The 56917-nt window shown below is 67.6% G+C and carries 55 protein-coding genes (2 of these 55 cut by a window edge); 21 read left to right on the top strand and 34 right to left on the bottom strand.

Going from position 1 to position 56917, the window contains the following annotated elements; translation table 11 throughout:
• From KV110_RS07780 to KV110_RS07760, 5 genes are all read left to right on the top strand, one after another.
• Positions 1-7, top strand: partial view of an SDR family oxidoreductase gene (locus tag KV110_RS07780; protein ID WP_218474678.1) — the 3' end only. It extends 761 nt beyond the left edge of the window; only the last 7 of its 768 coding nucleotides appear in the window; its start codon lies off the left edge, out of view; it ends in the stop codon at positions 5-7.
• Between the two features lie 25 nt (positions 8-32).
• Positions 33-776 (top strand): maleate cis-trans isomerase family protein, encoded by a 744-nt coding sequence (locus KV110_RS07775; protein WP_218474677.1) that lies wholly within the window; start codon positions 33-35, stop codon positions 774-776.
• Between the two features lie 86 nt (positions 777-862).
• The gene (locus tag KV110_RS07770; RefSeq protein WP_218474675.1) at positions 863-2392 is read left to right on the top strand and encodes a class I adenylate-forming enzyme family protein; all 1530 of its coding nucleotides are present in this window, start codon (positions 863-865) and stop codon (positions 2390-2392) included.
• A 2-nt stretch (positions 2393-2394) separates the two neighbouring features.
• Positions 2395-3591, top strand: coding sequence for a DUF4437 domain-containing protein (locus tag KV110_RS07765; RefSeq protein ID WP_218474673.1), 1197 nt, complete (start codon positions 2395-2397; stop codon positions 3589-3591).
• A gap of 314 nt (positions 3592-3905) precedes the next feature.
• Positions 3906-4151, top strand: a complete 246-nt coding sequence (locus KV110_RS07760; protein WP_218474672.1) for a cold shock domain-containing protein — start codon at positions 3906-3908, stop codon at positions 4149-4151.
• 74 nt (positions 4152-4225) lie between these two features.
• On the opposite strand, the gene KV110_RS07755 is transcribed toward KV110_RS07760, so the two are convergent.
• From KV110_RS07755 to KV110_RS07705, 11 genes are read right to left on the bottom strand one after another with little or no spacing between them, the layout of a single operon-like run.
• Complete coding sequence (locus KV110_RS07755) at positions 4226-5050, bottom strand: HpcH/HpaI aldolase/citrate lyase family protein (RefSeq protein WP_246634392.1); 825 nt, start codon at positions 5048-5050, stop codon at positions 4226-4228.
• On the bottom strand, positions 5047-6210 hold the full coding sequence (locus KV110_RS07750; RefSeq protein WP_218474670.1) for an acyl-CoA dehydrogenase family protein: 1164 nt from the start codon (positions 6208-6210) through the stop codon (positions 5047-5049). The genes KV110_RS07755 and KV110_RS07750 overlap by 4 nt, the downstream gene beginning before the upstream one ends.
• Positions 6188-6589, bottom strand: a complete 402-nt coding sequence (locus tag KV110_RS07745) for a Zn-ribbon domain-containing OB-fold protein (RefSeq protein WP_218474668.1) — start codon at positions 6587-6589, stop codon at positions 6188-6190. The genes KV110_RS07750 and KV110_RS07745 overlap by 23 nt, the downstream gene beginning before the upstream one ends.
• Positions 6586-7731 carry an acetyl-CoA acetyltransferase gene (locus KV110_RS07740; RefSeq protein WP_218474667.1) on the bottom strand — a complete coding sequence of 382 codons (1146 nt, stop codon included), beginning with the start codon at positions 7729-7731 and terminating at the stop codon, positions 6586-6588. The genes KV110_RS07745 and KV110_RS07740 overlap by 4 nt, the downstream gene beginning before the upstream one ends.
• Positions 7728-8126, bottom strand: a complete 399-nt coding sequence (locus KV110_RS07735) for a MaoC/PaaZ C-terminal domain-containing protein (protein WP_218474665.1) — start codon at positions 8124-8126, stop codon at positions 7728-7730. Before KV110_RS07735 ends, KV110_RS07740 begins: the two co-directional genes overlap by 4 nt.
• Positions 8123-8632, bottom strand: a complete 510-nt coding sequence (locus KV110_RS07730) for an FAS1-like dehydratase domain-containing protein (RefSeq protein ID WP_218474663.1) — start codon at positions 8630-8632, stop codon at positions 8123-8125. The genes KV110_RS07735 and KV110_RS07730 overlap by 4 nt, the downstream gene beginning before the upstream one ends.
• Positions 8629-9639: a RidA family protein gene (locus KV110_RS07725; protein WP_218474661.1), complete on the bottom strand. Its 1011-nt coding sequence runs from the start codon at positions 9637-9639 to the stop codon at positions 8629-8631. Before KV110_RS07725 ends, KV110_RS07730 begins: the two co-directional genes overlap by 4 nt.
• Complete coding sequence (locus KV110_RS07720) at positions 9636-10946, bottom strand: MmgE/PrpD family protein (RefSeq protein ID WP_218474659.1); 1311 nt, start codon at positions 10944-10946, stop codon at positions 9636-9638. Before KV110_RS07720 ends, KV110_RS07725 begins: the two co-directional genes overlap by 4 nt.
• On the bottom strand, positions 10943-12157 hold the full coding sequence (locus KV110_RS07715; protein ID WP_218474658.1) for a CaiB/BaiF CoA transferase family protein: 1215 nt from the start codon (positions 12155-12157) through the stop codon (positions 10943-10945). The genes KV110_RS07720 and KV110_RS07715 overlap by 4 nt, the downstream gene beginning before the upstream one ends.
• Positions 12154-13176, bottom strand: a complete 1023-nt coding sequence (locus tag KV110_RS07710) for an LLM class flavin-dependent oxidoreductase (RefSeq protein WP_218474656.1) — start codon at positions 13174-13176, stop codon at positions 12154-12156. The genes KV110_RS07715 and KV110_RS07710 overlap by 4 nt, the downstream gene beginning before the upstream one ends.
• A complete protein-coding gene (locus KV110_RS07705; RefSeq protein ID WP_218474654.1) occupies positions 13173-13691 on the bottom strand; it encodes a MaoC family dehydratase in 519 nt (172 codons plus the stop codon). The genes KV110_RS07710 and KV110_RS07705 overlap by 4 nt, the downstream gene beginning before the upstream one ends.
• A 245-nt stretch (positions 13692-13936) precedes the next feature.
• Here KV110_RS07705 and KV110_RS07700 point away from each other — a divergent pair, with 245 nt between their 5' ends.
• Positions 13937-14944, top strand: coding sequence for an alpha/beta hydrolase (locus tag KV110_RS07700; RefSeq protein ID WP_218474652.1), 1008 nt, complete (start codon positions 13937-13939; stop codon positions 14942-14944).
• On the opposite strand, the gene KV110_RS07695 is transcribed toward KV110_RS07700, so the two are convergent.
• Positions 14833-16155, bottom strand: coding sequence for a TetR/AcrR family transcriptional regulator (locus tag KV110_RS07695; protein WP_246634391.1), 1323 nt, complete (start codon positions 16153-16155; stop codon positions 14833-14835). The genes KV110_RS07700 and KV110_RS07695 overlap by 112 nt on opposite strands.
• Before the next feature lie 31 nt (positions 16156-16186).
• A complete protein-coding gene (locus KV110_RS07690; RefSeq protein ID WP_218474649.1) occupies positions 16187-17017 on the bottom strand; it encodes an SDR family NAD(P)-dependent oxidoreductase in 831 nt (276 codons plus the stop codon).
• 670 nt (positions 17018-17687) lie between these two features.
• Here KV110_RS07690 and KV110_RS07685 point away from each other — a divergent pair.
• On the top strand, positions 17688-19010 hold the full coding sequence (locus KV110_RS07685; RefSeq protein WP_218474648.1) for a fatty acid desaturase family protein: 1323 nt from the start codon (positions 17688-17690) through the stop codon (positions 19008-19010).
• Here KV110_RS07685 and glpK (KV110_RS07680) read toward each other — a convergent pair whose 3' ends face one another.
• Together glpK (KV110_RS07680) and KV110_RS07675 are read right to left on the bottom strand one after the other, a co-directional pair.
• Positions 19011-20540, bottom strand: a complete 1530-nt coding sequence (gene glpK, locus KV110_RS07680; RefSeq protein WP_218474646.1) for a glycerol kinase GlpK — start codon at positions 20538-20540, stop codon at positions 19011-19013.
• Positions 20541-20571: 31 nt separating this feature from the next.
• Positions 20572-21336 carry an IclR family transcriptional regulator gene (locus KV110_RS07675; RefSeq protein WP_218474644.1) on the bottom strand — a complete coding sequence of 255 codons (765 nt, stop codon included), beginning with the start codon at positions 21334-21336 and terminating at the stop codon, positions 20572-20574.
• Between the two features lie 254 nt (positions 21337-21590).
• On the opposite strand from KV110_RS07675, the gene KV110_RS07670 reads away from it, so the two are divergent.
• The 4 genes from KV110_RS07670 to KV110_RS07655 all read left to right on the top strand — a co-directional run bounded on the left by KV110_RS07670 (position 21591) and on the right by KV110_RS07655 (position 26490).
• Positions 21591-22412: an MIP/aquaporin family protein gene (locus KV110_RS07670; protein WP_218474642.1), complete on the top strand. Its 822-nt coding sequence runs from the start codon at positions 21591-21593 to the stop codon at positions 22410-22412.
• A gap of 41 nt (positions 22413-22453) precedes the next feature.
• Entirely contained in the window at positions 22454-23974 is a 1521-nt protein-coding gene (glpK, locus tag KV110_RS07665) for a glycerol kinase GlpK (protein ID WP_218474640.1), read from the top strand.
• Positions 23975-24026: 52 nt separating this feature from the next.
• Positions 24027-25706, top strand: coding sequence for a glycerol-3-phosphate dehydrogenase (gene glpD / locus KV110_RS07660; protein ID WP_218474638.1), 1680 nt, complete (start codon positions 24027-24029; stop codon positions 25704-25706).
• A 127-nt stretch (positions 25707-25833) separates the two neighbouring features.
• Entirely contained in the window at positions 25834-26490 is a 657-nt protein-coding gene (locus KV110_RS07655; protein ID WP_218474637.1) for a class I SAM-dependent methyltransferase, read from the top strand.
• Here KV110_RS07655 and KV110_RS07650 read toward each other — a convergent pair.
• The 3 genes from KV110_RS07650 to KV110_RS07640 form a co-directional block, all read right to left on the bottom strand.
• Positions 26487-27239, bottom strand: a complete 753-nt coding sequence (locus KV110_RS07650; protein ID WP_218474635.1) for a GNAT family N-acetyltransferase — start codon at positions 27237-27239, stop codon at positions 26487-26489. The two genes, KV110_RS07655 and KV110_RS07650, sit on opposite strands and share 4 nt — an antisense overlap.
• Positions 27240-27351: 112 nt before the next feature.
• Positions 27352-27585: a hypothetical protein gene (locus KV110_RS07645; RefSeq protein ID WP_218474633.1), complete on the bottom strand. Its 234-nt coding sequence runs from the start codon at positions 27583-27585 to the stop codon at positions 27352-27354.
• A 32-nt stretch (positions 27586-27617) separates the two neighbouring features.
• Positions 27618-27848 carry a hypothetical protein gene (locus KV110_RS07640; protein WP_218474631.1) on the bottom strand — a complete coding sequence of 77 codons (231 nt, stop codon included), beginning with the start codon at positions 27846-27848 and terminating at the stop codon, positions 27618-27620.
• 120 nt (positions 27849-27968) lie between these two features.
• On the opposite strand from KV110_RS07640, the gene KV110_RS07635 reads away from it, so the two are divergent.
• Positions 27969-28679, top strand: a complete 711-nt coding sequence (locus tag KV110_RS07635) for a M24 family metallopeptidase (RefSeq protein ID WP_218474629.1) — start codon at positions 27969-27971, stop codon at positions 28677-28679.
• Positions 28680-28703: 24 nt separating this feature from the next.
• On the opposite strand, the gene KV110_RS07630 is transcribed toward KV110_RS07635, so the two are convergent.
• On the bottom strand, positions 28704-29501 hold the full coding sequence (locus KV110_RS07630) for an enoyl-CoA hydratase/isomerase family protein (RefSeq protein WP_218474627.1): 798 nt from the start codon (positions 29499-29501) through the stop codon (positions 28704-28706).
• A 100-nt stretch (positions 29502-29601) separates the two neighbouring features.
• Between KV110_RS07630 and KV110_RS07625 the strand changes: the two genes are divergently transcribed.
• On the top strand, positions 29602-30201 hold the full coding sequence (locus KV110_RS07625; RefSeq protein ID WP_218474625.1) for a TetR/AcrR family transcriptional regulator: 600 nt from the start codon (positions 29602-29604) through the stop codon (positions 30199-30201).
• Between the two features lie 4 nt (positions 30202-30205).
• Here the strand turns inward: KV110_RS07625 and KV110_RS07620 are convergent, their stop codons facing one another.
• The gene (locus KV110_RS07620; RefSeq protein WP_218474623.1) at positions 30206-30757 is read right to left on the bottom strand and encodes a nuclear transport factor 2 family protein; all 552 of its coding nucleotides are present in this window, start codon (positions 30755-30757) and stop codon (positions 30206-30208) included.
• A gap of 108 nt (positions 30758-30865) precedes the next feature.
• Between KV110_RS07620 and KV110_RS07615 the strand changes: the two genes are divergently transcribed.
• The 4 genes from KV110_RS07615 to KV110_RS07600 all read left to right on the top strand — a co-directional run bounded on the left by KV110_RS07615 (position 30866) and on the right by KV110_RS07600 (position 35526).
• Positions 30866-31828, top strand: a complete 963-nt coding sequence (locus KV110_RS07615) for a GlxA family transcriptional regulator (protein ID WP_218474621.1) — start codon at positions 30866-30868, stop codon at positions 31826-31828.
• A complete protein-coding gene (locus KV110_RS07610) occupies positions 31828-32694 on the top strand; it encodes an alpha/beta fold hydrolase (protein WP_218474619.1) in 867 nt (288 codons plus the stop codon). Before KV110_RS07615 ends, KV110_RS07610 begins: the two co-directional genes overlap by 1 nt.
• Before the next feature lie 132 nt (positions 32695-32826).
• The gene (locus tag KV110_RS07605; RefSeq protein WP_218474617.1) at positions 32827-34041 is read left to right on the top strand and encodes a L,D-transpeptidase; all 1215 of its coding nucleotides are present in this window, start codon (positions 32827-32829) and stop codon (positions 34039-34041) included.
• Between the two features lie 93 nt (positions 34042-34134).
• Entirely contained in the window at positions 34135-35526 is a 1392-nt protein-coding gene (locus KV110_RS07600) for a pyridoxal phosphate-dependent decarboxylase family protein (protein ID WP_218474616.1), read from the top strand.
• A 3-nt stretch (positions 35527-35529) separates the two neighbouring features.
• Here the strand turns inward: KV110_RS07600 and KV110_RS07595 are convergent, their stop codons facing one another.
• Entirely contained in the window at positions 35530-36000 is a 471-nt protein-coding gene (locus KV110_RS07595) for a winged helix-turn-helix transcriptional regulator (RefSeq protein WP_218474614.1), read from the bottom strand.
• Between the two features lie 148 nt (positions 36001-36148).
• Between KV110_RS07595 and KV110_RS07590 the strand changes: the two genes are divergently transcribed.
• Complete coding sequence (locus tag KV110_RS07590; protein ID WP_218474612.1) at positions 36149-37399, top strand: cytochrome P450; 1251 nt, start codon at positions 36149-36151, stop codon at positions 37397-37399.
• An 18-nt stretch (positions 37400-37417) separates the two neighbouring features.
• On the opposite strand, the gene KV110_RS07585 is transcribed toward KV110_RS07590, so the two are convergent.
• A complete protein-coding gene (locus KV110_RS07585; RefSeq protein ID WP_218474611.1) occupies positions 37418-38071 on the bottom strand; it encodes an SDR family NAD(P)-dependent oxidoreductase in 654 nt (217 codons plus the stop codon).
• A gap of 165 nt (positions 38072-38236) precedes the next feature.
• On the opposite strand from KV110_RS07585, the gene KV110_RS07580 reads away from it, so the two are divergent.
• Positions 38237-39802: an LCP family protein gene (locus tag KV110_RS07580; protein ID WP_218478254.1), complete on the top strand. Its 1566-nt coding sequence runs from the start codon at positions 38237-38239 to the stop codon at positions 39800-39802.
• 60 nt (positions 39803-39862) lie between these two features.
• On the opposite strand, the gene KV110_RS07575 is transcribed toward KV110_RS07580, so the two are convergent.
• A complete protein-coding gene (locus KV110_RS07575) occupies positions 39863-41524 on the bottom strand; it encodes an FUSC family protein (RefSeq protein WP_218474610.1) in 1662 nt (553 codons plus the stop codon).
• Between the two features lie 107 nt (positions 41525-41631).
• On the opposite strand from KV110_RS07575, the gene KV110_RS07570 reads away from it, so the two are divergent.
• Positions 41632-43041, top strand: a complete 1410-nt coding sequence (locus tag KV110_RS07570; protein WP_218474608.1) for an amidase — start codon at positions 41632-41634, stop codon at positions 43039-43041.
• Between the two features lie 143 nt (positions 43042-43184).
• On the opposite strand, the gene KV110_RS07565 is transcribed toward KV110_RS07570, so the two are convergent.
• The 7 genes from KV110_RS07565 to KV110_RS07535 form a co-directional block, all read right to left on the bottom strand.
• Positions 43185-44549, bottom strand: a complete 1365-nt coding sequence (locus tag KV110_RS07565) for a cytochrome P450 (RefSeq protein WP_218474607.1) — start codon at positions 44547-44549, stop codon at positions 43185-43187.
• A gap of 10 nt (positions 44550-44559) precedes the next feature.
• Positions 44560-45195 (bottom strand): TetR/AcrR family transcriptional regulator, encoded by a 636-nt coding sequence (locus KV110_RS07560; RefSeq protein WP_218474605.1) that lies wholly within the window; start codon positions 45193-45195, stop codon positions 44560-44562.
• 254 nt (positions 45196-45449) lie between these two features.
• The gene (locus KV110_RS07555; RefSeq protein WP_218474604.1) at positions 45450-46487 is read right to left on the bottom strand and encodes a cation diffusion facilitator family transporter; all 1038 of its coding nucleotides are present in this window, start codon (positions 46485-46487) and stop codon (positions 45450-45452) included.
• Positions 46488-46618: 131 nt separating this feature from the next.
• Positions 46619-47596, bottom strand: a complete 978-nt coding sequence (locus KV110_RS07550; protein WP_246634390.1) for an alpha/beta hydrolase — start codon at positions 47594-47596, stop codon at positions 46619-46621.
• A gap of 364 nt (positions 47597-47960) precedes the next feature.
• The gene (locus tag KV110_RS07545) at positions 47961-49175 is read right to left on the bottom strand and encodes a sugar ABC transporter permease (protein ID WP_218474603.1); all 1215 of its coding nucleotides are present in this window, start codon (positions 49173-49175) and stop codon (positions 47961-47963) included.
• Between the two features lie 177 nt (positions 49176-49352).
• Positions 49353-50090 (bottom strand): ATP-binding cassette domain-containing protein, encoded by a 738-nt coding sequence (locus tag KV110_RS07540; protein WP_218474602.1) that lies wholly within the window; start codon positions 50088-50090, stop codon positions 49353-49355.
• A complete protein-coding gene (locus KV110_RS07535; RefSeq protein WP_218474601.1) occupies positions 50087-51169 on the bottom strand; it encodes a sugar ABC transporter substrate-binding protein in 1083 nt (360 codons plus the stop codon). Before KV110_RS07535 ends, KV110_RS07540 begins: the two co-directional genes overlap by 4 nt.
• A gap of 103 nt (positions 51170-51272) precedes the next feature.
• Between KV110_RS07535 and KV110_RS07530 the strand changes: the two genes are divergently transcribed.
• Complete coding sequence (locus KV110_RS07530; protein ID WP_218474600.1) at positions 51273-52448, top strand: ROK family transcriptional regulator; 1176 nt, start codon at positions 51273-51275, stop codon at positions 52446-52448.
• A 6-nt stretch (positions 52449-52454) separates the two neighbouring features.
• Here the strand turns inward: KV110_RS07530 and KV110_RS07525 are convergent, their stop codons facing one another.
• The 4 genes in view from KV110_RS07525 to KV110_RS07510 are tightly spaced (at most 49 nt apart) and all read right to left on the bottom strand, a layout consistent with a single transcriptional unit that may run on beyond the window.
• Entirely contained in the window at positions 52455-52994 is a 540-nt protein-coding gene (locus tag KV110_RS07525) for a hypothetical protein (protein WP_218474599.1), read from the bottom strand.
• A 49-nt stretch (positions 52995-53043) separates the two neighbouring features.
• On the bottom strand, positions 53044-53328 hold the full coding sequence (locus tag KV110_RS07520; protein ID WP_218474598.1) for a hypothetical protein: 285 nt from the start codon (positions 53326-53328) through the stop codon (positions 53044-53046).
• A gap of 31 nt (positions 53329-53359) precedes the next feature.
• Positions 53360-53887, bottom strand: a complete 528-nt coding sequence (locus tag KV110_RS07515; RefSeq protein ID WP_218474597.1) for a hypothetical protein — start codon at positions 53885-53887, stop codon at positions 53360-53362.
• A gap of 45 nt (positions 53888-53932) precedes the next feature.
• Positions 53933-56917, bottom strand: the 3' portion of a protein-coding gene (locus KV110_RS07510) for a hypothetical protein (RefSeq protein WP_218474596.1). The gene runs 1713 nt beyond the window's last position; the window shows 2985 of its 4698 coding nt (coding positions 1714-4698); its start codon lies beyond the right edge, outside the window; it ends in the stop codon at positions 53933-53935.

Here is a 56917-nt window from a genome sequence, read left to right as displayed (position 1 = left end):
CGAATGACAACGGCAGCAAGGAGTTCGACCCGATGACCGATGTACTCGGCTGGCGGCGCAAGTTCGGTGTGCTCGCCCCGTCCACCAACACGATTGTGGAACCGGACTTCTACCGCATGGGCGTGCCAGGAGTGACCGCGCATTTCGGCCGCATCCACATCCGCGACCAGAATATGAGTGACGACGCGGGCATGGATCGCCTGCTCGAGCAGATCCGCGCGGAAATGGACTACACCTGCGCGCGGGTGCTGACCTGCGAACCGGACTACATGGTGATGGGCATGTCCGCCGAAACCTTCTGGGGCGGCGTCGAAGGCAACCTGCGGTTCGTCAAGCAGATCCAGGACGCGACCGGACTCGAAGTCGCCACCGGCGCCGAAGCCTGTCGGCGGGCACTGGAACTGTACGGTGCACGCCGCATCGGCGTGGTCACCCCGTATCAGCCGATCGGCGATGCGAACGTGGTGCGCTTCTTCGGTGAACTCGGCTTCGAGGTGGTCGCGATCAAGGGATTGCGTTGTCCCACCGCCGTATCCATCGCGCACGTGACCGAGGACGAACTGCGGGCCGCGCTGCTCGAAGTGGACGGCCCGAAGGTCGATGCGCTGGTGCAATGCGGCACCAACCTATCCATGGTGCGACTGGCCGACGAGGCCGAACGGTGGCTCGGTAAGCCGGTGATCGCCATCAATGCCGCGACATGGTGGATGGCGCTGCGCGACAACGGCATCCAGGACCGCGTGGATGGCGCTGGGTCGTTGTTGCGCGATCACTGACCCTGCCACCAAGTACTCGAAGCCATGGGACGCCCCTGTCCCTGCAACAAGGAAACAGTGTTTCCAACACTGCGAGGAGGAGCGCGATGCCGTTGCGAACGGGTGGATCGGCCTTGTCGATCGCGACCGGTATCCGGGAATTCGGCGTAGCCAGTCCAACGGTCACCGCGGTGGCGGACGGCGATCGTCGACTGAGCTACGCGGCACTCGACGAACGGTCGAACCGAGTGGCCACCGCCTTGCTGAGCGCGGGCCTGCGGGCCGGTGAACGGGTAGCCGTCCTGCTCGGCAATCGCCTCGAGTATCCCGAAGTCGCCTGTGGCATAGCCAAAGCCGGGCTGGTCATGGTGCCCCTCAATCCGCGGCTCACCACCCCGGAGGCCGCCTATCTACTCGCTCACTCCGGCTGCCGCGCACTCGTCGCGGACAACGCCTACGCCGGAATCGTCTCCGATTCGGCGCCGCCAACGGTGTTCTGCATCGGCGGAACGGAATTGGGCCCAAACTACGAAACCGCACTGGCCCGCGCCGATCCCACCGATCCGCGCGCCGACACCGGCGAAACCGAACCGTTCTGCATCGCCTACACCGCGGGCACCACGGGCAAACCCAAAGGCGTGGTGATCAGCCATCGCTCGCGTGCGCTCACCTTCTACGGCGCCGCGCTCGAATGGGGCCTCGGCCTCGGCAGGCGCACCATCGCGGTGGCGCCGATGTACCACGGCGCCGGTTTCGCGTTCGGGTACGCGCCGGTTTACACCGGCGGCACGGTCAGCATGCTGGGCTCCTGGGATCCGGAGCAGCTGCTTCGATTGATCGAATTCGAACGCGCACAGTCGATTTTCCTCGTACCGACGCATGCCCACGCCTTGCGCGCGCTGGGCAAGGAGGTGCTGCGTCGATACGACCTGTCCAGCGTCGACACCCTCTACTTCAATGCCGCCGCGCTGCCCGTCGCACTCAAAGACTGGACTCGGCAAGCCTTTCCGAGCGCGGGAGTCCACGAGCTCTACGGCTCCACCGAAGCGGGCATCGTCGCGAACTGCCGCCCCGGGGACGCATCCCGCAAACCAGGCTCGGTCGGCACCCCATGGCTGATGACCGAAGTACGTCTCCTAGATCACGCGGGCCAGCCGGTAAGCGCGGGCGAGCACGGCGAGTTGTTCAGCCGCTCGCCGTATTTGATGAGTGGCTACCTCGACGACGCCGCCGCAACGGCCGCCTGCGTGACCGAGGACGGCTTCCTCAGCAGCGGCGATATCGCCACCGCCGACGAGGACGGCTTTCTGCGGATCGTCGACCGCAAGCAGGACCTGATCATCTCGGGTGGGGTGAATATCGCGCCGCGCGAGGTCGAGGAGGTGCTGTCCGGCTGCCCCGGTGTGGCCGATGCGGCGGTTGTCGGCGTGCCGGACGGTGAATGGGGCGAACGGGTTACCGCCTTCGTCGTGGCCCTGCCCGGCGCGACCCTCGACGCGAGCGCCCTCACCGCGCACTGCCGGACCCGGCTGGCTGGCCCCAAACTGCCCAGGCAGATCACCATCGTCGCCCAGCTGCCGCGAAGCGCCGCGGGGAAAGTCCTGAAACGCCAACTGCGAGAAGCGAAGGAGACCTGATCATGCGGCCACACGTCGAACTGATCCACGAGGACGACTACATCTGGCACGGCGCCGAACTGATCGGCGGCGAAGGCCGGGCCAGCGAACGGCGGCTGTCGGTGGACGAGGAGGACGGCTCCTCGTCGCTGCGTGTCGACTTCCACACCCACTGGGGTCGCGGTCCCGGTATCCACCACGCGAACACCGAGTACTACGTGCTCGACGGCGTGCTCATCTACGGGGAACGCGTGATCGGTTCGGGCGCTTATGTTTTCGCACCCAAAGGTGTTCCGGTGGATGCGATGCAATTCACCGAGGGAACCAAGATCCTGCACTACCGGGAGTACGGCGACGCCGGTTTCGACCCGGTCGCCGGTCCGGACGCACCGCGCTGGGACGGAGCGCGCGAGGACGTCATCGTGCTGGACACCGCCGCCATGCCATGGCAGCCGGTGCCCAACGCGGGCCCGATGCCGGGCATGGTCATCAAATACCTGCACGTGGACCCCGTCTCCGGTTTCTACACCCGGCTGGTGCACGCCCAGGAGGGCTGGTCGGATCACCGGCTGGCACACCATCCGTGCTTCGAGGAGGCGTACACCACCCAGGGCCACATGGAGTACAACTTCGGCACGCTCGACCTCGGCACCTACTTCTTCCGGCCGGCCCGGGTCAAGCACGGCCACTTCACCACCATGGAGGGCGGCGCCACCTGGTTGCTGCGCTCCGACGGTCAACTGTTCAATTGGTACACCCAGAACGAGTGGCTGCGCTGGGGCGGCGACGCGGTGAACTGGCGGCCGGGTGCGCACCCGGCGCGCTGGTCGGCGTCCAGCCACGACCTCGGCGATCCGCGTTCCCGCAGTGCCGCCGATGTGGCCGATTTGGCCAAGTCGGCCGCGTACTTCCGCGAACGCGAGGGCCTCGACCTTGGCGACTACGTCCAGCACGGCAGCGGGACCGATCCGAGTCTCATCGCGATCGCTAAGGCGGTGGATTTGGCCACACTCGCCGGTGGGCACGGGCACGCGCACGCGTTCGACTGGGGCGCCGACCCGCATGCCCTGGAGCACCCGCACGAACGCACCGACTCCGGCGCGCACAACTGGGGACACGGCCGGTCCTGGACGGAGGGCGACCCGATACCCGCGCCGATCCTGTCCACCCTGCCGGTACGCAGCCGATCCCGCGGCCGGTGGGACGGCGACGGCATGTGAGTTGGAGTGAGTTGGGCCACTGTGCGCTCGCGCGGGCTCTTGGCGATTAATATGGGGTTCGCATACGGACAGTTTCGACCGCGCCGAAGCGGGCATCCCGCGCTCGCGGGGTGCCTGCGCACCGTATCGATTCTGAGGAGATAGTCAACCGTGGCTCGACAGAACAACTCAACGCATTCCAAGCAAGCAGCTAGCAGAACAGCCAAGAACAGCGCCGCTGTGGTCTGGCCCGATCCCAGCCCCCTCGCATCCTGGTGGCAGCAGGTAATGCAACCCGAATCCGGCAAGCGCTCGGCTGCCCGTGGGGCCGCGTAATGCCCGCGGGTGAAGAGTGGCTGCACGGCACCGTCCGCTGGTTCGACACCGCGAAGGGCTTCGGATTCCTCGACGCCGAGGGTTATCCCGGTGGCATCTTCGTGGAGTACTCCAGCATCGACTCCCCGGGCTTCAAAACCCTCACCGCCGGGCAGCCGGTCGTGTTCACCTGTGAGCTGCGACCACGTGGTGTCGAGGCCGTCGCGGTGCGACCACTGGCGCTGTTAGCCACCGCCGCCGCGTAATTTCGTACGCCCGTTGATTTCTCGCACACGCGATCGCCTGCGATGTGGCTTGCGGGAGATCAAGGAGTGTGCGGCTAGTGGTGGGAGCCGAGGAGTCGGCGGGCCCGGCGGATGACCGCCAGGTCCACCATGCGACCCGCGTCGTCGAGGACGACGCCGCCGTCGGCGGCATCGAAGCGGGCCACCAGCGCCCGCGCTCGGTCGACGTCTGCCGCGTCCGGGGTGAATACCGCATTGACTACCGGCAGCTGCGCCGGATGGATGCACGCCCGGCCGCGGAACCCGATGCGCGCCAAGGCTTCTGTCGATCGGCGCAAGGCCGTCAGATCCCGGAAGTCGGTGCGCACCGGCGCGAGCGGCGGCTCGATGCCCGCTGCGGCGGAGGCCAGCACCACCTGAGTGCGCAGGGCCAGCAGCTCCAGCTCGTCGGCGCCCGGTGTGATGCCCACCTCGGCGCACAGGTCCGCCTCGCCGAGTTGCAGGCGCGCCACCCGAGGCGCCGCGGCGATGGTGCGCGCGTCGAGTACCGCTGCCGCGCTTTCCAATAGCGGGCACACCCGGATCGCACCTGGATACGGTTCGTGCGCTCGCAGCAGCGCGTCGGCCGTGTCGATCTGGTCGGCGGATTCGGTTTTCGCCAGGCACACCGCGGCAACCGCGGATAATGCGACCGCCGCCAAGTCCTGCTCGCCGAGTGGGCCCGGGTTCACCCGTACCCAGATGCGTTGTCCGCTCGGCGATACCGTGCGCAGCCAATCGGCGACCGCGGCACGGGCGCTGTCCTTCTCGCGCGGCGGAACCGAATCCTCCAGGTCGAGCAGGACCACGTCCGCCATCCCGCCGAGCGCTTTGTCGAACAGCTCGGGCCGGTTACCCGGAACATACAGCGCCGATCTCACCAGCCCACCTTGCGTTCGCCGGACAACAGCGCCTTCGCGATGATCATGCGCTGAATCTCGTTGGTGCCCTCCCCTATCGCCATCAACGGGGCATCCCGGTAGAGCCGCTCGACGACGAACTCGCGCGAGTACCCGTGCCCGCCATGGATGCGCATGGCCTCGAGGGACGCCCGGATCGCGGTTTCGGAGGCGAAGTATTTGGCCATGCCCGCGTCCATATCCACCCGGTGACCGCTGTCCGCCCGGGCGGCGGCCCAGTAGGTGAGCAGGCGGGCCGCCTGGATCTCGGTGGCCATGTCCGCAAGCTTCAGTTGGATCGCCTGGAAGTCGGCGATGGGCTTGCCGAAAGCCTTTCGCTGCCTGGCGTATTCGAGCGCGCCATCGTAGGCGGCCTGCGCCACACCGACGGCGCGGGCGGCGATATTGATCCGGCCGATCTCGAGTCCCGAGAGGGCCTGCTGCATGCCGCGGCCTGCCACGCCGCCGAGCAGCGCGTCGGCCGGGACCCGCACGTCGTCGAGTACCAGCTCGCAGGATTCGGTGCCGCGGTAGCCGAGTTTGGGCAGATCCCTGCTGATGGTGAAGCCCGGTGTCGTGGTGTCCACCAACAGGATCGACATGCCCTTGTGCGCTGGTTCGGTGATCGAGGTCTTCACCAGGATCGGCAGCGGGTTCGCGTGCCGCGCGTTGGTGATCCACGTCTTGGCGCCCCGGACGACGTAGTGGTCGCCGTCGCGCCGGGCACGGGTGCCGATGCCTTGCAGGTCCGAGCCCGCGTCCGGTTCGGTGAGCGCGATGCCGGTACGGCGGGCTCCGGTCGCCAGTTCGGGGAGGTAGCGGTTCTTCTGCTCCTCGGTGCCATGCTTGGCAATCATCCAGCAGGACAGCGAGTGTGAGCCGATGATGCCCGCGATGGCCATCCAACCGCGCGAGATCTCCTCGAAGACCAGGGCGAACGACACCTTGTCGACGTCGAGCCCGCCGTAGTGCTCCGGCACCGTGAGACCGAACAGGCCGAGCTGTTTCATCGTGTCGACGATCTCGGTCGGGTAGCGACCCTCGTGTTCCCATTCAGTGGCGACCGGCATGATCTGCTTGTCCACGAACGCACGCAGCACGGCACGGAAATCTCGTTGCTCATCGGTCAATTCGAAGTCCATCGTTCTCCTTCTCGAAAACCGGCAGCAACCGGCCGTCGCCGATCTCGCGCCAGCACAACCGCACCGGATCGTCGCAGCGCCACTGTTCGGCACCTACCAGGTTGGTGAGCAGTATCGGGCCCTCGGTCAGGCGCACCCGTGCGACCACGTAAGGCACCTCGAATTCCGGGCCAGGCGCGCGATGCACGACCGTGAACGAGTCGACGACACCGCGTCCGCAGGCTGCTGTCCAGTCCAAGGCTGTCGACCCGCAGCCGGTACAGAGCGCACGCGGATAGTGCTGGAGCTGTTCGCATTCCAGGCAGCGCTGTAGCAGCAGGCGTCGTCCCCTGGTGGCCGCCCACCACGGCTCGGTGATCTCGTCGACGGGCACGTTCATCGGTCTCGCCCCAGGATGACGGTGGCATGGGTGGACATGATGCCGCCGGTGCCGTGCGCCAAAGCTACGTCCGCGCGGCGTACTTGGCGGTCGCCGCAGTCACCGCGCAGCTGGCGCACCGCCTCGACCAGGAGCAGCAGCCCGAACATGCCAGGGTGGCAGTAGGAAAGGCCACCGCCACCGGTGTTCAGCGGGAAGGCACCGCCGGGGCGGATGCGGCCGTCGGCCACGAACTCGGCCGCCTCCCCCGGTCGGCAGAAACCGAGGCCCTCCAAGGTGAGCAGCACGGTGATGGTGAACGAATCGTAGATCTGGGCGACGTCGATATCGCCGGGGCCGAGCCGAGCCATGGCGTAGGCGCGTTGTGCCGAGTCGAAAGAGCCGGGCCGCAACAGATCCGGTGCGGCCGCCATGCTGGCGTGGGTGGTCGATTCGCCGTAACCGAGGATCCGGATCGGGGGCCGCCGCAGGTTTCTCGCGCGGTCGAGCGAGGTCAGCACGACGGCGGCGCCGCCGTCGGTGACCAGGCAGCAGTCGGCGACGGTGAGTGGCGAGGACACCATCGCCGCGTCGAGTACGGCATCGGCGGTGAGTTCACCTGCGCCGTAGCGGTATGCGGCGGGGTTCAGCAGGGCCCACTGGCGAGCGGCCACCGCGACCTCTGCCAAAGCGGCACGGCCTGAACGATGTTCGTGCAGGTAGCGTTGTGCGATCATCGCGTAGTAGGACAACGGATAGAGCGGGCCGTAGGGCGCCTCGAATTGTGCCTGCGAAGTGTGCTCCTCGAAAACACCAGCTAGCGAGCGAGATCTGGCACTGCGCTGATTCGAGGCATGCGAGATCACGACGGTGCGGCATTGATTGTGTTCGATGGCCTGCGCCGCGCGCGCCACATACATTTCGAATGCGGAACCGCCCGCGGCGGTGGAGTCGGTCCAGCAGGGTTCGATGCCCAGGTATTCGGCCAGCTGGACGGTGGAGAACCGGGAGAACCCGGCGGTGGCGATGCCGTCCACATCCCGCACCGTCAGCCCGGCGTCGGCCAGAGCGCGGGTGATGGCCTGCGCCTGTAGGTGCGCAATGGATTTGCCGGTCACGCCGAGGTCGGATTCGGCGGCTCCCACAATGGCGACAGCGCTCATTCCGGCAGCACCGTTGCCCCGGCCGGAGCCACGATCACCCGTGGCCGGTCCCCGGCCACCGCCACCTGCTGACGCACCACGAGTGCGCCGTCCGGGTCGGTCTCGATGACTTCGCCGGTGCAACAAACGGTCTCGCCCGCGAAAGCCATGGCGCGGAAGCGGAAGTGCAGGCGGGTGATTCTGGCGCGTGGCCCGATCCAGTCCAACAGTTGCTCGGCGAGCAACGCACCGAACAGCTGCCCGTCGATAACCGGCGCGGGTAGACCGCGCTCGGTGACATAGCCGGTGTCGTAGTGCAGCCGGTGCCAGTCCCAGGTGGCACCGGCGTAGGCGATCATGTCCGCCTGTTCGATACGCCTGCGCAACGGCGGTATCCGGGTGCCGATGTCGATCACTTCGCCTCCGGTGTCTGCCGAGGGTTCGCAGCCGCCAGGGGGACGTAGATGAGGGTTTCGTCGTTGGTGGCGAGCAGCGCGCCGTGCTGGTTGCGATAGGTGGCGCGGGATCGGACGAAGAGTTTGCCGCCCTTCGTTTCGACGTCGACAATGCGCCAAGCGGCGGTGATGATGTCCGCTGGGCGGGTCGGCTGATGGAATTCATAGGTGTTGCCGCCGCGCACCAGGCTGGTGCCCGGTACCTCGATGCCCCAGTTGTGCCCGGCGAAGCCGTCGTCGTCGCGTGGCAGGCCGGTGAACTGGTTGGTCTCGCAAATCAGTGTCGGCGGAGCGATCACACCGGCGTATCCGTGTGCCCGCGCGTAGGTTTCGTCGGTGTAGAGCGGATTGTCGTCGCCGACCGCGACGGCGAAGTATCGGATCGCCGCTCGGCCCAACGGCTCCGGCGCGGTGTAGGTGACCTCGCGGCCGATCAGCGCGGTGAACTCGGCAACCGGCATGCTCATCGCAGCACCGCCGTCGGGACCACCTCGAGCTGGAACTCCGGGCGCAGCAGGCCGGAACAGACCACCGAGGTCAACGCACAGCCTTCGGGAAAGTACTTGTGCCGCAAAGCATCCAGTTCCGCATACGACTCGACGGCGGCCGGGGTCACGTACTCCACCAACCGGACTACCGAACGACCGTCCGTGCCCGCCTCGTGCAAGACCTCGGTGATGGCCGCGTAGACATAATCGGCCTGGGCAACCAGATCTCCGGGAAACGCGCGCTGGGTGGCCGGGTCGAGGGCGGCGAATCCGGACATGAACAGCAGGTCGCCCGCCAGTACGCCGGGCCGATAGGTCAGCGTGTCATAGCGGCTCCAGCCGGGGTTGACCGTGCGGAGCGGTTCGGTCGATGCGATCGCGTCCAGCCGCACCGCGGGGCCGTTCGCGGTGGGCACCAATATTCCGGCGGCACCGGGGAATACCAGTTGCCCATCGATGCCGCTGCCGCCGAGCAGGTCCCGCCGGGACCGCCCGCAGCGGGGGTACTCCTCGCGCGTGGCCATCCCCGTGTAGTCAGTGGTGTGCACAAGACGCTCCAGACCGAAACCCAATGACTCCAGCATGTCCCGGGCCATGGTCAGGCAGGTGCGATACTGATCGGCGAAACTCGCGGCCGGATTCGGTGGGGTGATCCCCGGTAGATAGACGACGCCGCCCGCAGTTGTGACGACACCGTGCGGCGTAACTACCCGTCCACCGCCGCCCGGCACCACCGTGTATTGCACCGTCACGCCCTGCGGCCGATCAACCAGCCGTTCGACCGGCACCACCGACAGCGTGACCCCTTCGGGGCGGCCGGATGGCGGATCAGCGGACTCAGGCGTGCGGAACTCGGTGACCTGCACCAGATCCCGAGTCGTCGCGGCTACGGACGCCAGCTGCTCCGCTGCCCGCGCGTACGCTTCGGCGCCGCTGTCGCCGGATACCGCAGGTAGCCAGACCATCTCGGACACTACTGAATTCATTGCGCCAACTCCTTCAGCAGTGGGTGCAGATTCTCCTGTTCGGCGAAGGCCAGGATGGTGCCGACGGCCGCGGGTGACAGTCCGTTGCCGATTGCCTTGTCGCGCACGAGGTTGTCGAGGGCCGGGTCGCCCGGGGCGCCACGGCTGCCCGGCACGGAGGCGACGAGATCGGTGCCGTCCCGCAGGCGAATTCGGAGGCGGCCCGGCTGTTCGGCGACCACACCGTCGGCGTCCACCACTCGATGGGTGACCCGAGCGGCGAGGTCGGCGATGTCGGTGCGGTTCACCTGCCGGTAGGTGTCGATGGTGACGCGGCCGTCCAGCAGCATGGCCGCCACGCTCCACGGCAGGCTGAACTTCGCCGCGTAGGCGGTGCGGGGCCGAGCCTTCTCCGGCCCGCACACGATCGGCACGGCGTCCGGATGGACATCGGCCACCACGGATTCGATCCGCTCCGCGTCGACGTCCGCCGTGCGGGCCGCATCCAGCGCCGCATGCAGCACCTGGCACGCCGGGTACGGCTTGACCGTGATTCGGGTGGTCTCCCACCGCTGACCCAGCCCCAGCGACGAATCGATACCCTCGCGCCCCAGCAGTGCCCGGTACAGCCCGTACTCGCCCTCGAACACCGCGCGCGGTCCGGTCACCCCGGCAGCCGCGAATCGTGCCGCGAGAATGCCCGCGTGCGCGGCGAATCCGGGGTGTAGCTGCTTGGTGTCAGCGCCATCGGTGAGGAATTCGAGCAGTCCACCCGCCTGACTCCCCGCGATCCCGAGCGCGTGCGCGGTCCGGGTCGGCGACAAGCGGTACAGCCGCGCGGCCACCAGTGCGGCGGCGAAGACACCGCACACCGACGTCGCGTGGAAGCCACGCGCATGGAATCCGTGCGGCACGGCCGCGGCCAGCCGACAGATCGTCTCGTAGCCGACCACCATGGCGGTCAGTACTTCCGCCCCGGTGGCGCCGGTCTGTTCGCCGACCGCGAAGGCGACAGGAAGCACCGGCGCCGTAGCGTGCACCAGCCCGCCCGTGTGGGTGTCGTCGAAGTCCAGCGCGTGCACCAGCACCGCACCGGCAAGGGCGGCGGCCGGTGCACCGATCCGTTCACCGGTACCTAGAATCGTCGCTTCTGCCGGGCCGCCGAGCTCGCGCGCCACCGTCAGCACGGGTTGCTCTTCCGTCAGTGCCGCCGCGGCACAACCGAGCCCGTCGAGCACGTGGTGGGCGGCTGCGCGCCGTACCGGAGTCGGGATTTCCGCCGACTGCAGCGCGACTGCCCACTGCGCGAAAGTTTCCGCCACGCTCATCGTTCGGCTCCGAAGGCCCCGTCGGCCGCGAGCTTCGCGATCCGTTCATCCGAGTAGCCAAGCAACCCGCGCAGCACCTCGTCCGTGTGCTCACCCCGTTGCGGTGCCCGTCGATGATCGGTCGGCGGTGTGCCCACTCGCACCGGGGATGCGGGCTGCCGGACGGTGCCGAAGCGCGGGTGCTCGGTCGTCACGACGAGGCCGCGGGCAGCGGTGTGTTCGTCGGCGAGGGCCGCCGCCACGTCGTTCACCGGGCCGCAGGGGATCCCCGCGGCGCGCAGGTCAGTGAGCCAGGAATCCACTGTGCGAGTGGCGAATACCTCTGCCAGTCGGTGAATCAGGCGTTTTCCGTTGCGCCCCCGCTCGGCGAAAGTAGCGTAGCCGGGATCGCCACTGAATTCGGCGGCCCCGACGACGGTGTCGAGGATCGCGGCCAACCGCTGCCAAAACTTCTCTTTGGCGCAGCCGACCACCAGCCAGCCGTCGGCGGCGGCGAAGTTTTGGAACGGCACCAGCGACGGGTGCGCCGAATCGCGCAGCCGCCGTGGTCGATACTCGGTGTTCAACGACCAAGTCGCGACGTAACTCAGCATGGTGACGGCGGTGTCGTAGAGGGAAAGGTCGCAGTCCATGCCGACGCCGTCGCGGCGGGCGGCGTGCACCCCGGCCAGCAGCGCGATGGCGGCGACGAAACCGCCGGAGTAATCCACTACGGACAGACCGGATTTCGTCGGCGGTCCCGCCGGGTCCCCGGTGAGCTCCATCCAACCGGCGAGACCCTGCAGGATGTAGTCGTAACCCGGCTCCGCGGAGCGCGGGCCGGTCATGCCGAAGCCGGTGAGCGAACAGCAGACGATCCGCTCGTTGAGATGCCGCACATCGGCATAGGTGAGACCGAGTTTGGCGGGGACGTCGCCGCGCAGGTTCGAGTAGAGGACGTCGGCTCGGCGCACGAGATCGTCGAATACGGCTCGGCCCGCCGGGACGCTCATGTCGAGCGAAACGGATTTCTTGTTCCGATTGAAGGTTTCGAAGAACAGCGAGTCCTCGCCCGCCGTATACGGCGGCACATAGCGACCGACGTCGCCGCCGGCCCGCGGGTCCTCGATTTTGATCACCTCGGCGCCGAGGTCGGCCAAATGCACGCTGCCGAACGGTCCGGCACCGTACTGTTCGAGGCTGATGATCCGGATATCTTCGAGAGGTTTCATCGGCTGAGCTCCCGGATCAGATCGATGAGCCGGGCCTGGCAGGCCCGGATGTCGTGCGGCGGTAGGCCATAGACCGCGGGGCTGAGTTTGACCACATCCGCGGTCCCCTCGTATTTGCCGATCCGCGCCGCGACCTGCTCGGGCGTGCCCGCCGCAACCAGCGGTTCAATCATCGCATCCGGAACCGAGTCGGCGAGCCGGTTCGCTCCGACGCCCGCCTTGCGCGCGGCGATCACCCAATCCTGCTCCGCGCCAAGGCCGTGCGCCGCGAAGAACTCGCGATACCCGGCCACCGAGGCATAGAAACCGACGGTCCCGGCGGCCCGTCGCCGCGCCACGACGGCATCGTCGGCTATCGAACAGCACAGCGAGGCGACCACTTCGAGTCGCGACCGATCCCGACCGGCCTTGGCCAGTCCCGCGTCGAGGCGCGGCAGCACCACCTCGGTCAGATAGCTCGGCGAGCACAGCTCGTGCGACAACCAGCCGTCGGCGATCTCGCCCGCCAGCCGAACCAACTGTGGACCGACCGCCGCCAGATAGATCGGAATCTCCCGGCGTACCGGCGGATACGGTCGCTGATACCCGCTGATGCGCATCCGGCGCACCGCACCTTCGTGCGCGATCGGCGCGCCGATATGCGCTCCCGCCACGAAAGCCCTGATCGCCGTTACGGTGTCGCGCAACCGTGCCACCGGTCGTTCCCACTCGGTCCCGTGCCATTCCTCGATGAGTCGCCGCGCACCCGTCCCGAGACCGAGTACCGAACGGCCCCTGGCCAGTTCGTCGAGGTCGAGCGCCTCCAGCGCGGTGACCATCGGGCTGCGCGTGAACGCCAGAGCGACGGCCGTCCCCACCCCCGCCGTGCGCAATGTCGGCGCGACGGCCGCCGCCGCGACGGTCGCGCTGCGGTGCAGTTCCGGCAGCCACAGCACCCCGGCACCGGCCGCCTCGGCCGCCGTCGCCGCGGCCGTCAGTTCGGAAAGTGTTTCGCCCCAAGGGGCGTAGTCGATTCTCATGGCGCCAATTGCCCGGACTTGGCCTGCGGGAAGTAGTTCTGGTGGTGAGGCGCGTCCCGCTTGTAGACGAGGACGGTGCGCCGCCAGGACAGCACCTCCTCGCCGTCCTGATTGAGCCCACGGGTGCGGAACCCGACAATGCCCGCGTACGGCCGTGAGTTCGACTCCCTGGCCGAGGTCACCACGGATTCGGCGTAGATCGTGTCCCCGGCGAAGACGGGGTGCGTCAGCCGGATCTCTTCCCAGCCGAGGTTCATGATCGCCTGCTGGCTGGTGTCGACGACGGAAAGGCCGAGCACGATCGCCACGGTGAGTCCGGAGTTCACGATCATCCGGCCGTAGGGCGCGCGCTCGGCGACCGCGGCGTTGAAATGGTTCTGGTTGGTGTTCATCGTCAGCAAGGTGAACCAGGTGTTGTCGGCCTCGCTGACGGTGCGGCCGAGCGGGTGCTGGTAGACGTCGCCGATCGCGAAATCCTCGTAGAAGCGCCCGATCTGGGCTGGATGCACGGTCATCGGGGCGGCTCCCTCACAGGCGGGTTGATGACGGTTCTTCACGTAACCACGCCCGCGACCGCCGGTCAAGATTTTGGCAACGCCGTTTCGCTATACGAAACGTATGGGGTTGAGTTTCTCCGCGTTGCAGGACAGATGCCTCAGTCGCCGCACTTGACAGAAGCCCGCCACTGGGCGCTAATGGGCAATCAAGAAAGAAACGCTATTTCGCTACAGGAAACAGCGCGCTCGTCGCTGGAGTCACGATGAACCTTCGAGGTCCCGCCTTCGCGGTTGCCACCCTCTGCACCGCCCTCACCCTCACCACCGCGACAGCGACGGCCGCCGATCCTGTCGGCATCCCGGCAACCATCGACATCCCATGCGCCGCAAGCACCCTGCGGCAGAACGCGGACTGGTATCTACCCGCGGGCAGCCCGCGGGGGTCGATCTGGCTGCAACACGGTTTCGCCCGCACCAATGCCAATGTCGCCTACCTGGCCCGAAGTTTCGCCGCCGCAGGCTATCTCGTTTTCGCGCCGAGTCTGCCGTTTCTGGACATCTCCGGCTGCACCTTGCAGAACCTCGGCGACAACACCGGCTTCCTGAACAATGTCGCCCACCTCTTCGGCACCGCAAGCGATCCCAGCGGCCCGCTCGCGCAAAGCCTTGCCGCGGCCGCACACTCGGCCCGGCGACCGGATCTGCGGATGCCAAGCCAGTTCGTGTTCATCGGTCACTCGGCGGGCGCGGAGGCGATCGAGTACGTCGCCCACCGCCTGCACACCACCTACCCGCAAACCTGGCCCGCCCTGCGCGGCCTGGTCCTGCTCGATCCGGTGAAGTCCTTCCTGGGCAACAACACCGAGCGCGCGCTCACCGATCTCGACACCACCGCCATCCCCATCCTGACGATCTCGGCTCCACCATCGCTGTGCAACAGCCTTGGCAGTGGCACCGCCGCCGTCCAGCAACTGCTCCACCGGTCATACGTCGGTATCCGCATCGACTCGGGCGTGCACACCGATGCCGAGGGCACCAGCGGCGACATGATGGGCGATCTGCTCTGTGGCACGCCGGAAAGCGTGAACATCTCGACGCTGCAAACAGTGGCGATCGGCTGGGCAGGAGACTTTTTCACCGGAACCAGAACGGCCGACTACTACCCCGCCGACGCGCCACGCTCCGACGTCGCCGAGGCCGAGGCGGCGGTCGCCGGCGCGGTGGCCGCCGCGCCTTCCGCCCAGATCCTCACGGGTTCGTCAGCGCGCTGACTATCGCTATCGGGTTGGCATCGCAGCGTCGCCGGTAGCGCGAGCACTTCGGCACCGAATGCGGCGGCGGCAGACGCTATGCCCGGATACGCGCGTAGGTGTGGAGTGAGGGCGAGGTCGTTCAGCATCGATTGGGCGGCGTGAACTCTGATCCGGGCGGGGACCGGGTCGAAGTCCGGGTAGAGCCTGCGGAGCAGGTGGACCCACTCGGCGATGTAGGCGCGTTGCGCCAGCTCGGCGCGCTGCCGATGCGCGTCGGGGAGATGTCCGGCTTCCGCGGCAAGGGTCTGGATGAGGTGGGGATTCTCGAAGACGAAGGTGCTGTAACCCGCGAGTAGGCGTGCGAGGCCGTCGCGGGGGTCGGCGGCCTGGGCGAGTGCGCGCTGCATGTCGATCCGGAGCCGTTCTTCGCCACGGAAGATGGCTGCCAGGAGGATGTCCACCTTGGCCGGAAAGTGGTTGTAGACGCTCGGCCCGGCAATGCCGACGGCGGCACCGATTTCATCCATGCTGACGCTCCCGAAACCGCGGTCGGCGAAGAGCCTGGTCGCCTCGGTGACGATGGCTTCGCGGCGCGAGCGCGCGGCGAGCGGCGCGGGGTCGGTGTCGTTGTCGCGCCGCTGCCCCAGCGTCGGATTCGGTGCGGTGATCACCGCGCCGATGAGTTCACCCAGCAGCGCGCTGAATTCGGGCTCCGGCAGCGAAAGGCGATGGAAAGACACGCTATTGGCGACCGCCAAGGCGCCCCAGGAGAGTAGGTCCGCGGCCACCGGGTCGAGTTCGGGGCGGCGGGCGGCGATGATCTCGGCGAGGCGTGCGCCGATCTGCCTGGCCTGCGTACGAAATGCCGCCCGGTCTCGCACGGACAGATGGCGGGCCTCGCGCCGCCACAGCACCCCGACATCGCGGCGCGCGAGCACGGTCGCGGCGAGCGTGGTCGCGACCTCGTCGGGTTTCCCCGCCGCCGTGTCGACCGCGGCGGCGAACGCGGTCAATGCCTCGTCGACGACCGTTGCCAGCAGGCTCTGCTTGCCACGGAAATGCCGGTACAGCGCCGACGGCCCGATGGCCACCGCCTCGGCGACCTCGCCCATGCCGACATTCGGGTATCCGTTGCGGGAGAACAGATCCGCGGCGGCGGCAACGATCAGTGCGCGCCGGTTCGCTGGCCTGGTGCCACGGGCCGGACGGACCAGGTCCGGCCCGTTCACCACTATCGCTCCCTCGGGAAACCGACGAATACTAGATGTTGAATCCGCCGCCGCAGACCAGGGTCTGCGCGCTGACGTAGTCGGACTCGGGAATGCAGAGCAGGTACACCGCGCCCGCTGCCTCGGTCGGCGTGCCACCGCGACCGAGCGGCACCATCTGCTCCATCGCGGCGAGCAGATTCGGGTTCACGCCGACCTTGATTTCCTTGCCCTGCACGTCGATCGTGCCGCCGGTGCCCGCGGGCGCCTCGGTGAGCCGGGTCTTGATCAGTCCGAACGCGACCGCGTTCACCGTGACGTTGTAGCGTCCCCACTCCTTGGCGAGCGCCTTGGTGAGGCCGATGATGCCCGCCTTCCCCGACGAGTAGTTCGCCTGTCCCGCATTGCCTCCCGTGCCTGCCAGCGAGGAGATGTTGACCACCTTGCGGCACGGCACCGGTTCACCGGCCGCCTTGGCCTGCTTTACGGCCGCCGCGATCACCGGCTGCGCGGCCCGCAGGATTCGGAACGGCGCCTTGAGGTGTACGTCGAGGATGGCGTCCCACTGCTCGTCGGTCATCTTCTGGATCACCGAATCCCAGGTGTAGCCGGCGTTGTTGATGATGATGTCCAGCCCGCCGAACTCGTCGACCGCGGTCTGCACGAACCGTTCGGCGAAGCCGTCCTCGGTGACGCTGCCGACACACGAAACCGCCTGCCCGCCCGCTGCTTCGACCGCGGCTACGGTCTCCTTGGCCGGTTCGGCGTCGAGATCGTTCACCACGACCTTCGCGCCCTCGCTTGCCAGCTTCAGCGCGATCTCACGACCGATACCGCGGCCCGAGCCGGAGACAATGGCGACCTTGCCGTCGAGAGTTCCCATGTGCTTCCCATCAACATTGACTAGCGACTGTTCACTTATTGAACAACAGGTCGTCAGCCGCCGGGAGGAAAACCGCGCGAGCCCCCGGATCTCGTGAGGAGATGCGCGAGCCCCCGCATCTCGCGAGGAGGCGCGGGGGCTCGCGTCATGTCCGGCGTCAGGCGTGCGGCGGGACCTCCCCGACAACAGACCCGGAACCATCTTCGGCTCTACTGAATACCGGTTGATGATGTACGTCACTGCTCTCGGCAGGCGTATACACCTGAATGGGAATGGTGTCATGGCTGAACAGCCCGGACCCTTGCCCGCTTTCCTGACTCATCCGTCGAGCCTCCTCCGATCGGCCGCGAATAGCCAATCCCCTCTATTCAACCCCCTCCGCGCGTCGAGGCGCGCGCTATCCCTGGCCAACGCGATCGCATCGTGTCCTGACCGGCGATCCGACGCCGCCACGTCCCGTTGTTCTCGCGTCCGCCTGCTGTTCCCGTGCCGGTGTCCGGGGCGGTGGTAGCGTCGAAGTAAGAATCATCGTCGTCGGCCTCCTATTCGGCCGACCATCGAGCTTGGGTCACCCGAGCAACGCCGATCCCGACATCCGGCGGCCCGACCCGGCTTCCTGCCCTGCGCGGCCCGATTACCCAGCGCAGCCGATCCGATCCGAAGAGGGCCAATGGCTATCACCGACATTGCCGTGTACGCGCACCTGAGCAAGGAAGACATCGAGGCGCTCGGCACCGAGCTCGACGCGATCCACCGGGATGTCAGCGAATCGCTCGGCGGGCGCGACGCCGCCTACATCCGGCGCACTATCCGCTTCCAGCGGGCGCTCGATACCGTCGCCCGGCTGCTGATCGCGGTCAACCGGAACAAGACGGGCTGGCTGCTCGGCACCGCGGCGCTCGCGGCGGCGAAGAGCATCGAGAACATGGAGATCGGGCACAACGTCTCGCATGGTCAATGGGATTGGATGAACGATCCGGAAATCCACTCCACCACCTGGGAGTGGGACATGGTCGGGCTGTCCACCCAGTGGAAGTACTCGCACAACTTCCGTCACCACCTCTACACCAATGTCCTCGACATGGACGACGACATCGGTTTCGGCGTGATGCGGGTGACCAGGGACCAGGAGTGGCGGCCGAGCCATCTCGCGCAGCCGCTGCAAAACCTATTGCTGGCCACCACCTTCGAGTGGGGCATCGGCCTGCACGGGCTGTACGCGGACCGGGACCGGGTCGAGACGAAGTCCGAGAAGCGGGCACTCACTCAGGCGTTCCTGCGGAAGGTCTCCCGCCAGGCCATCAAGGACTACGTGCTGTTTCCCGCGCTGAGCGGGAAGCGCTGGCGCCGCGCCCTGACCGCGAATGTCACCGCCAACGTCGTGCGCAATGCCTGGGCCTATGTGGTCATCTTCTGCGGCCACTTCCCCGACGGCGCGGAGAAGTTCACGCCCGCGGCGCTCGAGGACGAGACCAAGTCGGAGTGGTACCTGCGGCAGATGCTCGGCACCGCGAACTTCGACGCGGGCCCGACCCTGGCCTTCGCCAGCGGAAACCTGTGTTACCAGATCGAACACCACCTGTTCCCCGACCTCCCCAGCAACCGCTACGCCGAGATCGCGCAACGGGTCCGCGCACTGTGCGACAAGTACGATCTCCCCTACACCAGCGGTTCCCTGCTGCGCCAATACCTGCTCACCATGCGCACCATCCACAAGCTCTCGGTCCCCGACCGATTCTTGATCGCCACCTCCGACGACGCGCCGGAGACCGCTTCGGAACGGAAGTTCCAGACCGGTGCCGCCCTGGCGGTCGCCGAAATCTCCGGCGTGACAACGGGTTTGCGGACCGCGCTGCGCAACGGCCGCATCCGGCTCGAACTCGAAGCCGGGCTGGAGGGTGGCCGGTTGCGGCGGACCGCCGCCCGGGTCCGGGCGAATATCGCCGGGTCGCTGCGTGCTCCGGTGACGAGCGCCGCTAGCAGCGTCGGCTAGTCAGCGCGTCCCGGCCTCGTCCCGTCGTCGTTTGGCGCGTAGCCAGCCGAAGGTCAATTGCACGGCGCGCTGCCAGTTCTCGTATTCGTCCGCGCGGTGGATGGGGTCCATCTGCGGCAGCCATTGCGCGGCCAACCGCCAGTTGTTGCGCAGTCCCTCCAGGTCCGGCCAGTAGCCGACGGCGAGTCCGGCGGCGTAAGCCGCACCGAGCGAGACAGTTTCGGCGTTGAATGGGCGCATGACGGGCACGTCGAGGACGTCGGCGACGATCTGCATCAGCAGGTTGTCGGAGGTCATGCCGCCGTCCACGCGCAGCGCGCGGGCCTGCAAACCCGAGTCGGCGTTCATCGCGTCGACCACCTCACGGGTCTGCCATGCGGTGGCCTCCAGGACCGCACGAGCGATGTGGCCCTTGGTGATATAGGACGTCAAGCCCGCGATGAGACCGCGGGCATCACTGCGCCAATGCGGCGCGTAAAGCCCCGAAAACGCGGGCACGATGTAGCAACCGCCGTTGTCTTGCACTGTGCGAGCGAGGGTTTCGATCTCCGGGGCGCTGGCGACCAAGCCGATATTGTCGCGCACCCACTGCACCAGCGAGCCGGTGACCGCGATCGGTCCTTCCAGCGCGTAGACGGGCTCGGGGCCGATCTGATAGCCGATGGTGGTGAGCAGGCCGTGCTTGGACTGCACCAGTTCGCTGCCGGTGTTCATCATGAGAAATCCGCCGGTGCCGTAGGTGCATTTGGTTTCCCCACGGGCGAAACAGGTTTGGCCGAACAGTGCCGCGTGCTGGTCGCCGAGTGCGGCGGCGATCGGGATGCCAGGCACGACCCGACGGGTGGTGCCGTAGGGCGCGATCGAGGGCTGGATGCGCGGCAGCATCGCCGCGGGAATCCCGAAGAAGCTCAGCAGTTCCGCATCCCAGGTGCGGGTGGCGAGGTTCATCAGCAGGGTGCGGCTGGCATTGGTGACGTCGGTGAGGTGCAGGCCGCCGTCGATGCCGCCGGTCAGATTCCAGATGAGCCAGGTTTCCATGGTGCCGAACAGCACCTCGCCCCGTTCGGCCCGATCCCGCAGGCCGGGAATGGTATCGAGCAGCCAGCGCAGCCGCGGCGCGGCGAAATAGGTGGCCAGCGGTAACCCGCACAGCTCCCGAATCCGGTCCGCGCCGGGCTTTTCCTCGAATTCGCGGACCAACTCCTCGGTGCGCACGTCCTGCCAGACGATGGCCCGCCGGATCGGCGCTCCGGTCCGCCGATCCCACACCACCGTGGTTTCCCGCTGGTTCGCGATGCCAAGGGCCGCAATCTGATCGGCGGTAATGCCGGAATCGCGCAGCGCCTGCGGCACGATCCGGTCGACGTTGCGCCAGATCTCCATCGCGTCCTGCTCGACCCAGCCCGGCCGCGGGTAGTGCTGGTGATGCTCGCGCTGGGCCACACCGACCAGGCGTGCGCGCTGGTCGAACAGGATGCACCGGGTCGAGGTGGTGCCCTGATCGATCGCGAGCACAAAACGTTGCGTCATCCGCGTCCTCTCCTACGACGAATGGATGTGTTCAGTGTCCGGCGCCGAGATCCCGGGACACCGCGTGCGCGGCGTCGCGCACATGGCCGACCAGCGCCTGCCGGTGCCGCAATTGCGGGTCGCACAGCCGGTCGACCGGGCCGCTGATCCCGATGGCGCCCACCACAAGTCCGCCGTGCGCGCGGATGGGCGCCGCGATGCCCGCTTCGCCGGGCCGGAATTCCTCGGTGTCCCCGGCCCAGCCCGCCTGCCGGACGGCGGTAAGGGCTCGATTGAGGGCGGCCCGGTCGACGATGGTGCGGCGGGTGAGCGAGATCAGGTCGCCACGGCGCACCGTGGCCGCGAGTTCCGCGTCGTAGGCCAGCAGGACCTTGCCGAGCGCGGTGGCGTGCGGCGGCAGCAGTTCACCGAGCTCCAACGCCTGTTCGGTGTTGTCCGGCCGGAAGACGTGGTGGACCACCACCACGCTGCCGTCCACCGGGGCGCCGATGCGCACCGACTCGCCCGTGCGCGCGGCGAGCGCGTCGGCCCAGTTGATCGCGCGGGAACGCAGCTCGTTGGCATCGAGGTAACTGGTGCCGAGGTGTACCAGGGCCGCACCGAGCTGGTACTTGCCGGTCGCCGGGTCCTGTTCGACGAAGCCGACGCCCTGCAAGGTGCGCAGAATCCCGTGCGCGGTGGGTTTGGCGAGGCCGAGCGCGCCGGCGATCTCGCCGACGCCGAGCCGACCGGTGCCGCGGGCCAGCAGCCGCAGGATGGCCGCCGCTCGTTCGATCGATTGGATCGGACCGGGCATGCACCGAAACCTAATCTCTCGATTCGACAATGTCGAACATGCGGTGAACGGCAGGCGACGCACCCGGCGCGCCGGTGTGACGTGCGTCATGTCAACCCCCTCGGGCGCCTGACAGTAGCGGCAGCGGCTCGGCACAACCACCCCCACCGTTCAGCATTGTCGAACGGGCGCTATGTCCGGTCCCGCGATCCCGTCGTAACGTCGATTTTCGCAGGGTCGCGTCCGCGCCCGGCAGGGCGAACGGAGGCTCAACGGTGAACTTCGGCTCGATTTTCCTGAGCGAAGCACTCGGCACGGCGATGCTGGTGCTACTCGGTGTCGGCGTGGTGGCAAATGCGTTGCTGACCAAATCCAAGGGATTCAACGGCGGCTGGCTGCTGATCAATATGGGGTGGGGCCTCGGCGTGATGGCCGGGGTGTATGTCGCCTACAAGACCGGCGGCCACCTCAATCCCGCGTACACCATCGGTGTCCTGGCCAGCGGAGCGGACCAGTACGCACCCGGCATCGACATCACGGCCTCCGCCACGATCGCGTACATCACGGGACAGCTGGTCGGCGCGTTCGTCGGCGCGAATCTCGCCTATGTGGCCTACAAGCGGCACTTCGACGAGGAGACCGACGACGCGAAGAAGCTGGGCGTCTTCGCCACCGGACCCGCGATCCGCGGGCTGCGCTGGAACTTCGCGACCGAGCTGATCGCCACCTTCGCCCTGGTGCTGGTGCTGCTGTCCATCGGTCACACCGCGACCGGGCTCGGCCCGCTCGCCGCCGCGCTGCTCGTCGTCGGTATCGGCGCTTCGCTCGGTGGGCCGACGGGCTATGCCATCAACCCGGCGCGCGATCTCGGGCCTCGGCTCGCACACGCGCTGCTGCCGGTCAGCAAGGGCGTGGCCGCGGCACCGGTTCGGGAGCCCGCGGGTGTCGGCGGCTATTCGGCCGAACAGATCCCCGAACGCACCGCTTCCCCTGGGCCCAGTCGCAAGAGTTCCGACTGGAGCTATGCCTGGGTGCCCATCGTCGGTCCGTTGGCGGGCGGCGTGCTCGCCGGGCTGGCCGCACAGGTCCTTTTCTGAATCTCATTGTCTCTCAGTAGTTTTTCCTCGAAAGGACCACGATGAGCCAGTATGTCGGCGCCATCGACCAGGGCACCACGAGCACGCGCTTCATGGTGTTCGATCACAGCGGCAACGAGGTTGCCCGTCACCAGCTCGAGCACCAGCAAATTCTGCCTCGCGCGGGCTGGGTGGAGCACGACCCGACCGAGATCTGGGAGCGCACCAGGGCGGTCATCCAGAGCACGCTCACCAAGGCCGATTTGGACGCGAGCGACCTCGCCGCCGTCGGCGTCACCAACCAGCGGGAAACCACCGTGGTGTGGAACCGCAGGACCGGGCGTCCGTACTGCAACGCGATCGTCTGGCAGGACACCCGCACCGATCGCATCGCCGCCGAGCTCGAGCGGGCCGGCCACGGTGACACCATCCGGCACAAGGCCGGATTGCCGCCTGCCACTTACTTTTCCGGCGGCAAGCTGCGCTGGATCCTGGACAATGTGCCCGGCGTCGCGGCGGCGGCCGAGCGGGGCGAGGCGATCTTCGGCACCACGGACAGCTGGCTGCTGTGGAATCTGACCGGCGGGGTCGACGGCGGCGTGCACGTCACCGATCCGACCAATGCCAGTCGCACCATGCTGATGAACCTGGAAACCTCCGACTGGGACGACGAACTGCTGACCATCTTCGGAATTCCTCGGGCGATGCTGCCCACCATCGCACCCTCGTCGAATCCGGAGCTGTATGGCAAGACACGGGCCGACGGACCATTCGGCGGTGAGGTACCGCTGGCTGGTGTGCTCGGTGATCAGCAGGCGGCGACGGTCGGTCAGGTGTGCTTCCGTCCCGGCGAGGCGAAGAACACCTACGGCACCGGAAACTTCTTGCTGCTCAACACCGGTAACGAGATCGTGCGGTCGCAGCACGGACTGCTCACCACGGTCGCCTACCAGTTCGGCGACGAGAAGCCGGTGTACGCGCTGGAGGGTTCGATCGCGGTGACCGGGTCGGCCGTGCAGTGGCTGCGCGACCAGCTGGGCATCATTTCCGGTGCGTCCCAAAGTGAGTCGCTGGCCAGGCAGGTCGAGGACAACGGCGGCGTGTACTTCGTGCCCGCGTTCTCCGGGCTTTTCGCGCCCTACTGGCGTTCCGACGCGCGTGGCGCGATCGTCGGACTGTCCCGCTACAGCACCAATGCCCATCTGGCGCGGGCGACGCTGGAATCCATCTGCTACCAGACCAGGGACGTCGTCGAGGCGATGCAGGCCGACTCCGGCGTGACCCTCGACGTGCTCCGGGTGGACGGCGGCGTGACCGCCAACGAGTTGTGCATGCAGTTACAGGCCGACTTCCTCGGCGTGCCGGTATCGCGTCCGGTGGTCGCGGAGACCACCGCGCTCGGTGCCGCCTATGCGGCGGGCCTGGCCGTCGGATTCTGGAGCAGCACAGACGAACTCGAACAGAACTGGCACGAAGACAAGCGCTGGCACCCCACCGGAACCGAGGAGCGGCGCGAACGCGGCTACGCCCGCTGGAAGACGGCCGTCTCGCGCACCCTCGACTGGATCGACGTCGACGAGTAAATCGGCGAATCGCACTGAGCTTGCGCCTATTTCAGAACGAAGGAGAAAATTGATGTCCGCACGATTAGATCCGATCTACCGCGCCAACGCCGTGAACGCGCTGGGCGACAACGAGATCGATGTGCTGGTGATCGGCGGCGGCGTGGTCGGCGCGGGCGCGGCGCTCGACGCCGCGTCGCGCGGCCTGAGCGTCACCCTGGTGGAAGCCAGGGACTTCGCGGCGGGGACATCGAGCCGATCCAGCAAGCTCATCCATGGCGGGTTGCGCTACCTCGAACAGCTCGACTTCTGGCTGGTGCGTGAGGCATTGAAGGAACGCGGCCTGCTGCTGAACAAGCTGGCGCCGCACCTGGTGCGCCCGGTGTCGTTCCTGTTGCCGCTGCAGCACCGGGTGTGGGAACGGGCCTACATCGGCGCGGGTGTCGCCCTGTACGACACGATCGGTGGGGCCAGGGCACTGCCCATGCACCGGCACCTCACACGCACGCGCGCACTGGAATTGGCGCCCGCGCTGCGGCCGGACTCGATGACCGGCGCCATCCGCTACTTCGACGCGCAGGTCGACGACGCGCGGCACACCATGATGATCGCCCGCACCGCGGCCCAGCACGGCGCGACGGTGCTCACCCGCACCAAGGTCACCGGGCTGCTGCGGGACGGCGAGCGGGTAATCGGCGCGCACGTCACCGATCTGGAGACCGGCCGCGAATTCACCGTGCGGGCGCGCCGGGTGATCAGTGCGACCGGCGTGTGGACCGACGAGATGAACAAGATGACCGGCGTCGAATTCCCGTTCCACGTGCGGACTTCCAAGGGCGTGCACATCCTGGTGCCGCGCGAGCGACTCGACCTGGACACCGGGCTGATCATGCGCACCGAGAAGAGCGTGCTGTTCGTGATCCCGTGGCACCAGCACTGGATCATCGGCACCACCGACACGGATTGGTCGCTGGACAAGGACCATCCGTCCGCGAGCAACGCCGATGTGCAGTATATCCTCGATCACGTCAACGCGGTGCTGCGCGATCCGCTGACTCGCGACGACATCGTCGGCACCTATGCCGGGCTGCGTCCGCTGCTGTCCGGCGCGTCCAGCGACACCGCCACCCTGTCCAGGGAACACGCGGTGGCCGAACCGGTGCCGGGTCTGTTCGTGATCGCGGGCGGCAAGTACACCACCTACCGGGTGATGGCCGCTGATGTCGTCGACGCCGCGGTGCACGGCCTCGGCCGCGCGGTCGCGCCGTCGGTGACCGATAAGCTGCCGATCCTGGGCGCGGTCGGCTACCAGGAGATGGCCGCCGATCTCGACAGCCTGGCGCAGCGCGCCGGGCTGCCGAAGGCCACCGTCGAGCACCTGCTCGGACGCTACGGCTCCGCCGTGCACGATCTGTTCGAGCTGATCGCGGTGGATCCGGACCTGGCCAAGCCGCTGACCGGTGCCGACGAGTACCTCGCCGCCGAGGTCGTGTACGCGGTAACCCATGAGGGCGCACTGCATCTCGATGACGTGCTGACCCGACGGACCCGCATCTCCATCGAGGCGCCGGACCGCGGTCTGGCCGCGGCCGCCGAGGTGGCCTTCTTGATCGGGTCGCGGCTCGGCTGGGATGCCGCGGACGCCGAGCGCGAGCTCACTCGCTACAGCGACCGGGTGCACGCCGAATTGGCCGCCAACCAGGCCGCCGACGACGAGTCCGCGAACGCGGCCCGCTTGGTCGCCGTCGCCTGACTCTCGTGCCGTCCGGCGAGCTCGATCCGCGAGCTCGCCGGGGCGGCGGCGCGTCAGCTGTGGTCCAGTTGGAATTTCCCGGCCGACGGTTGACCTCAACCTCGGTTCAGGGTGAACCATGGGGCGTATGACTCGACCTGCCGATATCTGGAATTCCGCTTATGACAACGACACCGCGCCGTGGGTGATCGGTGAACCGCAGCCTGCGATCGTAGAGTTGGAGCGCGACGGCTGGATTCGTGGCCGCGTGCTCGACATCGGTTGCGGGGCAGGCGAACACACCATCTTGCTGACGAAACTGGGTTACGACGTGCTGGGTATCGATCTGTCATCCAGCGCCGTCGAGTTCGCTCGCGGAAACGCTGCCGCGCAGCAGGTTCCGGCCGCTCGATTCGAAGTCGCCGACGCGCTCGCCTTCGGTGATCGAGCTCCCGATGCGGTGCCCACCTACGACACCATCGTGGACAGCGCCCTGTTCCACGTCTTCGGCACCGAGCCCGAGGCCCTGGCCGCCTACGTGCGGAGCCTGTACGCACTGTGCAAGCCGGGCGGACTGGTCCATGTGCTCGCCCTTTCGGATGCCGAGCCCGGGTTCGGCCCGCGGATCAGCGATGCGGTGATCCGCGAATCATTCGACGACGGTTGGGAACTGGAGGACCTGCGGGTCACGAAGTATCGCGGCCGGGTCACCGAGTCGGTAGCCGAGGAGGCCGCGAAACTGGGCATGCCCGAATCGGGCCCGGTCGATGTGGTGGCGTGGCTGGCCCGGATCCGCCGGATCTAGGCATCCATCCCGGCGTGACCGTCCGGGGTCGACTCGTCGGTTTCGAGCTCGGCCCCCTTGGGATGCTCCTCGGCATGCGTCGGCTTCGAATGCTCGTCCGCAAAGTCCGCCTCTTGCTCCTGCACTTCCGCCGTCGTCCGATCCTTCTCGGGTCCACTCATGCCCACCGCATACCCGCCCGCGATGCGAGCATGCAGATGCATGTCATGCCAGCCGTCGAAGTGCAGCCCCGCGCTGCGCATGGTTCCCTCCAGGGCGTAACCGGTCTTGGCGGCCACCCGGCACGACGGCTGGTTCGCCACCGAGTGGGTCAGCTCGAGCCGGTGAAATCCCACGTCGAAAGCCCACGTCGTCAGCGCGGCGACCGCGCGAGGCGCGACGGCCCGGCCCCGGGCGGCGGGCGTCGTCCAATAGGCGACCTCAGCCTGTCCGCCGTCCAAATGGATGTTCTTCAACGAGGCGCGGCCGACCAGCCGCCCGGTGCGCACATCGGCAACCGCCCAATTGGCACCGGCGCCGGTACGCCACATCCGCGCCCACCCTTCGATCCAGCCCCGCACCTCGGCGACGGACCCCGCACTGCGGGCATGCCACCGCTGGATCAAGGGATCGCTGAACGCCTCGAAAACCACGGGCGCATCACCGACCGCCCACGGCCGCAGCGCCAAGCCATCCCCTGTAGAGATCACCGGCTGTTCCCCGCCGGTAAAGATCTCGGCTCCGACCAACCTGTTCGTCAACCCCGGCATACCGCGAATTCTCCCGGTGCGGCGGACTCGGCGCACAGAACGTGCTCCTGAGGCAGGGGGCCTGCTTCAGGAGCACATTTTTTCCGGTCGGATGCGGCCGGGCTCGGCGGGGTCAGACGTGATCGACTACTGCGAGGTGACCGGCCTTACGGGCGCAGTGGGCGCAGCAGAAGATGTGGTGTTCGGCCTCTATCCCGTGGCCCAGGATGCGGCAGCCGCAATGCGCGCAGTCCGGGGCGAGCGCGGAGGCGGCGCATTCGAAGCTGTCGAACGTCGACGAGATGCCGTCGCGGGTGACCGTGAAGGTTTTGTCGTATTCGTTTCCGCAGGTGTCGCAGGTGGCCATGGGGATCACGTCCGTTCTGTGTCGGTGGAGTATCAGCCCAATCGCTTGGCGAGCAGTGCCTTGCCCTGTTCTCCGCCCTTCTGGCTCTCGTGCTGTGCGCGCCGGAAGAACTCACCGAGCTCGGTGTCACCCGCGCGTTCGGCATCCTGGGCATAGATCTCCATCTTCAACGCGTTGCTCAGGCATTGTTCGGTGAACCAGATGAGGTTGAAGTCCTTGTCCTTGGTCCCCGTGATCGCGCCGGTCTCCTGATCGATGGCCATTGCCATACCTTCCTCTTGTGTGGGGTCGTTCTGCTGTGGCCCTACCCGGCGAATCCGGCGGGAAACCCGCTGCGACGGATCGGCTGCGAGCCACGCGACCGGATGATCTAGGGTCGGTTCATGGAGACGCTGGATGTGGCCGAGGCCGAACGTGTTTCAGCGCTGCTGGCCGCTGAGGCCAAGGCGGTCGCGTTGTTCGACGAGGTGGTCGGCCGTGGGATCATCGCACCGGGAGCGCGCGAAGCCGAGGTCAGCGACGCGGTGCGGGACCTGGCCGACGAGATGTTCGGGACGCGGCGGTATTGGCACAAGCGGATCGTGCGGTCCGGGATCAACACGCTCGAGCCGTACAGTGCGAACCCGCCGGACCGGATCATCGGCGCGGACGACATCTGCTTCCTGGACTTCGGGCCGATCTTCGCGGAATGGGAAGCCGATTTCGGCCGCACCTATGTGCTCGGCGACGATCCGGCCAAGGTGGCGTTGCGGGATGCGCTGGAGCCGCTGTGGGAGCAGGGACGTGCCTACTTCGATGCCCATCCCGACATCACCGGTGATCAGCTCTACACCTGGGTCGCCGAGCGGGCGGCCGAACAGGGGTGGGAATTCACCGCCGCGATCGCCGGACATCTGGTCGGTGAATTCCCGCACAAGCAGATCTCCGGCACCGAACTCACCTCGTACGTCGCCAAGGGATCGACCACGCCGATGCGCCGCCTCGACCCCAAAGGCCGTGTCTGCCATTGGATTCTGGAGATCCACCTGGTGGACCGGGCGAACAACATCGGCGGATTCTTCGAACAACTGCTTGATGTGCGGCCGCCCGCATAGGTACCGCCGCACCCGAGACAGGCTCTAGTCGCCGAGGCCGTATTCGAGCGGTCCCCTGGTCTGCAGTCCCTCCGCGAGCCTGGCGTCGATCATCGCGCGAACCTCGGGCGCGTTGAGCAGATGCTCGAAAACCTTGATGTCCGTGGCGAATTCGGCCGCTGGCGGCAGGTGGCGGCGATTGACCGCCTTCTTGATCTCGGCCAGCGCGGTGGGATAGTGCCCGGCGATTCGCGCCGCCAATTCGGCGACGTAGTCATCGAGTTCGCCGTCGGGCAGCGCGCGATTCACCACGCCGTAGCGCTCGGCGGTGCTGCCGTCGATATTGCGTCCGCTCAGCATGAGCTCGAGCGCGCGGGCCCGGCCGATCAGTAGCGGAAGCAGTTGAAGCGCGCCGCCGCCGGGAATCAGTCCGTTCGTGACCTCGGGTTGACCGATCACGGTGGAGTCGGCCGAGGCGAAGCGCATATCGCACAGCAGGGTGAGCTCGTGCCCGCCGCCGCGCGCACGGCCGCGGATCTTGGCGATGCTCACCAGATCGGGCGATTGCAGGGCGGCGATGATCCGCGAGTAGGTGCCCGCGAGTTCCTGCTGACTCTCGGGCGGGAGGTCGACGGCGAAATGCGCCGAGAAGAAGTCCGGGTCCGCGGACTCCAGCACGACAACCCGCGTCTCGGGGTCCAGCACGAGTTGGTCGAGGGCATCTGCCAGCTCCCGGTAGACGCGGTCGTCGAGCAGGTTGATGGGCGGATTGTCGATGAGCAGGGTGGCCCAGCCACCAGGCTGCGGACGGACCATCACGGTGTCGTGTGTGCTCGTGGTCATGGTCGAACCTCCGTTTCGATAGAACGATCGGTCTATGTCTCCTGTGTATCATAGACTGATCGTTCTATTCAAGGAGCTTGTGATATTCAAGGAGCTTGTGATGAAGCCGGGACCACGCGAACGACTGATCGATGCCGCGATCCGACTCGTCCAGGAGCGCGGCGTCCAGGGAACCGGAATCAGCGATCTTCTCGACCGGAGCTCCACCGCTCGGCAGTCCATCTACCAGCACTTTCCCGGCGGCAAAGACGAGCTCATCGCGGCGGCGACACAGGTCGCGGGCGATCGCATCTTGGCGGAGATCGCCGCGGCCGCCGAGCGCGGCGGACCACGGGAAGCGGTGTCAGCGGCGCTGAGCCGGTGGGAAAAGACGTTGTCCGAGCACGATTTCCGGCTGGGCTGCCCGATCGCCGCCGCCACCGTCGACGGTACGACCGAGCCGATCCGTACCGCCGCCCTGGCGGCGTTCGAGAGCTGGACCGCGACGTACACGGCAGTACTGGAGCACTCGGGCATCGCCACCGCCGCCGCGCGCTCGCTGGCCGGATTCGTTGTCACGGCGATCGAGGGAGCAGTGCTGCATGCCCGCGCCACCCGCTCGGTGCATCCGTTGCACGATTGCCGAGATCAACTCGACCTACTCCTGGTCGCCCAGCTCACGGGCGTCGCCCAGGAGGATTCACCTTCAGCGGGCCAGTGACCCGTCACGCGACGGCTTCACCCGCTGCGCTCGCGTCGTCGCGGTACGAGTCGACCCCGTATCCGGGGACATTGATTCCCGGCACGTCGGCGCCCAGCGCGATGATTTGGTTGAGCGTGTTGTGGTACTGCTGCACCTCGGCGATTCGGCCGTCGCGGAAGCGGACTTCAGCGAGATAGGCGGCGCGGTAGAGGCGTTCACTCTCCCGTCCGGTGAATTCGCCCTCGACGTTGGCGAACCAGGCATGCGGGGCGGCGAACGGGCGGACCGTGATGCGGGAGAGGTGGCCAGCGTGCCACAGTTCAGCACTCCACCAGAGCATGTGTTCGTACAGTTCCTCCCGGCCATCAATGATGCCGGGCAGGCCGGGCAGCTGCCATGGGGCGAGGAACCGGACGTCGTCGGCGACCAGGTCGAGGAGCTGGTCGTGGTCCTGTAGGAACAGCAGTTCGTAGAAGCGTTCGATGGCGGCGCGTTCGACAGCCGCGTCGGGCAAGCCGGTGGATCCGTTGCTCCGGGTGCCGACACGTCTCCGGTCCAGTGGAGCGGTTGTCATGCTGATCATCACAAGCCTTCCTGTCGTGCCGGTTGATCGCTCAATAGTGAGTCAGCAAATCATGGGCAAACAAGTGGCGTCAATGACAGCTTCCGTTAAGATCGCGACATGCGAGTGGTGGCGGTCCTCGTCATAGACAGTGTCAACGCCTTCGACCTCGTCACAGGCGGGCAGGTTTTCGCGGCCGCGCGGCTCCCCGACGGCGCTCCGGGCTATGCCGTGCGAATGTGCGGCGAACCGGCGATGGCGCTCGCCTCCGGTCAAGACTGCTTCACCCTGCAGACCATCTGGCCGCTCGACGCCGCAGACGAGGCGGACGTAGTGATCGTTCCGGGTGGGGCGAGTGTGTTCGATCCGGACATCCGCGTGGTCGAGACGGTTCGCCGCGCGGCGGCGCGCGGCGCCGTGGTGGCTTCCATCTGCACCGGCGCCTACGTGCTCGCGGCAGCGGGCCTGCTGGACGGGCTGCGCGCCACCACGCATTGGCTGCTCGCCGACGACTTCGCCGGACGCTACCCGCGGGTCGAGGTCGATCCCGCGGTGCTGTTCATCGACAACGGCAACATCCTCACCTCGGCGGGTATGGCCGCGGGCCTGGATCTCTGTCTGCACCTGGTCCGCCGCGATTACGGCTCGGCGGTCGCCGCCGACACCGCGCGCTTCCTGGTGGTGCCGCTGCAACGTGATGGCGGCCAAGCACAATTCATCGTCCGTCCCGCGCCACCACAAGACGCCACCGCACTGCAGCCACTACTTACCTGGATCGAACAGCACCTCACCCGGCCGCTGACGCTCGCCGACCTGGCTCAGCACTCCGGCCTCAGCGTCCGAACCCTGCAGCGCCGCTTCGAAACCCAGCTCGGAACGACCCCGCTGAACTGGCTGCTCAACGCCCGCATCCGGCACGCGCGACAGCTGCTGGAGACCACCGACCTGCCGATCGACCGCGTCGCCGAGCAATCCGGTTTCGGTTCGGTGGCCTCCCTGCGGCACCACTTCGCCCACCTGGTCGGCACCGCGCCGCGCAACTACCGCAAGACGTTCGGCGATCCGGCGACGATGCTGGAGTGATGTTCGACAACTTCGAAAGCACGCGAATCCCGGTTGACGACGCAACGATTCACGTCAGATATGGCGGGTCCGGCCCGGCAGTGGTGCTGCTGCACGGACATCCACGAACCTCGGCGACCTGGCATCGGGTGGCGCCGCGGCTCGTCGAACGCGGTTACACCGTGGTCTGCCCGGATCTGCGGGGATACGGGCGCTCACGTGGTCCGGCGCCGACCGACGACCACGCGGGGTATTCGAAGCGAGTTGTGGCAAACGACATTGTGGCAGTGCTGGATTCGCTCGGCCATCGCCGGTTCGCGCTGGCCGGGCACGACCGCGGCAGCTACGTCGCGTTCCGCCTCGCCCTCGACCACCCTGCGGCGGTGTCGCGGGTGGCACTGCTGGATTGTCTGCCCATCAGCGAGCATCTGTCCCGCATCACCGCCGAGTTCGCCACTCGATGGTGGCACTGGTTCTTCTTCGCCCAGCCCGGCATTCCGGAGCGGGTGATCAACGCCGACCCGGACAGTTGGTACCAGGGCGACCCGCGCGCCATGGGTCAGGAGAACTACGACGAGTGGCGGGCGGCCATGCGCAATCCCGAGGTGGTGCGCGCGATGCTCGAGGACTACCGCGCGGGTGTGACGGTCGACGCCGAGCACGAGCGGGCCGACCGTGCCGCCGGGAACAGATTGACCTGCCCCACGCTGATCCTGTGGTCGCTGCGCGACGACCTCGAGGATCTCTACGGCGACCCGGTGCGGATCTGGCGGGACTGGGCCGACGACGTGCGCGGCCACGGCATCGACTCCGGTCACCACATGGCCGAGGAGGCTCCCGAAGCGCTGGCCGACTCGTTGCACGAATTCTTCCGGCCGACGCTATGACAGGACCCCGGCCCGGGCACCGACCGCACTCCGGCGTGGAAAAACCGGCGTCGCCGGGCCGGTAAACTTGCTGAGCGGGACAGAAAGTCGAGGGTGCGCAGCGGGAAGCGCACGGCGAACACAGGAGAAATCATGTCGAGTCGCCGCTTCCGATCCAGCGTTGCCGGGATGGTCATCCTGGTCATCGCCCTGGTGGTTGCCGGTTGTTCAGCGTCGGAGTCGAAGCAGCCGTCCTCGGCCGACCCGCCACCCGCCGCGATCTCCATCACACCGGCCCAGGGCGCGCAGGGCGTCGACCCGGTCGCGCCGGTGCAGGTCAGCGCGGGTGACGGCATGTTGAGCTCGGTGACCATGAGCAACGAGCAGGGCAAGCAGATCGAGGGGATTTTCACACCGGACAAGACGGCGTGGAAACCCACCGAACCGCTCGGCTACGGCCACACCTACACGATCACCGCGGCGGGCCTCACCATCACCGGCCGCAGTGGCCCGGTGACCTCGTCGTTCACCACACTGACGCCGAACAACCAGACCAAGGTCTACTTCGAGACCACCGGTGGTGGGCTGCTCGACGGCGGCACCTTCGGCGTCGGCGCCGTCGTCGCCGCCCACTTCGACGAGGACGTCCCCGACCGGGCATTCGCCGAGAAGCGACTAGCGGTGACCACCACGCCGCCGGTGGAAGGTTCGTGGTACTGGCTCGACAACCGGCACGTGCACTGGCGGCCACGCGAGTACTACACACCGGGCACGAAGGTGACGGTCGCGGCCAATATCTACGCCGTCGATCTCGGCAACGGCCTCTACGGCCAAGAGGACAGCAAGGCGTCGTTCACCATCGGCGCCTCGCACGTCTCCATCGCCGACGACAACACCAAGCAGGTGCAGGTCTTCGAGAACGGCAAGCTGGTCCGCACCATGCCCACCTCGATGGGCATGGGCGGCAGCGAAACCGTCGGCGGCAAGACGATCTCGTTCTGGACCCAGCCCGGTGTCTACACGGTGATGAGCAAGGCCAACCCGGTGATCATGGACTCCTCCACCTTCGGGCTGCCGGTCAACTCCCGGCTGGGCTACAAGGAAACCATCAACTGGGCGACCCGGATCAGTACCGACGGCATCTACCTGCACGAACTGGCGTCCACCATGTGGGCGCAGGGCAACACCAATACCTCGCACGGCTGTCTGAACCTCAGCCCGGAGAACGCGCGATGGTTCTACGACTTCTCGGTCCCCGGCGATGTGGTCGAGGTCCGCAATACCGGCGGTGCGCCGCTGGAGGTGTGGCAGAACGGTGACTGGGGCGTGCCGTGGGATCAGTGGGTGCAGGGCAGCGCGCTGCGGTAAGGGCATTGCGGTAAGGACGGTGCGTCGCGGTAAGGCCAGCACCTTCCGACTGGCTCCCGACAAGCCGGGCAGGCGGCTCGTAGCGTCTGGGGTGTGGACGAAAATCTAGCCAGCGATCTCGCCGAGCTGCCCGCACTGCTGGATGCCGTGCGCGAGTCGGCGACGGAGGTGTTGACCGGCATCGAGACACGGCCGGTCGCCCGGACACCGAAAGAGGTAGGGCCCGAGGAACTTCCGGAACACGGCATCGGGCTGCGCCGGGCCCTCGCACTATTCCGCGAGCGGTGGGAGCCCGCATTCTCGGGCAGTGCGGGCCCGCGCTACTTCGGCTTCGTCACCGGTGGAGCCACCCCGGCCTCCGTCGCGGGCGATTGGCTGACCGCGGCGCTCGACCAGAACGCGATGTCGGGCGAGGATTCGTCGGCGACCGAACTGGAACACCAGACCGTGGGATGGGTCGGACGGCTGTTCGGCTTGGACCAGCACACCGGCGCGTTCGTCAGCGGCGCGACCATGTCCAACTTCGTCGGTCTGGCGATCGCGCGGGAGTGGTTGGGGGAACAGCTCGGCATCTCGGTGGCAGATGCCGGTGTCGGTGCGCTCGGACCGGTGCCCGTGTTGTCGGGGACGCCGCACTCGAGCATCTCGAAGTCATTGTCCATGCTCGGAATCGGCCGGGACAGTGTGCGATTGGTGCCGACGCTGCCCGGCCGGGAAGCCGTCGACGTGGATCGGCTCGCCGAAGCCCTCGATGCGCTCGATGGCAGGCCCGCCATCGTGGTCGCCAACGCGGGGACGGTGAACACCGTCGACTTCGATGATCTGCGCGCGATTGCCGCACTGCGCCAACGCTATCCGTTCTGGCTGCACGTCGACGGTGCGTTCGGCGCGTTCGCGGCGCTGGCGCCGGAGTACGCCGCCCTCGTAGCTGGTCTCGGCGAGGCGGATTCGGTCTGCGTCGATCTGCACAAGTGGCTCAACGTGCCCTACGACGCGGCGGTCCAGTTCAGTCGGCGCCAGGACCTGCAGGTACGCGTCTTCCTCAATGCCGCCGCGTATCTGACGGCCCCCACCGGCACACCGGATTTCGGGCACCTGGTCCCGGAGAACTCACGGCGGCTACGTGCCCTCACCGCGTGGTTCTCGCTGACCGCCTACGGCCGGGACGGGCACCGGGACATAGTGCAGCGCAACATATCCGGCGCGAACCGCCTGGCCGGGCAACTCACCGAGACCGGCCTGCTCCGGCTGGTCGCGCCGGTCCGCCTCAACGTTGTCTGCTTCACCCTCGCCGACCGGGCCACCCCCGAGCGGGTCGACGCGCTGGCCGCCGCGGTCGCCGACAGTGGCGAGACCTTCGTGACACCAACGGTTTACGACGGCGTACCGGCGCTGCGCGCCGCGTTCAGCAACTGGCGCACCACCGACGCCGACGTGAATCGAGCGGCCAAAGCGATCAACGCTGCCGCGCTCGCGCTCTCCTGATCGTCAGATCGCCACGTCGGTGGTGGCGGCCGGGTGGAAGCCGGGACCGGGTCGCGGGTCGACGTCGCGGGGGTCGAGTTCGGCGTGGCAGTGGTCACACACCATGAGCGGTGTGATGGCGTGCCCGCAGGTGCGGTGCTCGAGGATGAGCGGCGGGCCGTCCGGCTCGGCCAGATGGCGATCGCCCCAGGCGGTCATGGCCATGATGATCGGGTAGAGCTCGCGGCCCGCGGCGGTGAGGTGGTAGTCGACCCGCCCGCCGCCCTCGTCGGTGCGGGTGAAGATGCCCGCGTCGATCAGCATGCGCAGCCGGCTGGTGAGCAGATTGCGGTTGGTGATGCCGATATTGCGGGCGAAATCGCTGAACCGGCGCACGCCGAAGAACGCCTCGGCGATGACCAGGATCGTCCACCGGTCACCGAGCAGCTCGACGACACGGGACACCGAATCATCGGCCGGGCGTCGGATGGTCATGGAAACATCCTCGCAGAACGGGTGCGGCCGGACGGAGACCGTAGCCGCGGACGGCTGCGGTACACCCTCAGCTTGGTATTGCATCCCTACCGTCAGTATCGTAATAATACTACCTGTCCGGTTGCCGCTTTCTTCAGGTGGGAGTCCCATGACGACAGCAGAAGAGTCGACCGCCGACTACGTACGCTTGCTCGACCCCGCGGTCCGGCCGAATCCCTACCCGCTCTTCGCCCGGCTGCGGGAGGCCGGACCATTTCGGATCGGCACCGCGCCGGTCGTCGTCGTGACCAGCCACGCCGACTGCACGGCCGTGCTGCGCGACCCTCGGGTGAGCGTGGACCGGTCGCTGGCGAAACTACAGCTCGGCTCGATGCCGATCTATGACGCGGCGAAAACCACAGCGGCGCAGGCCAAGCCGTCGTTCCTATTCCTGGACCCGCCGGACCACACCCGGCTGCGGCGGCTGGTGTCGAAGGCCTTCACCCCGCGCGTGGTGCAGCGGCTGGAGCCGAGGATCACCGAGATAGTCGATGACATCCTCGACAAGCGCTCGGCCGCAGGGACATTCGACGCTGTCACCGAATTCGCCTATCCGCTGCCGGTGACCGTCATCTGCGAACTGCTCGGCGTGCCGCTGGCAGACGAAGCGCAGCTGAGCCATTGGTCGTCGCTGCTGGCCCGCACGCTGGATCCGACGTCGCGGCAGGCGACGGAGTTCCGCGCCGACCCGGCCCAAGTGCAGCGCGCCGGAACCGAACTCAGCACCTATTTCGAGCGGCTGACCGAACACCGCCGCGCCACACCGGGACCGGACCTGCTGTCGGAGCTGATCGCGGCGGAAGACGCCGGGGACATGCTCACCCACGAGGAGCTGATCTCCACCTGCGCGCTACTGCTCGTCGCCGGGCACGAGACAACGGTCAATCTCATCGCGAACGCGACCCTGGCGCTGCTGCGCCGTCCCGACGAACTTGCCGCCCTGCGGGCGAATCCCGAACGGGCACAGGCGATTGTCGAGGAAACGCTGCGCTTCGATCCGCCGGTTCAGCTGATCCCGCGCATCGCCGCCGACGACCTGACGGTGGGCGACATCGACATCCGACGCGGTGACCTGGTGGTGATGCTGATCGCCGCCGCGCAGCGCGACCCCGCCGTGTTCACCGACCCCGACCGCTTCGACCCGTCCCGCGACAACCGCCACCTGGCCTTCGGACTCGGCGCGCACTTCTGTCTCGGCGCTCCGCTCGCCCGGCTGGAGGCACGGGTGGCGCTCACCCGGTTCGCCCACCGCGTCGAAGCGCCGCGGCTGATCACGGATCCGCCGGTCTATCGCGAACACGTGAACCTGCGCGGCCCGGCGCATATGCCGCTGGAGTTCTCGGCGATCCTGCCTCGATAAGTCGGCCGTGGTAGGCAGTTATCCGTTGTAAGACACGTGCGGTGTCCAGTCGTCGAGCGGCCGGATGGCGGCGGCGTGCAGTGCCTCGGCAACCCGTTCCCTGGTGAACGCACCCTCGCCGAGCACCCCGTTGATCTGCACGGCCACGGCCCGAATACTTTTGGGTGCCAACGTGGTATCGAGACTGGTGACCAGATTGCGCACGGCCGCCTTCTGCACGCCGAGCGAGGCCGCCTGATTCCATGGCTTGTCCGCCGCGGCACTTCCGGTGACCAGCACCCGTGCGCCCTCGGTGAAGAACGGCAGCGCCGCCTGCACGGCGGGCAGCAGCGCGGCGGCGCCGATGGTGAAGTCCTCGATCAACTCGGACACCGACAGCTGCAACGGGTCGGACTGCCGGAAGATGCTCGGGTTGAAATGCAGCACATCGATCCGGCCGTGCCGCTCCCCCACCTCCCGGACCACCCGAGTCACCTCGGCCGGGTCGGACAGATCCACTCCGACACCTTCCGCGTCGAACCCCTCACCACGTAACTGTTCGGCCAGCGGCGCGGCCTCCTCCGGCAACCGGCAAGCCAGGGATACCGCGTACCCGTCCCGGGCGAAGAGTCGGGCAACGGCCAAACCGACACCGGGACCGGCGCCGAGCACGAGAAGCACTGGAGCAGACATGCCACGAGCCTAGAGCCGGTGCCGCGCGCGGCCACATATCCGGCGATGATCTGGGTATTACGCGGGCGTGCGTACTCTCGAATGAGTCGGACAAAGAACGAGACGGCGAGGAACGATCCGGTGGAACGAGTGCCGAAGAGAGCGCAGGGCACGGAATCCCCCGCGATGGTCGATGCGGACACTGTCGAGTTCGCGCGGGTCAGCGACCCGCCCGCACGCCCGGCACGCCACCGCCGCGCCGCGCCGAAACCACATCGAGGGCGTCGGGTAGCAAAGAATGCGGTGCGGGCGCTCGTCTCGGTGACCGCGCTCGCGGTGCTGTCCGGCACCGGGTTCGCCTGGTCGGCCAAGATCGACTTCGACCGCGGGTTCAACCGTTCCGACGCCATCGGCGCCGACGCGCCCCGTTCGCTTGGCGGCGACCTCAATATCCTGCTGATCGGCCTGGACACCCGAAAAGATCAGAACGGCAACGATCTACCGAAGGAGATCCTCGACCAGCTGCACGCGGGTGACGGTGACGACGGCGGCTACAACGCCAATTCGCTGATCCTGCTGCACATCCCGGCGGACATGCAGAAGGTCGTCGCGTTCTCCATCCCGCGCGACGACTATGTGGCGGTTTCCGGTATTCCCGGCTACGACCACGTCAAGATCAAGGAAGCGTACGGGCTGAAAAAGGCTGCCGCCGAAGCGAAGCTGATCGCCAATGGCGAGAAGGATCAAATCACCCTGGAACGCGCGGGCCGCGAGGCGGGACGAGCGTCCATTGTGTCCACGGTCCGCAATCTGGTCGGCGTCCCGATCGACCGGTTCGCCGAAGTCTCCCTCGCCGGGTTCTACCACCTGGCCGACGCACTCGGCGGCGTGGACGTGTGCCTCAACAAGGCCGTCGACGACAGCTACTACTCCGGTGCCAAGTTCCCCGCCGGTCCGCAGCACCTCAACGCTTCCGAAGCACTCGCCTTCGTCCGCCAGCGGCATGGTCTGGAGAACGGCGACCTGGACCGGACGCACCGGCAGCAGGCGTATCTCACCTCGGTTGCCAAGTCGCTCAAGGATTCCGGGACGCTGACCGATCTGGGCAAACTGAGCAAATTGATGGATGTGGCGCATCAGGACGTGGTGCTCTCCGACGGGTGGAACCTGCTCGACTTCGCCCGCAACCTCGGTGCCGCCGGATCCATGTCGGTCGAGTTCCGGACGCTGCCGGTGTTGCGCTACGACACGGTGAACGGCCAGGACGTCAACATCATCGATCCGGCAGCCATCAAGAAGGAAGTACGGGCCGCGTTCGGGGTCGAAACGCCGAGCACCGCCCCGGCGCGCACGCCGACCAGCACTGTCGATGTACAGAACGCGGGCAGCTTGACCGGGCAGGCCGCCAAGCTGTCCGCCGCGCTGACCAACCGTGGCTATCGAGAGGGCGCGGTCAGCAACCGGCTCAGCACCACGACCACAACCACGATCACCTACGGCGCCGGTGCCGAAGCGGACGCGGCCCAATTGGCCGAGACCATGGGCGGACTCGCGCCCACCGCGTCGACGCAGGTTGCACCCGGGCACATCCTGGTCACGCTCGGTAGCGATTTCATCATGCCCAGCGAACTGAGCTCGAGTCCTAGCTCGACGACCATTCCGCCCACGCCGACCAGCACCGGCGAGCCCGCCCCTGACTCCGGCAAGCCGCTCACGACGACGATCGGTAGCACGATCCCCTGCGTGAACTAGACGATCGGCAGGCCATCCCTGCGTGAATTGAGCTAGGCGGGACTCGGCTCCCAGCGCTTGCTACCGGCCGTCTGCCGCAGCCGAATGCGGGGTCAGCGCGGCGAATGCCGCATCCCAGCCGTCCGGGTCGGCCAGCAGCGCACCGGGCGGCAGCTCCCAGTACGCGGCGAGCAGGTCGTAGCCGAGATGTGCGGTGGCGGCGTGTGCGGGCCAATGGTCGCTGGTCCACTTCGGGTCCTCGGTGGCCGAGTCCACGCCGCTGCTTGCGACCCCGACCAGTTCGAACTGCAACTGTTGCAGCAGCACCGCTGCGGGGGCCCCGGCCGGCTCGGTGCGCGACAGCTCCAGCAGCGCCCTGGCGACGGCGCAGACCCGGGCTTCGATCCAGCGGAAGGTGCGCCGGTGCGCGTGCGGTGCGACGACGTGCGGGACGAGCACCGCGATACCGACGCCGATCACCGTCTCGATGAAGCGATCCCGAATCAACGGCCCCACCGCGCCGTCCGGGGTCGCACCGACCGCGAGCAGTGCTATCGGCGTGATGAAGATCGCCGCGAGCGCGTAGTTGCGTGGCACGAACAGCTCCATGACGAACAGCAATGCCGCCACCAGCACGATGAGGGCGTAGCCGGTCAGCGCGAGCTGGTGGATGATCCCGAAGAGCAGCAGCCCGACGACCGTGCCGACGAAGCGATGAATGCCCCGCACCTTGCCGCGCACCCGATCGGGACCGATCTGCAACACCATCAGCGCGGTGAACACCGCCCAGTGCGGCCGGTCCTGGCCGAGCAACGCGCTGAGCCCACCGGCGACCAGGCAGGCGACGCCGACGCGGTAGGCGCTGATGGTGGCGTGCGAATCGAAGGACAGCGATCGACGCAGCCGGAAGCCGACGCCGGGGCGGACGAAGGAGATCAGCGGGTCGACGACGAGGTCATTGGTGTCGTCGTAGGCCGGACCCGCGAGCCTGCGCCGGGCCGCGACCAGCGAGTCCATCAGCGCTGAATGCGGAGCTCTGGTCGGCAGACCCGCGTCGTACACCGCGGCCCACGCCTCCGCCACCGCCGCGCCCGCCTGGTGCCGCAGATCGATGGCGGGTCGGCCCGCGGCCCGTGCCGCCAGGTACGCGTCGACGGCGCCGATCGCGGCCTCGACGGCGACCCGCTCCGGCTTGCGCCGATCACGCAGCACACCGGCCATCGACACGATGACCGAAACGCCCGCGCCGAAAGCCGTGCAGGACAACAGCACCGCCGTCGACACGCCCGCCTCGGCGGCCATCATCGAGCCACCGCAGGCAATGACGAAGAGCAGGGCACCCGGCGGACCGAGCCGCAACGCATCGATCACGTAGACGGCGACCATCGCGACCGCCGTGAGCAAGGCCACCGTCAGCAGCGAAGCGCCGAGTCCGCCGGAGAGCCCGTGCCCGAGCAGCGCACCGACGCCGCTGGACGCGAGCAGGGCGATGCCAGCGGTGAGCACCACGATCGCACGCATGCGATACGCCCTGCGCTCCCCGTACATCACCGCGAAGGCGCCGAACAGCACGAACAACGCGTGCTCCGGCTGCCCCGCCGCCACCGTCATCGCGGCCGGGATGGCGAAGGCCACCGCGGACCGCAGGCCGGGACTCCAGCGCCGTCCCGCGGGCGGAAGCGCGAACAGCAGTGAGCCGATCCGCCCCTGCGGCGGCAGCGGATCGGAGACCGACGGGACCATCTACTTCCTTCCGAGTCGTCAAGCGTGCTTGCCGTTCCACCGTATGCGGCCGCCGATCCGTACCGGACAGTCGGTCCGGTCGCTGCCCGTCCGGCTAGATTCGAAGGGTGACCGCTGACGCTCCGCCCACCCGCATCCATTCCTTCGCCGACGACGCGCTCGGCGACCACGACGCCGTCGCGCTGGCCGAGCTGGTGCGCAGCGGGGCACGAAGCCCGCGCGAGCTCGCGGCGGCGGCGGTGGAACGTGCGCGCCGAGTCGAGGAGTTGGCGGCGGTCGCCTACGCGAGTTACGAGGAGCCACTGCTGCCCGCGGAGCGCAGTGGACGGTTCTATGGGGTCCCGACCTTCGTCAAGGACAATGCCGATATCACCGGGATGCCGACCAACCATGGCACCGCGGCGTTCCGGGCCAAGCCCGCGCAGGAGCACGGCGGGTACGCGCGCCAATTCCTCAGTGCCGGAATGACGGTGCTCGGAAAGAGCACGCTGCCGGAGTTCGGGTTCAATGCGACCACCGAGCCGCCGTTCGCGCAAGCCACCCGAAACCCTTGGCACACCGGCTATTCGGTGGGTGGCTCGTCGGGCGGGGCGGCCGCGCTGGTCGCGGCCGGGGTGGTGCCGATCGCGCACGGTAACGACGGCGGCGGATCGATTCGCATTCCGGCGGCCTGTGCCGGGCTGGTCGGGTTGAAGCCCAGCCGGGGGCGGCATATCGATTCGGCGATGGCGCGGAAGCTGCCGATCAATATCGTCAGCGAAGGCGTGCTGACCAGGACGGTGCGCGATACCGCGGCGTATACCGCTGCGGTGGAAGAATATTGGCGCAATCCCGCGCTGCCGCCGATCGGGTTGGTCGAGGGGCCGGGGTCGAAGCGACTGCGCATCGCGCTCCTGCTGGAGAATATCGGCGGTCCGGTGCCTGCCGGTCCGATCCGCGCGGCCGTCGAAAAGGTCGCTGCCACCTTGGAATCCCACGGTCACCGCGTCGAGGCGGTGCCGCTGCCGTTCGATGCGGCACTGGAAACGGCATTTCTGCACTACTGGGGTCTGCTCGCCACGTTCGTCGCCTCGACCGGGAAATTGGCCGACCGCCGTTTCGACACCAGGCGACTCGACGATCTCACCCTCGGGCTGCGCCGACACTTCCTGCGCGGCGCGTGGCGCGCGCCGATGACGCTGTATCGCCTACGCGCCGCGGCCGCCACCTATGAACGCGCCTTAGGCCCGTACGACGCGGTCCTGCTACCCACCCTCGGCCACGAAACCCCCGAACTCGGCTACCTCAGCCCCACAGTGCCATTCGACGAACTCCTCGATCGCCTGCGCGCCTACGTGGCGTTCACACCCATCAACAACATCACCGGCACCCCCTCGATCACCTTCCCAGCCGGTCTGACACCGACCGGACTCCCCATCGGTGTCCAATTCGCAAGCACCCGCGGCAACGAACGCACCCTCCTCGAACTCGCCTACCTCCTCGAAGCCGAACAGCCCTTCCCCCGGTTGGACCGCTAGCCAAGGACCGCGGTCAGGAACCGAACGCGAAGGTAAGTCGTGGGAACGGCGACCTGCGTCCGAAGCGGTTCATGATGTGGATCGCAGCGGTCGACATCCCTGTTGTGCCCGGTGCAACAGTGCAAGTCGGGACTTGCGGGCTGTCAGGTTTTGCTGGTGATGGCGATTCGCGCACCATGGCGTGGGAGCAGCACGGGGCCGCGCCGGACAGGGATGTCCAGATCGGCGCGGGTCGCGACGAACTCGGCGCCGGTGAGTAGGACACCGAGGATCGTGCGCAGCTCCGCCTGAGCGAACGCGGCCCCGAGGCAACGTTTGGCGCCGCCGCCGAAGGGGATCCAGGCGAAGGTGTTGGGAGTGGTGTGCAGGAATCGTTCGGGCTGGAACCGGTGTGGCTCGGGGTAGGTTTCGGCACGGTGGTTGACCGCGCGGATATAGGCAATGACCCAGGTGTCGGGCGGCAGTAGGTATTCGCCCAGATGGAATGGTTGCGCGGTGACGCGTGCGGTGCCAACGACGACCGGACGTAGGCGCAGCGTTTCCTGAATCGCCGCATCGGTGTAGGTGGTGTCGCCGCTGATCGCGTCTTGGCGCAGTTGTTCCGCCAGGTGCGGGTCATGGACGAGGTGGTCGAAGATCCAGGCCAATGTGGTTGCGGTGGTTTCGTGCCCGGCCAGCAACAGCGTGATCAGATCGTCCCGGAGTTCCCGGTCGGAAAGATATTGCCCGTCGGCGGTCGTGGCGGCCATGAGCAGCGCCAGGATGTCGGTGCGTTCGCGGTTGGGTTCGGCGCGCCGACGGTCGATGAGGGTTTGGAGTACGGCGTGCACGTCGGCGGTGGCTCGGTTGAGCCCACGCCAATGCCGAATGGTTCCGGCCCGCCTGGTCACGTACCGGAATACGATCTGTTCACTGACTGCGTGGGCGAGTAGTCGTTCCAGTTTCGGCGCGACATCGGCGAGTTCGTCGGAGTCATCGATGCCGAATACGACCCGCATGATCACTTCCAACGTGAGTTCCCGCGCGGCGTCGAGCATGGAGAAGGGTCGGCCGACAGGCCATCGATGGAGTGCCCGCTCCGTGACCTCCCGGATGGTGTCCTGGTAGCCGCTCAGCACGTTGCCGTGGAAGCCCGGCGTCAACAACTTGCGGCGGCGCAGGTGCTCGGGTTCCTCCTGCACAAACATCGAGCCGGACCCGTAGATCGCGGCAGAGGGGGAAACTCCTTTGCCACCGAGCAACACGTCGGGTCTGGCGGTGAACACTTGCTTGATCAGGGCGGGATCGCTGATCACGACCGCGTGGAGTCCGGTGCGCGGCACACCTACGGTGAAAATCTCGCCATAACGCGCGATCAGTTCGTCGCCCACGATCTCGCCGCGGCGCAGGTAGTCGAGGAGCCGACGGGCCACGAGCGGTAGATCACGTATGCCGCGGCTGCCGGGGCCGGGCGGTAGTTGGTAGCCGGAGTAGTTGTGCTGGTTGGGCTTCGGAGCAAGTTCCACCATCTCGGATTCCTCAGTCTCGGCCCGCGAAGCGGACGATGAAGTCGAGCACGACTGTTCGGTAGGCTCGACGGACTTGCTCATCGCCAGGATGCTTGGCCAGCGTCAACAGCCCCGCCGCGCCGAGCCCGACGGTGGCCCGCGCGGCGGAGTCGATGTCGATGTCGGGTCGGAAGTAGCCACCTTCGATGCCGGTTCGGTAGTAATCGGCAACCAGTTCCTCGAGCCCGTCGGTGACCGCCAGCAGCGTCGACCCGATCGCCGGATCGACTGATGGCGCCTGTATCAGCAGCAGCTGAACGGTTTCGGCCTCGTCGTCCAGTAACGCGAACACCTGGTCCAGAATGTTGCCGGCCCGCTGGCGGTACTCGGCCAACGAGCCGATCGCCTGTGGTGCGTTCACTCCCGTGAAATGCGAGAGCAACCGGTCCAGCTTGGATTGCAGAATCGCTTCCAGCACTTCACGTTTGCCTTCGAAGTGGCGATAGAACGTGCCCTGTCCAGCGCCCAGCTTGCCGACGATATCGGCGATACGGGTCTCGTGATAGCCCTTCTCTACGAACACCTCCGCCGCTGCCGCGATCAATTGCGCTCGAGTCTCCGCTTTGCGGCGTTCGGCCAACGTCATCGGCCGCTGCTCTGCCTCCATCTCGCCAGCGTGACACGGAGGGACTGATCCGTCAATAGCGGACTGTGAAGTCCGCCAAGTGCCATCAACGGCGTAATCTCAGCGTCCTCGTCGGCTCTAACCGAGTTCGACCGCACAGGGCTTTCGTATGTCGCACAGAGGGTCTGCGCCGTGTGACGGGTGTGATCGCTCTGTGAGAGGCGCATCATCGGCGCGGCCGGGCACGGCGGGCCAGGACCGCCCTGGGCCGGAGACGGAGCGCCAGCGGCCGCTAGCTAATTCTGGGTGTAACCGAGTCCGGCGGAGGGTCCGGGACGTTCGCGGTGCACCGGTCCGTGCGCATCGTCGCAGTGTTCCTCGAGCACCGGCAGGAGGCGGTTGGCGTTCGGGCTTGTAGCCGCGGAAACCAGCTGGGAATGGTCGACTTGCAATGTGGTGTGGGTGATTTCGTAGTCGTGGTCGAGGAGGCGTTCGATTTGCTGGCGTAGTCCGTGGCAGTCGGCGCCGGATTGGACGAGGACGTGGGCGGAGAGGGCGACGTTGCCGGAGGTGATCTGCCAGACGTGCAGATCGTGCACTTCGTCGACGCCGGGGATCTCGACGAGACGACGGCCGAGGGCGTCCGGGTCCACGCCGGCCGGTGCGGCTTCGAGGAAGATGCGGCCCGATTCGCGGACCAGGCCGAGACCGGCCTTCACCATCAGCGCGACGACGACGAGCGTGGCGATCGCGTCGGCGCGGGCGAAACCGGTGAGCAGCACGACGACGCCGGCGACGGCGGTCGCGATGAAGCCGTACAGGTCGTTGAGCACGTGTTGGAACGCGCCCTCCACGTTGAGGCTGGAGCGGTTCGCCTTGCTGATCGCCCATGCCGCGGCGACATTCACCACGATGCCGACGAGCGCGGTGACGACGACCAGCCCGCCGGTCACCTCCGGCGGGTCGAGCAGCCGTCGAATGGCCTCGTAGGTCAACCAGCCCGCGAGAACCAGCAGCGTGATGCCGTTCGCCTGCGCGGAAAGGATCTCGGCACGCTTGAAACCGTAGGTGTATTTGCCGCGGGCGGGACGGGCGGCAATGCGAATCGCGGTGAGCGCGAGCACGATCGACGCCGCGTCGGTCAGCATGTGCGCCGCATCCGAGAGCAGGGCAAGCGAATTCGCCAGCAGGCCGATCACGACTTCGATCATCATGAAACCGGTGATCAGCGAGAGCGCGACCGTCAGCCAGCGGCGATCGGCATCGACGGACACACCGTGGGAGTGCGCCTGGCCGTTCCCATGGCCGTGTCCGTGCTCGTGTTCGTGTCCCATTAGCCGCCCGCTTTCGTCACCGCCACGTATGCGCATATCTGCATCTGTTTACCCACCTTAGCCGACCCTATGCCGACCGCAGCCTACTATCTGAATGACGTAGGTCACATGGTCGCGGTCGGCGGGGCGCGTCAGCTGTCGAGGCCGCGGGCGAGCACCGGCCAGGATGCGACGAACGCGTCCTGCCAGTAGCCCCAGGAGTGCGTCCCGGTGGGCGTGAAGTCGAAGGTGGCGGGGATCCCCAACTGGTTCAACCGGTTCTGCAGGTTCATCGAACACATCCGGATGCCAGCTTCGATCGCGCCGCCGACCACCAGCTGATCGGCCCACTGCGAGACGCCGGGCTTGATCTGGAACGGTCCGTCGAGGGTGTCGTGCGGGCCGGGCAGGCCGCTGCCGCTGGAGACGAACAGGTTCACGCCGCGCAGTTTGTCCGCGTGCACGAGTGGGTCGTTGGCCTGCCACAGCGGGTCGTCGAACGGGCCCCACATGTTGGCGATCGTCCCGCCCCCGCGCTCCACCGTCATCTGGACGAAAGACTGGCCGATCGGGTCGCTGGTCTGTGCGCAACCGCTGTAGGAGGCGACGCTGCGGTACAACTCCGGTTTAGCGATCGACAGCGCGAGCACCGAGGTACCCGCCATCGAGAGCCCGGCGATCGCATTCACCTTGGTGGTGCCCAGCGCCGCGTCGATCAGCGGCGGCAATTCCTCGGTGAGGTAGGTCCGCCACTTGTTCGGCCCGAGCACCGGATCGTCTTTGATCCAGTCCGTGTAATAACTGAACTGCCCACCGACCGGCTGGACCACGTTGATGTTCTTGTCCGACAGGAAGTCGAGGACGTTGGTGCGCAACTGCCAGCTGGCATCGTCCACGCCGCCGCCCGCGCCGTTCAGCAGGTACAGCGTCGGCCGTGGCTGCGCGGTGTCGGCAGGCCGCTGAATATCGACCGGGAAGGTCGCCCCCTCCATCGCCGTCGAGCGCACCCAGATCCGAATGTTGCGTCCGTCCGGCTCCTCCACCCGGGCGATCACCGAGCCGTCGGGCGCGGCGGGCGTATGCACCCACTCCGCAGTCGACGCCGTCGCCTGCGCCGGTGCCGCGGCCACGATGCCAGCACCTAGGCACAGCGAGGCCGCCAGCACTACTGCCCGAGCCCGAACCACCCACGTCGATCTGCGATCCACGAACACACTCCCAAAACCCCGACCCGCACGGCACAACTCCCAACGTGTCGGTCGTACGTCCAGGCCCGTTACCGAATCCCGGTGTTCACTCGACCACACCAGCCGCCGATCCGACGCCACCCCGTCGATGGTCCCGCGCAGGTATCGGCGTCGCGCACGTGGAATTGCCAGCTGGTTCAGGCGCAGCGGGCCAACTCGTGCGCGGCATCCCGACGGCCCGCCTGGACGCGGTACACACCCCTCCGCGCCCAGGCGCCCCTCCGTGGGCGATCGTGATCGCCCTGATTCAGCGCGCTCCCTCGGCGCCGCGCCGGGCCACCGAATCGATGGCGACGGAGACCGCGAGCACGGCGCCGGTGACCATGAAGCGCACCGAGGAGTCCACATTGAGCAGCAGCATGCCGTTCGTGATGGATTGGATGACAAGGATTCCCAGCAGCGCGGCGTAAGCGCGACCGCGGCCGCCGAACAGGCTGGTGCCGCCGATGACGGCGGCGGCGATGGCATTGAGCAGGATGTCGCTGCCACCGGAGCTCTGGTTGACCGCGACGAGGCGGGAGGCGGCCAGGATGCCGCCGATGGTGGCCAGCGCGGAGCAGCCGACGAAGGCGGCGATGCGGATCCCGGTGACATTGATGCCCGCCCGGCGGGCCGCCTCGGCATTGCCGCCGACGGCGTACATGCGGCGACCGAAGACCGTGCGGCGCAGGATCAGGTCCATGGCCAGCACGAGTCCGCCGAAGATCACCAGCGTCAACGGAACGCCGCGATCGGAATTCAGCACGAGCACGGTGGCGCCGAGCAGGACGGCGAGACCGCCCGAACGCAGCACGATCCAGACCGGTGCGGCGGCGTCGAGTCCGGCGTGCACGCGTTGATGCCGGGTGACCAGACTGGTGGCCAGGTGCCCGCCCGCGAGCAGCACCACCAGCAGCCAGCCGAGCGACGGCGCGAGCCAGGTGTCGCTGATGAGCGCGATGCCGCGGTCGAACGGCAGGTTGACGGTGCCTTCCTTGCCGAGCAGATACAGCATCAGTCCTTGCCAGCCGATCAACCCGGCCAGCGTCACGACGAACGACGGCATGCTCAGCATCGTCCGCATGAGCCCGTGCAGCATGCCGATCGCGGCGCCGACGGCGACGGCGGCGATCACCGCGAACACGACGTTCCAGCCGTGGCGCACGTACAGCAGCGTCATCACCACGGCCGTCAATCCGCTGACCGAACCCGCGGAGAGGTCGATCTCGCCGAGCAACAGCACCAAAACTATGCCCAGCGCGATGGTTCCGGTCGCGGCCATCTGCAAAGCGAGGTTGGTGAGATTCTCCGCGGACAGAAAATGGGCGTTGAGCCGGTAAAACACCGCAGCGATGATGACCAGCCCGATCGCAACCGGTACCGATCCCACCTCGCCGCGGCGTAGTCGGTCCATCGCGGCATCCACCAATCCGCGCTCCTGATTCCCCTGCCAGACAGATCTTTTCACAACAATGTCACTCATGGCAGTACCTCGCTAGCGCTCGGCACTGCCATGCGCGACGCACACTGTGACATGATTCGTTCGCTACGCTCTCTCATTGCAGCACCTCGCTAGCGCTCAGCACTGCCACGCGCGACGCACACTGTGACACGATTCGTTCGCTACGCTCTCTCACGACAGCACCTCGCCAGCGCTCGCTCATGCGGCCGCTCCGGTGATCGCTGCCACGATATCCTCTTGAGTCGCTTTGGCGGTCTCGAATTCGCCTGCGTTGCGGCCCAATCGCAGCACAACGACCCGATCGCTGACCGACCGCACATCGACCAGGTTGTGCGAAATCAACAGCACGCCGAGGCCGCGCTCGCGCAGGCGGCCGATCAACGCGAGGACCTGTGCGGTCTGTTCGACACCGAGTGCAGCGGTGGGCTCATCGAGGATCACCATTCTCGGCCGGCCGAGCAGCGCCCGCGCGATGGCGACCGACTGGCGCTGCCCACCTGACAACGCGGACACCGGCGCGCGCACATTCTTGATCTTCACGTCCAGCGAGGCGAGCATGTCCCGGGCGCTGCGCTCCATCTCGATCTCGTCGAGCACGCCGCAAATCCTTGTCTCCGAACCGAGATGCAGGTTGCCAACGACATCGAGGTTGTCGCACAACGCGAGATCCTGGAACACCGTCGTGATGCCGAGCGCCTGGGCGTCCTGCGGCCGGGTGATCCGCACGGTTTCGCCCGCGAAGACGATCTCGCCCTCGTCGGCCACGGTGACGCCCGAGATCGCCTTCACCAGTGTCGATTTGCCCGCACCGTTGTCACCGACCAGCGCGACCACCTCGCCCGCGTGCACCTGGAGATCCGCACCCGCCAGCGCCTGCACGGCACCATAGCGCTTGGTGAGCCCGCGGGCCGAGAGAACCGTTGTGCGAGCTGTCATTTGATCCCCGCGGCTTGGCAAGCCGCCGCGACGTCGGGCGTGCAGATATCGGCGACGGTGTACAGACCGTCCTTGACGATGGTGTCCTTGATGTTGTCCTTGCCGACCGCGATCGCGTCGAGCAGATACGACGGGATGTCGGTCGCGCCGTTGTTGGTCTTCGCCGGCGCCGTGGGTCGTTCGCCCTTGGTCAGGGCGACCGCGAGCTCGGCCGCGCGCTCCGCCTGCGCGCGGTAGTCGAGATAAATGGTCATGGTCTGCTCGCCGGTCAGAATCCGTTGCACGCCGGCGAGTTCCGCGTCCTGCCCGGTCAGTGGCGGCAGCGTCGCGTAACCGGCCCGCTTCAGCGCCGCGATCGCGCCACCGGCCATGCCGTCGTTGGCCGAGTACACGCCGACGATCGCGTCCTTGCCGAGCGCGGTGATGGCCTGCTCCATCTGCTGCTGCGCCTTGTCGGGAGACCAGTCCGGAGTGTCGAATTCGCGGCCGATCTTCACCTTTCCGTCCAGCGCCTCGTGCGCGCCCTTCTTGTAGTCGCCCGCACTGGGGTCGGTCGGCGATCCGTTGATCACCACGAGCTGTCCCTTGTCGGTGGTGCCGCGTTTGTTCAGCTCGGCGAGCAGGGCCTCGCCCTGCACCCTGCCGACCTTCACGTTGTCGAAGGACACGTAGTAGTCGTAGCCGATGCCGGAGATCAGCCGGTCGTAGGCGATCACCGGGATCTTCTTCTGTTGCGCCTTGTTCACTTGCGGCGCAACGGCATCGGCGTTTACCGCGTCGAACACGAAGACGTCGGCGCCCTGGGTGAGCGCGGATTCGAACTGGCCCTGCTGTTTCGCCGCGTCTTGATCGGCGTTGAAGTAGAGCACGTTGCAGTTGCCGCAGAGTTGCTTGACCTTCGCCTCGAAGAGCGGACGGTCGAAGGCTTCGTATCGGGTGGTCTTGGATTCCGGGAGCAGCAGCGCGATTGTCGGGTTGTCGCCACCCGAGTTCGCGTCTTTCGCGCTGTCGCCGGAGCTACAGCCTGCCGCCAGGACGAATGCGGCCGCCGCCGCGGTGAGGAGCTGAATTCGACGCATGAGGTCACCGTGCCGAGAGGAGAGCGAGAGCGCCCGGTTGAGCGTTGGTAAGAAAGGTAGTTTACTAACTTGGAGGTGTCCAGTGGAACGAGCAGGAGGATTGATGAGTAGGGTCGGCAATCCCCAGCTCCTTCGGACGATGAACGAGCGGCTGCTGCTCGACTACCTGCGGCTCAGCGGGCCCGCATCGCGCGGCGAGCTCGCCAAGGCCAGCGGTTTGTCGAAACCGACCGTGTCGGCGGCACTTTCGGGCCTGGAGCAAGCGGGTCTCGTGCAACTGGTCGGTTCGCTGAGCGGCCGACCAGGACCGACCACCGCGCTCTACGACGTGAATGTACGCGCCGGTGTGGTTGCGGGCGTCGATATCGGCCGGAACTGGATTCGCCTCGCAATCGCCGACCTGCGTGGCGAATTCATCGGCCGCCGCGACGTGCGCAACACCGCACGCTCCGCCGCCGATCTGGTGCGGCGGGTGCGCACACTGGCCGACGAGGTCGCGACCGAGGCCGGGATCGCTTGGTCGGCAGTGCATTACGTGGTCATCGGCAGTCCCGGGGTGCTCAACTCGCAGACCGGCCGCCTGGACTATGCGCAGAACCTGCCCGGCTGGGGCCGCGCCGGTCTCGTCGCACAGTTGCGCGCGGCACTGGAGGTCGAGTCGACCATCGAGAACGACATCAACCTTGCCGCACTCGGCGAGCTGACGCTCGGTGCGGGAGCGGGTGTTCGCAACTTCGTGCTCATCTCGATCGGCACCGGCGTCGGCATGGGCATCGTGATCAACGGCGAGCTCTACGTCGGCAATACCGGTGCGGCGGGCGAAGTCTCGTTCCTACCCGCCAGCGAGGTCGACGCTCCCCCGCTCGATGCCCGCGCGCGCGGCATGACCGAAACCGTCGCCGCGGCGGGTGGTGTCGCCCGTGCGGCCGCGCAGGCCGGGCTGCCGGCGGCGTCGGCGAAGGAGGTCTTCGCCGCAGCGGTCGCGGGTGACCCGAGGGCTCGGGCCGTCGTCGAATCGGAGGGCCGTCGGATCGGCGCGCTCATCACCGCGGTCGCCGCGATTCTCGATCCGGAGCTCGTCGTGCTCAGCGGCGGCATCGGGAACAATCTCGAGCTGCTCGGGGACGCGATCGCTCGGCGGATGGCCGAGCTGGGCCCGCTGCGGCCGCGCATCGTCGCGAGCACGCTCGGCGACGACGGGGTGCTCACCGGCGCCGTTTCCCGTGCCCTCGCCGTCGCCCGTGATCAGCTGTTCGAAAGGCGTTCGGCGGGCGCCTGATTCGCCTCAGCGTGCGCCGAGCGGTGGGCCGTACTGCGGGCCCTTCGCGTCGGCGAAGACGGCGGGACACGCGCGGCGCATGCGGTCCATGGAGGTGTTGAGGGCGGTCAGGGCCGCGGTGACCGAGTCGGCCACTGGTTGGGCCGGATGACCGTTGTCCAGGACGGTGACGAAGTCGGACAGCGAGGTGTGCAGCTGCCCGCCCGCGCTCGCGACGTCACGGTAGGCGCTGCCGATCAGGCGCGAGCCCATCCGATCGACCACCGGATCGATGGTCGTCGAGACCTGGCCGGACAGCCGCATGCCCTGGGTGACACGGGTTTTCACCTCGGCGAAGTCGCCCCGCGATGCTGCGGGGCCGAGCCCGTCTAGTTGCTCGGACAGCTGACGGAAGGTGTCGCGCAGTCCGGCGATGGCTTGGCCGCCGAGCGTGCAATCCGCGGTGTCCGCGTCGGCGACGCGGTTGCGGTCCGTGGCGGTGGAACCGCCGCTCGAACACGCGCTCAGCAGGGCGGCGGCGAGCAGGAACAGGACGGCAACCGACACGCCGAGGGAGGTCCTCCCTCGGCGGGCCGGCCGCCTGCGTCGGCGGGAGTTATCCGACATGGGTCAGCACCGTGAGGATCGCGTTCTGCACGGCGGGCACGAAGGCGAGCGTCATGACGATCGCCATGCCGAACCCGGTCTGCATGTGCCGGTGCCGATTCCACCACCCGATCGGGGCGATGCGGGACCGGGTGTTCCACTCGACACCGGTGTCGGCGGCGACCTCGTCGCTTTCGTAGTAGCCGAACGCTACGGGGGCCGATCGGACATCGAGCAGACCGCCCAGTGCGTCGGTAGCGAGGCCACCGGAGCCGATGTTTCGCGAATCGAACATGGTGCCAACCCCTTTCGTAGTCGTCGCCCTACTACATCTCGATGGTGCTGCTCCACGGCTGCATCAGCTCGTCGTAGACGGCCTTGGTGAATTCGCCTTGGCCGACCAAGTCGCTCAGCACCGCGGCGGTGACGGCCTGCCCGACCACGGTCACCGCGCCGATCGAGCCGAACGACTCGAGCAACCCGCTCAGATCACCGGTGGTGCCTGCCGCGGTCGGCGAGACGGCCTGCCCGGCGATCATGCCCGCGAGCTGGACATTGCGGGATCGTCCGAAAGCCTTGGCGGTCTCGGCCGCGATATTCACCGGGTGGGCCGCCACCGTTTGGGCATTCGCACCCATGCCGAGCCCGGCCAACAGCCCGCTGAGTCCGCCTTCGAGGCCCGTCCCGTTGGACAGCGCCGAAACCTTGTCCTGGATCAGCTTCTTCGACGCCGCGTTCAGCTTTTCCCGTTCGTCGGCGGTCAATTGGCCGGATCGTTCGATGATGCGGACTGCCTCCTGCCACTGCGGGCCGTAGAGGTATTCCAGATGCAGGGTTTCCGTTGTGTGCGTCATGATCTGATCTCCTTAGCTAGACGGCTTGGGACAGTGCAGAATTCGTCACAGCGAAACGCTGACCAGGCGGGCGGCGCGCTCGTGCGCCACCGCTTCGGCAGCCCCCTTTCCGGTGTAGGGCAGGTCGGCGAACGCGACCGGTTCGGCCGCGGGCGCCTTGCTCGGTAGCGGAGCGAGGAGCTGCTGCAGCGAGGCGGCCAGCTGCTCCAGGCTCGGATCGTCGGGAATGTCGTCGAGGAACTGCGTTCCGGTCGCCGCCGTCCCGCCGCCCGAATCACCCCGCGGTCCATTGCGGTCCAGTGCGGCCCGAATGGCGGAGATGATGCCGACCCGCGCCCCCGGCGTCAGCAGCACGGCAACCGCGACGGCAAGCGCCACCACGGTGGCCGCACCCAGCGCCGCCAACGGCAGACCGATCAGCCCGGCCAGGGCAACCAGCGGCGCGGCCAACAGACTCACCACACCAACCGCCGCCAACGGGATACCGACCACGGCCGCCAACGCACCGCCGATCAGCAACACCGGAAGCGCCAGCAGCGCAAGCGCACCGACGGCCGCCAACGGCACACCAACCAGCGCGGCCAAAGCCCCACCGACCAGCAACACCGGAAGCGCCAGCAACGCAATGGCACCGACCACGGCGAGCGGCACACCAACCAGCGCGGCCAAAGCACCACCGATCAGCAGGACCGGAAGCGCCAGCACCGCAAGCGCGCCCAGTGCCGCCAGCGGCACACCAACCAACGCGGCCAGCCCGGCCAGCGCGGCACCGATTGCCAAGACCGGAAGCGCCAGCAACGCAATGGCACCGACCACGGCGAGCGGCACACCAACCAGCGCGGCCAAAGCACCACCGATCAGCAGGACCGGAAGCGCCAGCACCGCAAGCGCGCCCAGTGCCGCCAGCGGCACACCAACCAACGCGGCCAGCCCGGCCAGCGCGGCACCGATTGCCAAGACCGGAAGCGCAAGCAGCGCAATCGCTCCGATCACAGCCAGCGGTACGCCGACCAACGCCGCCAGCGCGCCACCGATCGCCAGCACGGGAAGTGCGAGCAGTGCCAACGGGATACCGACCACCGCGGCCAACGCCGCACCGATCAGCAACACCGGAATCGCGAGCAAGGCAAGCGCTCCGACGGCGGCCAACGGCACTCCGACCAGTGCGGCCAGTCCGGCCAGTGCGCCACCGATCAGCAGCACCGGCAACGCGGCCAGTGCGCCGAGCACCGCCAGTGGCACGCCGACCGCCGCGGCCAGCGCTCCACCGATCAGCAGGACGGGTAGCGCGAGCAGCGTCAGCGCGCCCACCGCGGCCAAGGCCAGCAGCGGCAGGATGGCCAGCAACGCCACCGGCAAGCCGATCGCCAACGCCCCGAATACCGCCACCGCACCGGCCACCAGGAACGGCGACGCGAGCACGGCAAGGCCACCCAGCGCGGCGAGAGCCAGCAACGGCACCGCGACCAAGGCGAGCAGCGCGAGCACCGGAAGCGCCAGCACCGCGATCACCGGCACGGCCACCGCGGCCAGCGCACCGAGCGCGGCCAACCCGAGCACCGGCACCGCGACCGCGGCCAACACCGGAACCGCAACCAGCGCAAGCGCACCCAGCGCGGCCAGGCCCAGTACCGGCACCGCGAGCAGCGCCAAAACCGGCAGCGCGAGCAGCGCGAGCGCACCGACCCCGGCCAGGCCGACCAGTGGCGCGAGCACCAGCGCGAGCACGCCGAGAGCGGTGAAGTCGAGCAGGAAGCTGCCCGCGAACAGCGTCACCGCAAGAGCGCTGAGGATCCCCACCACTGCCACGCCGATGAGCGCGGCCAGTCCGGTCAATCCGAACAGACCGAACAGCTGGATGCCGACCGCGAGCGCCGCGACCGCCAGACCTGCCACCAGCACCGGCGACCACACTGCGAGCAGTGCCAGCGCGATGATCGGCGACAGAGCGGTGGAGACGACCACCGCGAACGGTCCGAACACCAGGAACGGCAGCGTCAGCACGGCGGCGAGTGCGAGTCCGACTATCGATACCGCGGCGGTTGCGATGACCGCTGCCACCGCCAGCACCGCGGCAATCAGATTGCCCGCCAGCAGGATCGCGCCGAGCCCGACGCCACCGACCGCGATCGTCGCGATCGCCAGCACCGCCATGATCGCGAAGGCGGCGGCCGCGAGCGGCACGGAGATCAACAGGAACGGCGGGAACACCGCCGACACGGCGACGAACACACCGAGGGCCATGACGCCGAAGACCATCCACGCGGCCACCAGCCCGAGTCCGAGCGCGGCGACGAACCCGCCGAGCATGGTGCTGACGATCGCCACCGCACCGATGGTGCCCAGCACGCTGAACAGCAACCCACCGAAGATCAATGGCAGCGCGAGCAGCGCCAGCGGCGGGTTGATCACGATCAGCGCGAACGCGGCGAGGGTGAGCATGACGAAGGACAGCGCCGAGATCGCCAGCCCACCCGCGAACACCGTTGCGACAGCGGCGAGGCCGAGTGCGAGCAGGCCGAGCACGATGGCGCCGCCGCCGAGCCAGGTGGCCACCACGAAGGCCGCCGCCACCACCCCGATGCCCGCGCCCGCGATGATCGCGAAGGCCAGATCGGCGATCAGGATCAGCGGAATCGCGTACGGCATGGTGATCATGAAGAGCAGGCTCGCCACCAGCGCGCCGGATGCCAGCCCGGCGATCGCCAGCAGGATCGTCCCGGTCAGCGCGAAGACCGAGAACGCGGCCAAGGCGAAACCGCCGAACAGGACCGTCAGCCCCAGCGCCGCCGGAATGGCGACCAGGCCGATGAAGAGCAGCGGCGCCAGCAGCGGGCCGAGAATCGGGACCGCGAAGACGAGCACGGCCGTGGCGATCAGCCCACCGACCACCGCGAGCGCCGTGCCAACCGCGCCGAGCGCGGCGAAGACGATGCCCGCCGCGGACAGCCCGGCCCAGACGAGGGCGGCGGCGACGAGGCGAATTGCGGTGGCCACCAAGGCCAGCGCGAGCAGCACGGTCACCGCGAC

Source organism: Nocardia iowensis (assembly GCF_019222765.1).
Taxonomy (GTDB): domain Bacteria; phylum Actinomycetota; class Actinomycetes; order Mycobacteriales; family Mycobacteriaceae; genus Nocardia; species Nocardia iowensis.
This window is presented reverse-complemented; position numbering and strand designations above follow the sequence as displayed.

Coding starts and splice junctions, on each gene's coding strand:
- KV110_RS07605 (WP_218474617.1), top strand. CDS start 32,827: ATGTCGAGTCGCCGCTTCCGATCCAGCGTTGCCGGGATGGTCATCCTG.
- KV110_RS07705 (WP_218474654.1), bottom strand. CDS start 13,691: ATGACCGTGCATCCAGCCCAGATCGGGCGCTTCTACGAGGATTTCGCG.
- KV110_RS07645 (WP_218474633.1), bottom strand. CDS start 27,585: ATGGCCACCTGCGACACCTGCGGAAACGAATACGACAAAACCTTCACG.
- KV110_RS07715 (WP_218474658.1), bottom strand. CDS start 12,157: ATGAAACCTCTCGAAGATATCCGGATCATCAGCCTCGAACAGTACGGT.
- KV110_RS07625 (WP_218474625.1), top strand. CDS start 29,602: ATGAAGCCGGGACCACGCGAACGACTGATCGATGCCGCGATCCGACTC.
- KV110_RS07580 (WP_218478254.1), top strand. CDS start 38,237: ATGGTCGATGCGGACACTGTCGAGTTCGCGCGGGTCAGCGACCCGCCC.
- KV110_RS07575 (WP_218474610.1), bottom strand. CDS start 41,524: ATGGTCCCGTCGGTCTCCGATCCGCTGCCGCCGCAGGGGCGGATCGGC.
- KV110_RS07635 (WP_218474629.1), top strand. CDS start 27,969: ATGGAGACGCTGGATGTGGCCGAGGCCGAACGTGTTTCAGCGCTGCTG.
- KV110_RS07610 (WP_218474619.1), top strand. CDS start 31,828: ATGTTCGACAACTTCGAAAGCACGCGAATCCCGGTTGACGACGCAACG.
- KV110_RS07690 (WP_218474649.1), bottom strand. CDS start 17,017: ATGGGAACTCTCGACGGCAAGGTCGCCATTGTCTCCGGCTCGGGCCGC.
- KV110_RS07710 (WP_218474656.1), bottom strand. CDS start 13,176: ATGAGAATCGACTACGCCCCTTGGGGCGAAACACTTTCCGAACTGACG.
- KV110_RS07700 (WP_218474652.1), top strand. CDS start 13,937: ATGAACCTTCGAGGTCCCGCCTTCGCGGTTGCCACCCTCTGCACCGCC.
- KV110_RS07515 (WP_218474597.1), bottom strand. CDS start 53,887: ATGACGCACACAACGGAAACCCTGCATCTGGAATACCTCTACGGCCCG.
- KV110_RS07615 (WP_218474621.1), top strand. CDS start 30,866: ATGCGAGTGGTGGCGGTCCTCGTCATAGACAGTGTCAACGCCTTCGAC.
- KV110_RS07740 (WP_218474667.1), bottom strand. CDS start 7,731: ATGAGCGCTGTCGCCATTGTGGGAGCCGCCGAATCCGACCTCGGCGTG.
- KV110_RS07620 (WP_218474623.1), bottom strand. CDS start 30,757: ATGACAACCGCTCCACTGGACCGGAGACGTGTCGGCACCCGGAGCAAC.
- KV110_RS07725 (WP_218474661.1), bottom strand. CDS start 9,639: ATGAATTCAGTAGTGTCCGAGATGGTCTGGCTACCTGCGGTATCCGGC.
- KV110_RS07630 (WP_218474627.1), bottom strand. CDS start 29,501: ATGACCACGAGCACACACGACACCGTGATGGTCCGTCCGCAGCCTGGT.
- KV110_RS07770 (WP_218474675.1), top strand. CDS start 863: ATGCCGTTGCGAACGGGTGGATCGGCCTTGTCGATCGCGACCGGTATC.
- KV110_RS07650 (WP_218474635.1), bottom strand. CDS start 27,239: ATGCCGGGGTTGACGAACAGGTTGGTCGGAGCCGAGATCTTTACCGGC.
- KV110_RS07535 (WP_218474601.1), bottom strand. CDS start 51,169: ATGCGTCGAATTCAGCTCCTCACCGCGGCGGCGGCCGCATTCGTCCTG.
- KV110_RS07530 (WP_218474600.1), top strand. CDS start 51,273: ATGAGTAGGGTCGGCAATCCCCAGCTCCTTCGGACGATGAACGAGCGG.
- KV110_RS07750 (WP_218474670.1), bottom strand. CDS start 6,210: ATGGACTTCGAATTGACCGATGAGCAACGAGATTTCCGTGCCGTGCTG.
- KV110_RS07560 (WP_218474605.1), bottom strand. CDS start 45,195: ATGGAGGCAGAGCAGCGGCCGATGACGTTGGCCGAACGCCGCAAAGCG.
- KV110_RS07765 (WP_218474673.1), top strand. CDS start 2,395: ATGCGGCCACACGTCGAACTGATCCACGAGGACGACTACATCTGGCAC.
- glpK (WP_218474646.1), bottom strand. CDS start 20,540: ATGACGCAACGTTTTGTGCTCGCGATCGATCAGGGCACCACCTCGACC.
- KV110_RS07655 (WP_218474637.1), top strand. CDS start 25,834: ATGACTCGACCTGCCGATATCTGGAATTCCGCTTATGACAACGACACC.
- KV110_RS07760 (WP_218474672.1), top strand. CDS start 3,906: ATGCCCGCGGGTGAAGAGTGGCTGCACGGCACCGTCCGCTGGTTCGAC.
- KV110_RS07520 (WP_218474598.1), bottom strand. CDS start 53,328: ATGTTCGATTCGCGAAACATCGGCTCCGGTGGCCTCGCTACCGACGCA.
- KV110_RS07720 (WP_218474659.1), bottom strand. CDS start 10,946: ATGAGCGTGGCGGAAACTTTCGCGCAGTGGGCAGTCGCGCTGCAGTCG.
- KV110_RS07555 (WP_218474604.1), bottom strand. CDS start 46,487: ATGGGACACGAACACGAGCACGGACACGGCCATGGGAACGGCCAGGCG.
- KV110_RS07775 (WP_218474677.1), top strand. CDS start 33: ATGACCGATGTACTCGGCTGGCGGCGCAAGTTCGGTGTGCTCGCCCCG.
- KV110_RS07585 (WP_218474611.1), bottom strand. CDS start 38,071: ATGTCTGCTCCAGTGCTTCTCGTGCTCGGCGCCGGTCCCGGTGTCGGT.
- glpK (WP_218474640.1), top strand. CDS start 22,454: ATGAGCCAGTATGTCGGCGCCATCGACCAGGGCACCACGAGCACGCGC.
- KV110_RS07590 (WP_218474612.1), top strand. CDS start 36,149: ATGACGACAGCAGAAGAGTCGACCGCCGACTACGTACGCTTGCTCGAC.
- KV110_RS07545 (WP_218474603.1), bottom strand. CDS start 49,175: ATGAGTGACATTGTTGTGAAAAGATCTGTCTGGCAGGGGAATCAGGAG.
- KV110_RS07730 (WP_218474663.1), bottom strand. CDS start 8,632: ATGAGCATGCCGGTTGCCGAGTTCACCGCGCTGATCGGCCGCGAGGTC.
- KV110_RS07565 (WP_218474607.1), bottom strand. CDS start 44,549: ATGGTGGAACTTGCTCCGAAGCCCAACCAGCACAACTACTCCGGCTAC.
- KV110_RS07595 (WP_218474614.1), bottom strand. CDS start 36,000: ATGACCATCCGACGCCCGGCCGATGATTCGGTGTCCCGTGTCGTCGAG.
- KV110_RS07540 (WP_218474602.1), bottom strand. CDS start 50,090: ATGACAGCTCGCACAACGGTTCTCTCGGCCCGCGGGCTCACCAAGCGC.
- glpD (WP_218474638.1), top strand. CDS start 24,027: ATGTCCGCACGATTAGATCCGATCTACCGCGCCAACGCCGTGAACGCG.
- KV110_RS07685 (WP_218474648.1), top strand. CDS start 17,688: ATGGCTATCACCGACATTGCCGTGTACGCGCACCTGAGCAAGGAAGAC.
- KV110_RS07675 (WP_218474644.1), bottom strand. CDS start 21,336: ATGCCCGGTCCGATCCAATCGATCGAACGAGCGGCGGCCATCCTGCGG.
- KV110_RS07745 (WP_218474668.1), bottom strand. CDS start 6,589: ATGAACGTGCCCGTCGACGAGATCACCGAGCCGTGGTGGGCGGCCACC.
- KV110_RS07640 (WP_218474631.1), bottom strand. CDS start 27,848: ATGGCCATCGATCAGGAGACCGGCGCGATCACGGGGACCAAGGACAAG.